Below are 57,671 nucleotides of genomic sequence, written 5' to 3' on the forward strand. Positions count from 1 at the left end.
TGTACGAAATGGTAAAAGAAGAATTAAGTGAGCTTTCTGATCGAAAAGAAGAATTAGAAGGACGCTTAAAGATTTTATTATTACCAAAAGACCCGAACGATGATAAAAACGTTATTGTTGAGATTCGTGGGGCTGCTGGCGGTGATGAGGCTCAATTATTTGCTGGGGACTTATATAAGATGTATAGTCGCTTTGCCGAAGTTCAAGGCTGGAAAACAGAAGTCATTGAGGCAAATTCAACTGAGCTTGGTGGTTATAAAGAGATTATCTTTATGGTGAATGGTAATGGAGCTTATTCAAAGCTGAAGTATGAAAATGGAGCTCACCGTGTACAACGTGTACCGACGACAGAATCAGGTGGACGCATTCATACATCAACTGCAACAGTCGCTGTTTTAGCTGAAGCAGAAGAGGTTGAAGTAGACATTCATGATAAAGACATCCGTGTGGACACATTTACGTCAAGTGGACCAGGGGGACAGAGTGTAAATACAACGATGTCAGCTGTTCGTTTAACTCACTTACCGACTGGAACGGTTGTATCTTGTCAGGATGAAAAATCACAGATTAAAAACAAAGAAAAAGCGATGAAGGTATTACGTGCACGTGTATACGATAAGTTCAGGCAAGAGGCTCAAGCTGAGTATGATGAGCATCGTAAATCAGCAGTGGGTACTGGGGACCGTTCTGAACGTATCCGTACGTATAACTTCCCGCAAAGCCGTGTAACAGATCATCGTATTGGTTTAACAATTCAAAAACTAGACCAAATTCTGCAAGGGAAGATAGATGAAATCATTGATGCTCTTATTATGCATGAGCAATCTGAAATGATGAAGAACGCAGAAGAATAAGGTGTGTGAAAATATGAAAGTATTTGAAGCTCTGAAATGGGCTTCTTCTTTTTTAGAAGAAAAAGGACAAGAAGCCCCAATTGGAGAAATTTTATTGAAATATCATATGCAGTGGAACCGTACGACATTGATGATGAATATGCATGAATTTTTACCGGAAGAGTCACAGCAACGATTTATAAAAGATGTTGAAAAGGCAGCTACTGGTATTCCTGTTCAGTATATTACGGGGGAAGAACAATTTTACGGTCGAACGTTCCGTGTAAATAAAGAAGTTCTCATTCCACGTCCAGAGACGGAAGAGTTAGTTGTAGGAATAATTGAACGTCTTCCAAAGAGGGAAAATTTACGTCTAGTAGATGTAGGTACAGGGAGTGGAGCAATTGCAATAACTCTCTCTCTAGAAGTTCCTGAGCTCACTGTAACTGCGATTGATATTGCAAAGGAATCCTTAGAAGTCGCGGAAAGTAATGCTAAGAATCTAAGGGCCAATGTACAATTCCAAGAAGGTGATTTACTAAAGTCTCTCATAAATGAAGGTGAGAAAGTCGATATTGTAGTTTCAAACCCCCCGTATATCCCATTAGAGGATGTAAAGCAGCTAGCAGTCAATGTACGAGACTACGAACCATGGCGTGCCCTTGTTGGTGGGGAAGACGGCTACCAATTTTACCGTCGCTTCATGGATGAAATCCCACAAATCATCAATCCTAATGGACTCATTGCCTTTGAAGTAGGAGTAGGCCAAGGAGAAACAGTAGCCAACATGCTAAAAAAAACATTCCCAACTGCCAAGGTTGAAGTAGTGAATGATATAAATGGGAAGGATAGAATGGTTTTTGCAGAGCTTAATAATTAATTATGAATTATGAGTTATGAGTTATGAATTGAAAAGACAAAAGATACCTTCAAATTTCAGTGGAGTAATATAAGTGTGGGATATGTATTTGATTTTGAACTTAATTCATAACCCATCACTCATAACTCATAATTTTTTTTTAAAAACTCTATGTTTATATTTCTCTATCACTGGCCACACTGTTGATGTGAAAGGTTGGTGGGGAAAATGAATCAAAAAGTTATTATTTATCTATTATTCTCTTTATTCGTTTTAATGTTAAACTGGGAAAGTCAAAAAAGCATGGCAGTTGCTACGTTTCATCAAGAAGTAAATCAAGATGAGGCAATTCGCCTTCGTATTTTAGCTAATAGCGATTCAATCAAGGATCAGTGGCTAAAGCGAGAAATTCGTAATGAAGTAAATGAAGCAATTACAGAGTGGGTAGAGACGATGTATTCTCTAGAAGATGCAAAAGATGTTATTGTCTCGAACATTCCTGAGATAGAAGCTATTGTAGCCGAACTACTTGAAAGTGTTGGCATGAATCAAGATTTCACAGTTGAATTTAATGAAGTACAATTTCCTACTAAGTTATATGGGAATCTAGTATATCCAGCTGGTGAGTATGATGCAGTATTAATTACATTAGGTGAAGGAAACGGGGAAAACTGGTGGTGTGTATTATTCCCTCCTCTATGTTTTGTAGACTTCGCGAATGGTGATGCTGTAGAGCATGAAGCTGATACTGATAATGACTCTGAACAAAAAGATGTAGAAGTACAATTCTTCGTTGTTGAAATGATTTCTGGTTTACTAGATTGGTTTAAAAAATAAATCTATCATATTCTCTTCTTCTCTATCATAAGAGTAAGTAATAGAGTTTGTCCCTTTGACAACTCATTAACTACGCTTTAATAGTATGTAATGATAGAGGAGGCGCAAAACATGGGAATCGTTATTCGTATTGCAGAAGAGAAGGATTTATTACCAATTCAAAGACTAGTTGCTAAAGCTGGTTTATCGGAGCAAGGAATTGAGAATAATATTGGAGATTTCTTAGTTGTAGAGGATACAAATAAGCAAATCGTCGGAACGGTTGGAATTGAACGTTTAGGACTCGATGGGTTATTACGTTCCCTAGTGATTAAGACTGAGAAGAGTAATGCTAAAATTGGTCTTGAATTTGTAGAATTAGCAATTGCTTATGCGAAACAGCAAAACATTCAAAACTTATTTCTACTCACAAATAAATCGGTACAGTTCTTTGAATATCTAGGCTTTGAAGTAGTTGATGATGAAGAAATTCCAAGCCATATTAAGGATTCAAGTCATTTTAAGCAATACGTTAAGGGTGTAACAAAAGTGTTGTCTTGTGAATTATAGTCTATCCACATTGTGAACAAAATTGATATAAAGGTAAAGTTACCCACAAGTTATCCACATCAGTGGATAACTTTTTTCATTTTTTAAATAAATACATAATAATTCAAGGTTTGACAAGGGCTCTACAACAAACGACAATAGTTTTGTATGAGGAGGATGAAAAGTGAGTTATAAACAAACAAATTATTGGAATGTGGATAAAGGACTAACAATAGAAGCTGAACGTGAGTTAATAAAGGAAGCAGCCCTGTGGATAAAAAAAGGAGAGGTTGTAGCCTTTCCAACAGAGACTGTTTACGGATTAGGTGGAAACGCTTTGGACGATGAAGCAATTGAAAAAATTTTTTTAGCTAAGGGGCGTCCGAGTGACAATCCATTAATAGTCCATGTGGCAAATAGTGAGCAGTTAGAAGAGTTTGTTGAATTTATTCCTGATAAAGCGAAGAATTTAATGAAGGAATTTTGGCCTGGGCCGTTAACGATTATCTTACCGAAGAAAGAAGGGATTTCAAATAGAGTGACTGCAGGACTTGATACGGTTGCAGTGCGTATTCCCGATCATCCAGTTGCTCTAGCCTTGCTAGAGGAGGCAAATGTTCCTGTGGCAGCACCGAGTGCTAATCTTTCTGGCAAACCCAGTCCAACTACAGGTGAGCATGTTTTCTATGATTTAAATGGTAGAATTGCTGGAATTGTGGATGGGGGAGCAACTGGAGTGGGCGTTGAATCAACGGTTGTTGACTGCACTGTAGACATTCCTATGATTTTACGACCTGGTGGTGTTACAAAAGAACAGTTAATGGAAGTCATTGGAGAGGTAACGGTCGATCCTGCATTGCATGAAGAAAGCGTTGCCCCAAAATCACCTGGAGTAAAATACACCCATTATGCACCGAAAGCAACATTAACAGTCGTGAATGACTTTCCCAATAAAATAGAAGAACTAGTTCAAGAACAAAAGCAAAAAGGATATAAGGTTGGTGTATTAACAACGGACGAAAATACTACTTTCTATCAGAAGGCAGACCTTGTTTTGCCATGTGGTTCAAGAAATGATCTCCTGTCAGTTGCGACAAATCTCTATGATGTACTCAGAAGCTTTGACAAAATTGAATTAGATTACATCTACGCAGAACCCTTTCCAAAGGAAGGTGTAGGCGTTGCGATTATGAATCGGTTGGAAAAAGCAGCGGGAGGGAGGGTTATTTAGAATTATGAATTATGGTTTATGAATTATGAATGAAAGTTCAAGAGAATTAAAGGTCTAAAAAAGCGTCTGAATTTATTCAGGCGCTCTTCTTAATATTTTAATTCATAACTCATAACTCAGCACTCATAATTCCCTTAACTCTTGTCTTATTTCCCCTTGGACTTGCATAGATTGGAATAGCATGTTCATGTTTAGGGGGGATTTGATGGTTGGTGAAGTGATTACTCTATTAATTATGGCTACGGCACTTGGGATGGATGCTTTTTCTATAGCTCTTGGTATGGGAATGATCGGGTTACGTTATAGACAAATCTTTCAAATAGGTATAACAATAGGTGCTTTTCATATTATCATGCCGCTACTGGGCATTGTTGCAGGGAAGCTTTTATCTAATTATTTTGGTGTGTTGGCGACAATTATTGGAGGGGGCCTTCTTTTACTCATAGGATTACAAATGATCTATTCTTCATTACGTGGTGATGAGGATGGCGAGACTAAATTGGCACCAATTGGGATTGGTTTATTTCTATTTGCCATAAGTGTAAGTCTTGATAGTTTTTCAGCAGGACTAAGTTTAGGAATGCTTGGGGCAAAAACTGTTATTACAGTAGTAGCGTTTGGTGTGATGAGTATGATTTTATCTTGGATTGGTTTAATAATGGGCAAGAAGTTTAAAGGTGTCATAGGCTCTTACGGGGAGCTGCTCGGTGGTTGTATATTAATAGCTTTTGGGGTGAAATTATTACTGCCATAATTAACATCTAGCATAGCGTCATTTGTATGGTTTTTTAGTTAGATATGATAAAATAGATCTTAAGATAGAGACTCTTTGAAGGAAAAAAGAGACAATATACCCAATAAGAAGGAAAGGGTGTTCATTGTTAATGGAACGAGTGTTATTTGTATGCACCGGAAATACGTGTCGAAGCCCAATGGCTGAAGCGTTATTGAAAATGAAAGCAAGTGATCGAATTGAAGTGAAATCTGCAGGTGTTCATGCATTACCTACAAGTGATGCATCACCGAATTCGAAGCAAGTGTTAGTTGAAAAGGGAATTCCTTTTAACCACAGTTCACAACAAATAACTGAAGAATTGATTAATTGGGCTGATATCGTATTAACAATGACGGAAGGCCATCAAATGTTAATCAGTCAACATTTCCCTAAAGCAACTAGAAAAATTGCAACATTAAAAGAGTTTGTACATAAAGGAGACTTGGTTAATAAAGATATATCCGATCCCTTTGGAGGCTCAATTGAAGTTTATCGTCAAACCGCTAAAGAGATAGAGAATTTATTAGACAAAATGTTAGAAGATAACTAATCGAGAGGTGTCTACTTTGGGAGAGAAGAAGAGCTATGGGTTTAGCATAAGAAAGAAACTGGTGCTAGGGATTAGTGGGCTAGCGATTATTACCTTTGGATTTAGTGCTGTATTTATCTTTTTTCTAGCTGACTATTTAGAAGGAGCACTGAATATTCGTGGAGATGCTTTTATAGCATTCACGTTAATTCAAGGTGTATTTTGGAGTGCTGTATTGGGCTTTATTGCTGCACCGTTAATTACAAAGCCTCTAAGTGAATTAGAGGAGGCTGCAAGACGTGCCGCGAATGGAGATATTAGGAAAAATGTTAAGGTTTCTAAATCTGATGATGAGATTCGTGCTTTAGGGTTAGCCTATAATGATATGCTAGATAGTCTACGTAATATGGTTCGTGATATTGAGGGGAACTTCCAAGAAACGAATAATAAGGTTGGAGAAATTACGAATGCATCGCGAGCAGCATCTGAAAAAGCAGATAGCATAAGTAGAACAGTCGAAGAAATTGCGACTGGTGCTGAAAATTCCGCAAATGCAATTCAAAATACAGCAGAGTCTATGGAAGAAGTAACTCAAATTGCTGAACGGGTTCAAATGCAAACAAGAGAGTCTATTCGTTCCTCGGATCAAATGGTTACAACGTTAGGAGATAGTCGTACAGTGATTGATTCACTTGTAGGCGGGATTAAGCAATTAGCGGAAGATAATCAAGTTTCCTTAAAGGCGGTTGCTCGCTTAGATGAACAAGCAAAACGAGTTGAAGAAATTATTTCTCTTGTAGGAGATATTGCAGGTCAAACAAATCTTCTTGCATTAAATGCCTCTATTGAAGCTGCACGTGCCGGAGAGCAAGGAAAAGGCTTTGCAGTTGTAGCAGACGAGGTTCGTAATTTAGCTGATGAAAGTTCAAAAGCAGTGCAAGGAATTTCTAAGCTAATTCATGATATTCAATTAGAAGTAAAAAATGTAGTAAATCAAATAAGTGAACAAGTAAAAGCAGCTAATGAACAGTCAGAAAGAGGAACAGATACAAATCAAGCGATTGGTGAAATGGAAAAGTCTATACATGAAGTAACTGGTGTCATTCATGAAATTTCAGAATTGATTAACAATCAAATGTCTGTCATTATGAATACAGCGAGAGAAACTCAAGAGGTAGCAGCAATTGCCGAGGAAACATCAGCTGGAGCGATCGAAGTTAACCTGACTACTGAACAGCAATCAGAGGTGATTGAAGAGGTAGCGGCAACAGCAAATGAATTATCAAATCAAGCGAAACAACTTAAAGCAACAATTGAGAAATTCTCAATATAGTTAAATGAAGAAAGAAGGCGTAAGGTATGAAAGTAGTAATTGGTTCAGATCATGGTGGTTTTTCAATTAAAGAAGAAATTAAAGCCTTAATGGATGAAATGGGTATTAAATACGAGGATGTAGGTTGTGACTGCACAACGTCTGTAGACTATCCAGACTATGCGGTTCCAGTAGCTGAAAAAGTAGCGAATGAAGAAGCAGATAGAGGAATTTTAATTTGTGGAACAGGGATTGGAATGTCAATTGCTGCGAATAAGGTTAAGGGCATTCGTTGTGCTTTAGTTCATGACCTTTTTAGTGCAAAAGCAACGAGAGAACATAATGATAGTAATGTGTTAGCAATGGGAGAGCGTGTTATCGGCCCAGGTCTTGCTAGAGAAATTGCAAAAGTATGGCTAGAAACTGAATATGAGGGCGGTAGACATGCAAACCGTGTAGGGAAAATTACGGAGTATGAAAATCGCTAAACAATAGAAAGTTGGTGCTGCGATGAATCGATTAATTGAGGGAATCAAAACTCAACTAAATCAAGTATTGCAAGACTTGAATCAAGCTATGCCACTATCTGATCAGCACCTTCTAGTACTTGGGACAAGCACTAGTGAGGTAGTAGGTGAACATATTGGCTCCAAGGGATCTGCTGAAATAGCTGAAGCCCTTTTTTCTATATTCAAATTATTCCAACAACAAACAGGTGTCCAATTAGCCTTTCAATGCTGTGAACACTTAAATAGAGCTCTTGTTATAGAGCGATCAACTGCACGTAAATTTGGTTATGAAGAAGTTACGGTTATTCCAGTAAAGGAAGCAGGGGGCTCGATGTCTACATATGCTTATCAACGGTTTGATAATCCAGTAGTAGTTGAATCTATTAAGGCAGATGCAGGCATTGATATAGGAGATACCTTTATCGGAATGCATCTGAAACATGTAGCTGTGCCAGTTCGAAGTAAAACGAAAATGATAGGTTCAGCTCATGTAACCCTTGCAAAAACAAGACCAAAGTTAATTGGTGGAAATCGTGCAGTGTACCCTGAATTAGCAGAACATGAAAAATGTGATTAATTTTTTAAGAAAAGTACGTGTTTTAATATAAAAACATGGTAGAATAGACAATGTTGGATTATAATTAAAGCAAAATACGAAAGAAGGCGTGTGTAATTAAGCATATCCTTCGAATGGTAAATCATAATTACTAGTTTGTTGAAAATGAAAGGGGAAAGAAAATGGAATCGTTAAAGAAACAAGACCCAAAAGTATTTGAAGCGGTGCAACTAGAATTAGGTAGACAACGAGATAAAATTGAATTAATTGCTTCTGAAAACTTTGTAAGTACAGCAGTAATGGAAACTCAAGGTTCCGTATTAACAAATAAATACGCAGAAGGTTATCCTGGTCGTCGTTACTATGGTGGTTGTGAGTATGTTGATATTGCGGAAGATTTAGCTCGTGACCGTGCGAAAGAAATTTTTGGTGCGGAGCACGTAAACGTACAGCCTCACTCGGGTGCACAAGCGAACATGGGTGTATACTTTACGATTCTAGAACATGGCGATACAGTTCTAGGGATGAACTTATCTCATGGTGGTCACTTAACACATGGTAGCCCTGTAAACTTCAGTGGTGTTCAATATAATTTTATCGAATATGGTGTGGACGAGAAAACACAAGTGCTTGATTATGATGTAATCATGGAGTTAGCAAAAGAGCATAAACCAAAGCTTATTGTTGCTGGTGCAAGTGCATACCCTCGTCAAATTGATTTTGCTAAGTTCCGTGAGATTGCGGATGCAGTTGGTGCATACCTAATGGTTGATATGGCTCACATTGCAGGTCTTGTAGCTGCAGGGCTTCACCCAAGTCCAGTTCCTTATGCGGAGTTTGTAACAACAACAACGCATAAGACATTACGTGGACCTCGTGGTGGTATGATTTTATGTAAAGAAGAATTTGCAAAGAAAATTGATAAATCAATGTTCCCTGGGCTTCAAGGTGGACCATTAATGCACGTTATTGCTGCGAAAGCAGTTGCATTTGGTGAAGCTTTACAAGATGATTTCAAAGTATATGCTGAACAAATTATCAAAAATGCAAAGCGCTTAGGTGAAAAATTGTCAAGCGAAGGGATTAACCTAGTATCAGGTGGAACAGATAATCACCTTTTACTACTAGATCTTCGTAGTCTTGGACTTACAGGAAAAGTAGCAGAGCATGCTCTTGATGAAGTAGGCGTAACAACAAACAAAAACACAATTCCATTCGATCCAGAAAGCCCATTTGTTACAAGTGGTATCCGTATCGGTACGGCAGCGGTAACGTCACGTGGACTTGATGAAGAAGCAATGGATGAAATCGGTGAAATTATTGCTCTAACACTTAAGAACATTGAAGACGAAGCTAAGCTACAAGAAGCAAAAGACCGTGTAGCAGCACTAACAAAGAAATTCCCAATGTACCCAGAGTTAGGTTAATTATGAATGCTGGGTTATGAGTTATGAATTTAGAGCAGGTAAGAATTCTATAGAATTCTTACCTGCTCTTTTCTATAAAAAGTCTTAAAAAGGTCTTAAATTCGTAATTCATACCTCATAATTCATAATTCCCCTCACCTTGCTCTTGATTGCTGTTGTCTTTTTATGTAGAATTTTCAAAGAGTCTGTAATAGGGATATTTCCCCTTATATAAAAAGGAGCTAACAAACATGAGCAAAGTTTACGTATTTGATCACCCATTAATTCAACATAAGTTATCGTATATTAGAGATAAAAACACAGGTACAAAGGAATTTCGCGAGCTTGTAGATGAAGTTGCTGCATTAATGGCATTTGAAATTACTCGTGACTTACCATTAAAAGATGTCATAATTGATACACCAGTTGGTCCAGCACCATCAAAACTAATTGCAGGAAAAAAACTTGGACTAGTTCCAATTTTACGTGCTGGGTTAGGGATGGTTGATGGGATTCTACGTATGATTCCTGCTGCAAAGGTAGGGCATGTAGGACTATACCGTGACCCGGAAACTTTACAACCTATTGAATACTATGTAAAGTTACCAACTGATGTTAATGAGCGTGAGTTTATTGTGATTGACCCGATGCTAGCAACTGGAGGGTCTGCAGTGGAAGCAATTAATAGCTTAAAGAAGCGCGGTGCAGAAAACATTAAGCTAATGTGTCTAATTGCTGCTCCTGAAGGGGTAGAGATTGTTAAGGAAGCTCATCCTGACGTGGATATATATTTAGCGGCAATGGACGAAAAACTAGATGAAAAAGGTTATATTGTTCCGGGTCTTGGAGACGCAGGAGACCGTCTGTTTGGAACGAAATAAAATAAGTCCCAAAAGGTAATTTACCGTTTTGGTGTTTACTTGAAGCACGATCCTGATATGTTAGTAAGAATGTCTCTTCAAAGTGAAAGGGGATTACTATGGAAGACAAGGTAAAGGTACTAACCGTTTTTGGGACAAGGCCGGAAGCGATTAAGATGGCACCGCTTGTTCTTGAGCTTGAAAAGAACGATGAAAAAATAGAATCAATTGTTGCGGTAACGGGACAACATCGAGAAATGCTAGATCAAGTATTAGAGATTTTTAATGTAACTCCAGATTATGACTTGAATATTATGAAGGCTCGACAAACGTTAGTCGATGTTACAACAAATGCGCTTCAAGGATTAGATGATGTAATTAAAAAAGTTCAGCCAGACATTGTATTAGTTCATGGAGATACAACGACCACATTTGTCGCTGGACTTGCAGCTTATTACAATCAAGTGGCTGTTGGACATGTGGAAGCTGGACTAAGAACGTGGAATAAGTTATCTCCTTTCCCTGAAGAGATGAATCGACAATTAACAGGGGTCATAGCGGATCTGCATTTTTCTCCAACTGATAAAGCTGCTAATAATCTTTTGGAAGAAAATAAGCAACAAGAAGCGATTTTTATTACAGGAAATACAGCAATTGATGCGTTGAAGACAACAGTAAATGATGAATATCACCATCCTGTCCTTGAAAAGATAGGTTCTGATCGTTTAATTCTTTTAACTGCACACCGTCGGGAAAACTTAGGAGAACCAATGAAAAATATGTTCCGGGCAATAAAGCGACTAGTGCAAGAAAATGATGATGTTCAAGTTGTTTATCCTGTTCATTTAAATCCTGTTGTAAGAGAAACGGCTGATGAAGTACTGGGAGATGACCCTCGAATTCACTTAATTGAACCGTTAGGCGTTTTAGACTTCCACAACTTTGCGTCTAGAGCGGAGATTATACTAACGGATTCAGGTGGAGTTCAAGAGGAAGCGCCGTCATTAGGTACGCCAGTCCTAGTTCTAAGGGATACGACTGAAAGACCAGAAGGTATAGAAGCGGGAACCTTGAAGCTAGCTGGAACTGAAGAAGAAACAATTTATCAGCTTGCAACAGAACTCCTAACAGATAAAGAGGCTTATGAAAAAATGTCAAAGGCTTCAAATCCATATGGAGATGGACAAGCGTCAAGACGTATTGTAGAAGCAATCCTATATCACTTTAACAAAAGGGATGAGAAACCTCTTCCATTCTCACCTCAATCATAAATAATAAAAAGCATCCTTCGGGGTGCTTTTTATTATTTTGAGAAAGTTTCCATACTTTTAGCACGTATATATTTAGGTTCGAAGATTTATTTTTTGTAAATAAATTTTCTTATGGCGACAAATACTAATTGAACCAGAAGATTGTTTTACCTAGTTGGATACGTGTTTATCATATTATTTTAAGGAGGGATGTCAGCGTTGAAAAAATTATTATTACTTACGTTAGTTGTTGTGTTTGTCATGCTGACGCCTTATAGCCAGGTTGTTCAAGCAAACCAATTTCCAAGCCGTCCTCCAGTGCAGAATGATGAAGAAGAGAAAGAAGCCGTTGTGATTGTGAAGGTTGAAGAAGAGCGGATTGAAGATGTACTCCAAGATATAAAAGATAAGTTTCCAAGCACAAAAGTTAGGAAAAGATTCAATTTATTGTTCTCTGGTTTTTCGATTCAAGTTCTAGAGAAGGATATTAAGGCAATAGAAGCTATAACAGGGATAGAACGAGTAGATAGAGTAGTTACTTATCAAGCGATGATTAATGATAGTGTTCCTTTTATCGGAGGAGATGAAATTCGAAGACAATATGATCGTAATGGTGACCACTTAACTGGTAAAGGAATTAAAGTGGCTGTCATAGATACGGGTATTGATTATAAGCATCCTGATTTAAAGGAAAATTATAAGGGTGGCTTTGATGTAGTCGATTGTGATGAAGATCCAATGGAAACGTTAGAGTCGCAAGGTGCTCCAACTCTACATGGTACACATGTAGCAGGGATTATTGCTGCAAATGGACAAATTAAAGGTGTAGCTCCTGAAGCAGAACTATATGCATACAGAGCATTAGGACCAGGAGGCCAGGGAACAACGGAGCAAGTAATTGAGGCGATAGAAAAAGCAGTAGAGGATGGTGTAGATGTCATTAACCTTTCTCTTGGGAATACTGTAAATGGTCCTGATTGGCCAACTAGTATTGCGCTAGATAAGGCAGTGGATTTAGGTGTAGTAGCAGTAACCTCTAATGGAAATAGTGGTCCAAAAATGTGGACAGTTGGTTCTCCTGGTACATCAACGAATGCGATATCTGTTGGAGCTTCACTTCCTCCTTTGAAGATACCGTATCTGACTGTTTTTGGAGAAAATAAGGAGATTGAGCAAAATGGAATAGGTGGTGGTCTGCCGTGGACGATTAAACGGGATTACCCAATAATATCAGCAGGATTAGGGATGAAGTCTGACTTTGACGATAAGAATGCAGAAGGGAAAATTGTTATAGTAAAAAGAGGAATTATTCCTTTTATTGAAAAAGCACAGAATGCAAAAGAGGCAGGTGCGAAGGGATTAATCATATACAATAACACAAGTGGTAGCTTTGCGGGAGCTTTAGAAGGTGGTGTAGAACTGCCGATTGTCTCTATCTCAAAAGAAGATGGAGAATGGATTGTTGATAAAATAGCAGATGATCGTAAGGATGAAGAGACGTTAAGGACTCTTTATAAAGACGAAGAGGATTTCCTAGCGCCGTTCAGTTCAAGAGGACCAGTAACCCATACATGGGAGGTAAAGCCAGATGTGGTTGCTCCTGGAGTCTCGATTGATAGCACAATTCCTAAAGGATATCTCGGGTTGAATGGTACTAGTATGGCTGCTCCCCACGTAGCTGGTGCTGCGGCATTGATTAAGCAGGCGCATCCCGATTGGAGTCCGCTGCAAATAAAAGCAGCATTAATGAATTCTGCTAAAGGGTTAGCAGATAGAGATGGAAATGCCTATTATCCATATGAGCAAGGGGCAGGAAGAATTCAAGTCGATAAAGCAGTCGAGATGGATACACTTGTTTATCCTGGCGCAGTTACTTTTGGAAAATGGTCAAAGGATGATAGACGTGAAGTGAAAGAAGTAACATTAACTATTGATAATCAATCCCCTAAAGAAAATACTTATTACGTTGTACCGCCGATAGATGCACCAGATGGCATCCAATGGAAGGTTCCATTTTCTTTTACACTAGAACCGAATGAAACCAAAGATGTAACGGTAGTAATGGATATTATGCCATCAGTATTAAAAGAAGGTGTTCATAGTGGTGACATATTCGTCAAAGGTGGAAATGAGGACATACGTGTACCTTATCAGTTTTTTATCGAGGAACCTGATTATCCAAGACTTATGGCATTTATGTTTGAGCACGCAGATTATCCAGGGGCATACCGTTATGAAATGTATTTACCAGGTGGTGCAGAGGAAGTAGGAATTGCAATTTATGATCCGGACACATTTGAATTCCTAAGATATTTGGATGTGAAGAAGAATGTTGAAAGAGGAATTGTAGAAGGAGAAATTGCAGCTGATTCATTAAGGGACGGTGTGTATAAAGCATTGGTATTTGCTAATAAAGATGGACAAGAAGACACAATTGAAACAACAATTATAATTGGCGACAATGAATATCACAAACCAAATAATATTCAATAAGTAAGTGAATTTTATTGATGGATGTCTTATGAGTAAAGTGAGACTCTTATGGAAGGTTGCTGAAAAAGTGTGATTTTCACTTTTCCAGCAACCTTTTTTAAGTAATGAGGTAAGCCGTTGCATCTTATGAAGCTTGCTATGAGTGGTTTTTTCAAAGCAAGCGCGCAACGTGCGGAGACATTACTGCTTCCTGAATCCACTATATTGGACCTTTTCAGCAGTCTTCTCTTAAGGCGTCCTGTTTTTGTTTTCGAAGCGAATAAAACTGAGGAATATTCAGAGAATAAGTAGTGCTTGTTTAAAATTTGTCAAAAGTGTGAACAAAGAAAAGATAGAAATATTCACCTGGCGTTTTATTACCAAAACACGTTGACATCATGTTTACCCTATTGTACGATTACAAAGGATGTAATGATAAGGTTTACATGTAGTACATAGCCTTGTCCACTAATACCGGTATAAGCACATATGAATAATGAGTTTTTAGGATAAGAAGCAATGGTTTATCAAGTTAAATTTCTCATGGAGGCCTCTAAATGAGAGAAAAAAAACCTCAAGCCCAGCTAGTGCGCGCAATGGCACTTATGTCGACAGTTCTATCCTACTTAGTAGGACCAATTTTAGTTGGAGTGTTTGGTGGTCAATGGCTTGACTCGTACTTTGAGACAAAACCAATTTTCTTGCTTATAGGACTATTACTTGGTATTGCTACAGGTGTTTATGGATTGTTTAGGCTACTCGGTGAGTTTTTAGGAGAAGATGATTCATGAATCAGTTTTCGGCTAGCATGAGACGCTATACATCATATAACTTATACTTGCTAGCGTTATATGTACTAGGTTGGGGTTTCACTCCATACGATTCATTCTTTCAAGGTTTAATAATAGGTGCTGTACTAGGCTCCTACAATTTATGGAGTATGTACAGCAAGACGAAGCGTTTAGGACAAGCTGCGGTAGAAGGAAAGAAGATGTATACCATTGGTACACTTTCTAGATTTGCAGTAGGTGCAATAATTGCGATTATAGCGATTCGCTATCCAGAAACGTTTCACATTATTGGTTTGATAATAGGTTTAATGTCAGCCTATATTATCATCTTAATAGATTCTTTATTTCAAATAAAAAGCTTGTCGCAAAGAAAGAGGTGAAAACTTTTGGATTATGGAGCTCCTATAGTAGAGAATTTGTTTGGTATACCTTGGCTTTCTGTTAACTTAGCCAACATTCTTATGATTACTGTTTGTTCAGGTATAACACTTTTAATTGGAATTCTCAGCGCAAGGGCAATTCAGATGAAGCCTACAGGTATGCAAAACGTATTTGAATGGTTAATTGACTTTGTCAAAGGCATTATTAATAGCACGATGGATTGGAAAACAGGTGAACGTTTCCTAGGATTAGGTTTGACGATTTTCCTTTACATCCTTATTTCTAACTTAGGAAAATTACCTTTCGCAATTATTACAGAGCCAGGTCATGTTGTTTGGTGGAAAACAGTAACGGCGGATCCGCTGATTACCTTAACACTAGCTGCAATGATTATTGTTATGACTCATTTTTATGGTATTAAGATGAAAGGTTTTGGTGGGTATGGTAAGGATTACTTCAAACCAGTACCATTTCTGTTTCCACTAAAAGTGGTAGAGGAATTTGCCAACATTTTAACGCTTGGAATGCGTTTATTCGGTAATATGTATGCTAAATCAATTTTAATGGGACTATTAGTTTCATTAGGTGTTAGTGGTTGGTTTGGATTTGTTGCAGGTATTATACCGACAGTTGCATGGCAAGCTTTTAGTTTATTTATCGGTGTTATCCAAGCATTCATTTTCTTAATGTTAACTATGGTTTACATGGCGCATAAAGTTAGTGACGAACATTAATAACTTCATTAATTTTGCTCAATCTTCATCTGAGCTTAAATATTAAAAAAAACATTTTATATAATTCAAGGGAGGATTTTTATTATGGGTAGTTTAGCAGCTGCAATCGCAGTAGGTTTAGCGGCACTTGGTGCGGCATTAGGGAATGCATTAATCGTTAAGAGTACGTTAGAAGGTATCGCACGTCAACCAGAACTTAAATCAACTTTACAAACAGTTATGTTCATTGGTATCGCTCTTGTAGAGGCATTACCAATCATCGCAGTAGTTATTGCGTTCTTAGTAATGGGTAACTAATTAACCGTTGAAAAGTATAAATGGCGGAGTCCGTTCTATCGTAATAGAAGCTTCGCCATTCCTTTTGTATGACCACTGAAAGGAGTGAATTCTATGTTTGGTAGTATTAACTGGGGAGATGCATTATACCAGTTGTTAACATTCTTCATCCTATTGGCCCTTCTTAAAAAGTTTGCATGGGGACCAATTGTTGGGGTGATGAAACAACGTGAAGAATATATCGCTAATGAAATAGATACAGCTGAAAAGAACCGTAAAGATGCAGAGAAATATCTTGAAGAGCAACGTCAAGAGATTCAACGTGCTCGTGAAGAAGCACAAAGTATCGTTGATAACGCTAAGAAATTAAGCGACAGTCAAGCTAATGAAATAGTTACTTCAGCGAAAAATGAAGCAGAACGTATTAAAGAGTCTGCAGTAGCTGAAATTCAACGTGAAAAAGACCAAGCAGTTACTGCTTTAAGAGAACAAGTGGCTTCTTTATCAGTACTTATTGCTACAAAAGTTATTGAAAAAGAACTAGATCAGAAAGAACAAGAGAAACTTATTCAAGAGTACCTTAAAGAAGTGGGCGAAGAGCTATGAGCAGTAAGGCAGTAGCGAATCGTTATGCTGTTGCTCTTTTCCAAGTTGCTAAAGAACAAGGAACATTAGAGCAAGTAGGTAATGAGCTTCAGCTTGTCAAGAATGTATTCTCTAACACCGATGGATTTATTGAGTTAATTAACCATCCAAAGGTAGAAAACACGAAAAAGTTAGACCTTATTCGTGAGAGTTTTTCAAATGCAGTTAGTAAAACAGTCTTAAATACTTTGTTACTACTAGTAGAACGCAATAGAATGGGAGCTCTTTATCCGTTAATTAAAGAGTTTGAAAAGCTTTCATTTGAAGAGCGTAACATTGCATTCGCAACAGTTTATTCTACTGTGAAATTAACAGAGGAACAGCAACAATTACTTTCTAGTAGCTTTGCTAAGAAAGTTGGAAAAGAAACTTTATACATCGAGAACATTGTTGATCCAACTCTATTAGGTGGATTAAGAATTAGAATCGGTGATCGTATATTTGACGGCAGTGTAAAAACACAATTAGATCGCTTAGAGCGTCAATTGGTAGCCGGAAAACGCTAGTAGAAGATAGGGGTGAACGATATGAGCATCAAACCAGAGGAAATTAGTTCTCTTATAAAGCAGCAGATTGAGAATTTCCAATCTGATATTGAAGTGAATGATGTAGGTACTGTTATAAAAATTGGTGACGGTATCGCCCTTGCTCATGGCCTTGAAAACGTTATGGCTGGTGAGCTTCTTGAGTTTTCTAATGGTGTAATGGGTATGGCCCAAAACCTAGAGGAAAACAGTGTAGGTATCGTTATTTTAGGTCCTTACACACAGATTCGTGAAGGTGATGAAGTAAAACGTACAGGTCGTATTATGGAAGTACCTGTAGGTGAAGCTTTATTAGGACGTGTTGTTAATCCACTTGGACAGCCATTAGATGGTAAAGGTCCAATTGAAACTACAAGCACTCGTCCAATCGAAAGCCCTGCACCAGGGGTTATGGATCGTAAATCAGTTCATGAACCTTTACAAACGGGTATCAAAGCAATCGATGCTTTAATTCCAATTGGTCGTGGGCAACGTGAGCTTGTTATCGGTGACCGTCAAACTGGTAAAACATCAGTAGCGATTGATACAATCTTAAACCAAAAAAACGAAGATATGATTTGTATCTACGTTGCAATTGGTCAAAAAGAGTCAACGGTAGCTGGAGTAGTTGAAACGCTACGTCAAAAGGGTGCATTAGACTACACAATCGTAGTAACTTCAAGTGCATCTGAACCTGCTCCATTACAATTCTTAGCACCATATGCTGGGGTTACAATGGGTGAAGAATTCATGTATAACGGAAGACACGTTCTTCTTGTATATGATGATTTAACAAAACAAGCGGCTGCATACCGTGAGTTATCATTACTATTAAAACGTCCTCCAGGTCGTGAAGCATATCCAGGGGATGTATTCTACTTACACTCTCGCTTACTAGAGCGTGCAGCTAAGTTAAGTGATGCTAAAGGTGCTGGTTCACTAACAGCTCTTCCATTTATCGAAACACAAGCTGGTGACGTATCAGCATACATTCCAACAAACGTTATCTCAATTACTGATGGACAAATTTTCTTACAATCAGATTTATTCCACTCAGGTGTACGTCCTGCCGTGAACGCTGGTTTATCAGTATCACGTGTTGGGGGTTCTGCTCAAATCAAAGCGATGAAAAAAGTATCAGGTACATTACGTCTTGACTTAGCTTCTTACCGTGAGTTAGAAGCATTCGCACAGTTTGGTTCAGACCTTGATAAAGCAACACAAGCGAAGTTAAACCGTGGTGCACGTACAGTTGAAGTGTTAAAGCAAGGATTAAATGAGCCTCTACCAGTAGAGAAACAAGTAGCGATTCTTTATGCTCTTACAAAAGGATTCTTAGATGATATCCCAGTTGAAGATATCAGACGCTTCGAATCTGAGTTAATGACATTCTTAGATCATAATAAGAAAGAATTATTAGATCACATTCGCACGACTGGTAATCTTCCTGAAGAAAGCGATTTAAAAGCTGCGATCGAAGAGTTCAAAAAAGGCTTCAACGTATCTAGCAAATAAAGTGTCTGTTCAAAAAGCACGTAAACGATAAGTGAGCGTACTTTTTGAACACTCTTTACGGAATACCAGTTTAGCGAAAAGGTGGTGAAAACGAATGGCCTCACTACGTGATATAAAAACGAGAATTACGTCTACAAAAAAGACCAAACAAATTACAAAGGCGATGGAGATGGTTTCAGCAGCAAAGCTGAATCGTGCGCAAAATAATGCACAATCTTTCTTGCCATATACGGAGAAAATTCGTGAAGTGGTTGCTAGTATTGCGTCAAGTAACTCAGATGCATCCCACCCAATGCTCGAAGAACGTCCAGTGAAAAAAACAGGCTATATTGTGATCACCTCTGACCGTGGTCTAGCAGGTGCTTACAACTCAAGCATTATTCGTTCGTTAATTACGACAATTTCTGAACGTCATAAATCACCGGATGAGTATGGGATTATTGCTATTGGACGTATTGGACGCGATTTATTTAAAAAACGCAATATGCCAATCATCCAAGAGATTGTTGCCTTACCAGACCAACCAGAATTTAATGACATTAAAAGTATTGCCCGTACAACAGTAGATATGTTTGCAGATGGTATTTTTGATGAGTTATATATCTGCTACAACCACTTTGTGAGTCCGATTACTCAAGAAGTAACGGAAAAGAAAGTCTTACCTTTAACGGACTTATCAGAAGAGAGCGCAAATTCCTCTTATGAGTATGAGCCTTCAGAGGAAGCAATTTTAGAACAATTATTACCTCAATATGCAGAAAGCTTAATTTACGGAGCGTTACTTGATGCAAAAGCAAGTGAGTTCGGTTCCCGTATGACTGCTATGAGTTCTGCAACAGATAATGCGAATGCACTTATTGATAGCTTAACGCTATCTTATAACCGTGCTAGACAGGCAGCAATCACACAAGAAATCAGTGAAATTGTTGCTGGAGCAGCTGCTCAAGAATAAAATTCAAATTCGTTACAATAAATGCTAAAGAATAGTGTTCAGTATTGAGTATTATTACTAGCGTTCGAATAGCAAGTATAGGAGGGAAACTGATGAATAATGGTCGCATCACTCAGGTTATGGGTCCAGTAGTTGACGTAAAGTTTCCAAGTGGTCAACTTCCTGAGATTTATAACGCACTAAAAGTTGAACAAGTTGGTTCAACAAAAAATGCGGTTGATGTAACAGTAACATTAGAAGTTGCAGTTCATCTTGGTGACGATACAGTACGTGCAGTTGCCATGGGTTCAACTGACGGACTTGTTCGTGGCGTAGAAGTTGTAGATACTGGTGCTCCAATTTCTGTACCAGTAGGAGACATAACTTTAGGACGTGTATTTAACGTATTAGGTGAAAAGATTGACCTTGACCCAGAACTTGAAGGGGAATTTAAGAGAGATCCAATTCACCGTCAAGCACCTAAGTTTGAAGAACTTTCTACACAAACAGAGATTCTTGAAACTGGAATTAAAGTAGTAGACTTATTAGCACCTTATATTAAAGGTGGTAAAATCGGTCTATTCGGTGGTGCAGGAGTAGGTAAAACGGTATTAATTCAGGAGTTAATCAATAACATTGCTCAAGAGCATGGTGGTATCTCGGTATTCGCTGGTGTTGGTGAGCGTACTCGTGAAGGAAACGATTTATACTATGAAATGAAGGATTCAGGCGTTATTAACAAAACGGCAATGGTATTCGGTCAGATGAACGAGCCACCTGGTGCACGTATGCGTGTAGCACTTACAGGTTTAACAATGGCTGAGCATTTCCGTGATGAAAAAGGTGCAGACGTACTTCTTTTCGTTGATAACATCTTCCGCTTTACACAAGCAGGTTCTGAAGTATCAGCCCTTCTTGGACGTATGCCATCAGCGGTAGGTTACCAACCAACATTAGCAACAGAGATGGGTCAGCTTCAAGAGCGTATCACATCTACTAAAGTTGGATCGGTTACTTCAATCCAAGCAATCTATGTACCAGCCGATGACTATACTGACCCGGCTCCAGCAACAACATTTGCTCACTTAGATGCAACAACGAACTTAGAGCGTAAGCTTTCTGAGATGGGTATTTACCCTGCGGTAGATCCATTAGCATCTACTTCACGTGCCCTTTCACCAGAAATCGTTGGAGAAGAACACTATTCTGTAGCACGTCAAGTACAGCAAACATTACAGAAATATAAAGAATTACAAGATATCATTGCAATCTTAGGTATGGATGAGCTTTCAGAAGAGGACAAGCTGGTTGTACACCGTGCTCGTCGTATTCAATTCTTCTTATCTCAAAACTTCCACGTTGCAGAACAGTTCACTGGTCAAGAAGGTTCATACGTACCAGTTAAAGAAACTATTCAAGGATTCAAAGAAATCCTTGAAGGTAAGTATGATGACATCCCTGAAGATGCATTCCGTCTAGTTGGACGTATTGAAGAAGTAGTAGCAAAAGCAAAGGAAATGGCTTAATTATTAGTTAGAAGGCTATCTTTCCTTTCGATAATAGAATTTTGGGTTGAGGGGGTTGAAAGTGAAATTGGTTGTCACCAATTTCCTCAACTCCAACCTCTTACCTCCCACTTCAGAAATACATGAAGTTGTATTTCATAGCTATTAAGGAGGGTATTTCACATGCAGACAATGAATGTCAATGTTGTAACCCCTGATGGCAAAGTTTATGACGGAGATATTGAAATGGTTAGTGTTAGAGCACAGAGCGGTGAGCTCGGTATTCTACCTCGTCATATACCTTTAGTAGCTCCTTTAACAATAGGAGCAGTTCGTCTTAAAAAAGGTTCGACTGTTGATCTTGTTGCAGTTAGCGGTGGCTTCATTGAAGTTCGTCCTGATAAAGTAACGATTTTAGCAGAAAGTGCTGAACTGCCATCAGATATTGATGTTGCTCGTGCTCGCGCTGCCAAAGAACGTGCAGAACGACGTATAGAGCAAGCAAAACAAGATGAAATTGACTTCAAACGTGCTCAGCTAGCCCTCAAACGTGCAGTGAATCGTTTAGAAGTCTCTGGTAAATAAAATGAGAAGCGTAAAGGAAAAAGAATTTTCCTTGCGCTTTTTATTTTGCTTTAAGTATAGTTTGCTATATTTAAGATTTTAAAAAAAGGTTTCGTTATATTGAGTAGTGGTAAAGAAAACAGACTCATTTATATTGATTTAACCTTTTAAAAATTGACCTGGGTCAAAGGTTTTCGACAAATGTTACTTTATAAAGTAAACTGAATTTTTTGTCGAACGAAATTTTTTAAAAGAATATAAGTAGTTAAGAGTATGTCTACATAAGGAAAAGAATAATAATTGATGAAAAATATTAACATTTAACGATTTTGTGACAGTCGACACCTAAAATAGGATTTGCTATAATGGGGACGGTTACATAAATACTAGCTATATTTGGAAATAGCTTGGAGGGTGAGGCGAGATATGGATCCTTTATACAATCTTTATCAAAACAATTACTTGGTTGTTGTAGTATTTGTGATCCTAGGAATCTTATTACCATTAATTGCCTTAACGGCTGGTCGTATACTTAGACCAAATAAGCCAACAAAGGAGAAAAAGACGACATACGAAAGCGGAATTGAGCCTACTGGTAGTAGTTGGGTTCAATTTAATGTACGTTATTACATGTTTGCTTTATTGTTTGTATTGTTTGATGTGGAAACCGTCTTTTTATATCCATGGGCAGTAGCGTACGATGATTTAGGAATTTTTGCATTAATTGAAATGATTATCTTTATGTTTATGCTTATTGTAGGCTTACTCTATGCTTGGAAGAAGAAGGTGTTAACATGGACTTAAACCTAGATTCAATTACAAAGGAAGAACGTGAAGAACTGGAGCGTAATATATTTTTTACAACATTAGAGCAAGTAAAAGCTTGGGCTCGTAGTAATTCTGTGTGGCCTTTGACATTTGGTTTAGCCTGTTGTGCCATTGAGATGATGGGAACAGGTGCATCTCACTATGACCAAGACCGTTTCGGGGTTATCTTCCGTACATCTCCACGACATTCAGATTGTATGATCGTATCAGGGACAGTTACAAAGAAGATGGCACCAATTCTAAAAAGACTTTACGATCAAATGCCTGAACCAAAATGGGTAATTGCTATGGGTTCCTGTGCCACTGCGGGTGGTCCGTATGTGAAGTCTTACGCAGTTGTAAAAGGTGTTGATCAAATTGTACCGGTTGATGTGTATATCCCTGGTTGCCCACCTAACCCAGCTGCTTTACTTTATGGCGTTAATAAATTAAAAGAAAAAATTCGTTACGAAGCTAAGACAGGGAAGCGGGTGACGAGCTCATGAGTGATGAAAAAGCAAAAGCAGCCGCGGCCGCGAAGGCAAAAGCAGCCGCACTAATGAAATTAAAAGAAAAGGAATCTGTAAATAAGGAAGCGTTTACAGAATCTAATTCAGCTGATAGCCAACAGGGTACTCCAACATCTGATGAAAAGTCGGAAGCAGCCGCAAAAGCAAAGGCAGCGGCAGCAGCGAAGGCAAAAGCAGCAGCTGCGGCGAAAGCGAAAGCTGATGGAGCAGGAGAGTCACCAGAAAGTGATGAAAAAGCAAAAGCAGCCGCAAAAGCAAAGGCAGCGGCTGCAGCCAAAGCAAAAGCGGCAGCCGCGGCGAAAGCGAAAGCTGATGGAGCAGGAGAGCCACCAGAAGGTGATGAAAAAGCGAAGGCGGCAGCGAAAGCAAAGGCGGCAGCAGCCGCAAAGGCAAAAGCAGCAGCCGCGGCAAAAGCAAAAGCTGGAGCAGGGACTGGCACTGATGATGAGAAGGCCAAAGCGAAAGCAGCAGCAGTAGCCAAAGCAAAAGCAGCGGCAGCAGCGAAAGCAAAGGCTCAAGGTGGAGTAGGAGATGACGAGAAGGCCAAAGCGATTGCAGTAGCGAAAGCGAAGGCAGCAGCGGCAGCAAAGGCAAAGGCTGCTGGTGGCGAATCAAGTGCAGAAGAAGATGTAGTTGAAGAACAGCCATCACCAAATCAACCTTTATTAGATAAATATGTAAAAGTGATCCAAGAGAATTTAGGAAATGATGTTCTAGAAGACATGTATATTAATAAGCTAGCAAAGGATGTCCCAACACTAGTAGTTACACCGGAGTCCTACTACCGTGTCTCACAATTTTTAAAGCATAATGAGCAATTATCTTTTGATTACTTAAGTGAACATCATGGAAGTGACTTTGAAACACACATGGAAATTTATTATCATTTATACTCATTTAAAACACATGAGAACATTGCAGTAAAAGTGAAAATTGACCGAGATAATCCAGAAATTGAGTCGCTTACATCAGTTTGGGAAGGTGCTAATTGGCCGGAACGTGAAACGTATGACTTATTAGGGATTATCTTCAAGGATCACCCAAATCTTACGAGAATTATGCTGTCAGATGACTGGGTTGGTTATCCACTACGAAAAGACTATGAGCCTTATGATGAGGAGGTGTAACAAATGATTCGTACGGAAGAAATGTTATTAAATGTAGGTCCACAGCATCCGAGTACACATGGTGTATTCCGTTTAGTTGTAAAAATAGATGGGGAAATCATTAAAGAGGCTATTCCAGTAGTTGGCTATCTTCATCGTGGTACAGAAAAGTTAGCTGAAAACTTACAGTATACACAAATCATTCCTTATACTGACCGAATGGACTATTTATCGGCCATGACAAATAATTATGTCCTCTGTCACGCTGTAGAGACGATGATGGAGCTTGAAATCCCAGAACGAGCAGAGTATTTACGAGTCATCGTAATGGAGCTTGGAAGGGTTGCTAGCCATCTTGTATGGTTTGGGACGTACTTATTAGACTTAGGCGCGATGAGTCCATTTTTGTATGCCTTCCGTGAGCGTGAAATGATTATTAACCTATTAAATGAAATCTCAGGTGCAAGGTTAACATTTAACTACATGCGTGTTGGTGGTGTTAAGTGGGATGCACCAGACGGATGGATTGAAAAGGTACGTGACTTAGTTCCTTACTTACGTGAAGAGCTACAAGGATATCATAACCTTGTTTCAGGAAACGAAATCTTTTTAGCACGTATGAGAGGCGTAGGGAAGTATACGAAGGAAGATGCAATTAATTATTCAATGAGTGGAGCAAACATTCGCTGTACAGGTGTGAAGTGGGATTTACGTAAGGATGAACCTTATTCAATTTATGACCGCTTTGATTTTGATGTACCAACACATGAAGATGGAGATTGTTTATCAAAATACTTCATTCGAATGCAAGAAATAGAAGAATCGTTGAAAATTATTGAGCAAGCAGTCGAACAGTTTCCTAAAGATGGTGCCATTCAAGCCAAAACACCGAGAATCATTAAACCACCAGCTGGAGAAACGTATGTCCGCATTGAATCGCCACGTGGTGAAATCGGTTGTTATATTGCAAGTAAAGGAAAAAAAGAGCCATATCGCCTGAAATTTAAAAGACCATCATTTTACAACTTACAGATTCTACCGAAGCTGTTAGAAGGAGAGTCTATCGCCAACCTAATTGCCATTCTTGGTGGAATTGATATTGTACTTGGGGAGGTTGATGGCTAATGAACGAGCTTCTTACATCAGCACCTAGTTGGCTTAATGGAGCTATCTTCATGGGCTTGGCAGCCGCTATGCTAGGGATCGTACTAGGCTTTGTTACATATGCTATTTTGGCTGAAAGAAAGGTATTAGGATATATGCAGCTACGTGTTGGACCCAATAGACTCGGTCCTTTAGGATTATTCCAAACCGTAGCGGATGTTTTGAAGCTTTTACTGAAGGAAGATGTTATTCCGAAAAAAGCAGATAAGCCATTATTCATCCTAGCACCCATCATTGCGTTTGTACCTGCGTTCGTTGTGTTAGCAGTTATACCTTTTTCTGAAAATCTCTATTTCACTGACATTGGGATTGGCTTATTGTTCTATGTAGCTGTCTCAGGGATTACGACAATTGGGATGGTTTCTGCTGGTTGGGCATCTAATAATAAGTATGCCTTAATTGGTGGAATGAGGGCTGCTGCCCAAATGATTTCGTATGAAGTTCCACTAGTACTATCAGTAGTGGGGATTGTATTACTAACAGGAAGTTTAAACCTTATTGAAATTGTTAATGCACAAGCAAATGTTTGGTTTATTGTTCCTCAAATCCTTGGTTTCTTAGTTTTCCTAGTAGCTGCAATTGCAGAATTAAATCGTACCCCTTTTGATTTACCAGAAGGTGAATCTGAAATCGTCGCAGGGTATCATGTTGAATACTCAGGCTTCCGTTGGGCGTTCTTCATGTTAGCTGAGTATGTATACCTGTTTGCGATGGCATCGTTAACGACAGTTTTATTCTTAGGTGGCTGGCAGCCGATTATCTTCTTAGAATTCATCCCAGGAGTAGTGTGGTTTGCGTTAAAGTTCTCAGCTGTTGTATTCTTTATGATTTGGTTACGTGGTACCATGCCTCGTGTCCGTGGAGACCAACTAATGGGATTGGCATGGAAGGTTCTATTACCAATTGCCATTGTTAACATTATCATCACAGCGCTAGTAAAAGAATTCTTTTTATAAAATATAAAGGATTTGTAATGCGCAGTGGTGCAGTTATGTAGCCTGGTTCTTTAGGGGCGCGGGCTAGTATTGTGCTGAGAGATTGTAATGAATGGATAAGATGATTTGGTAGGAATCAGTTTCTCGATTGTGAGAGCTGTCTCCTGGTATTTTATATAAAGAAAACAGTCACTCAGCTTTACATCAAACGAAGGAGTGAATGACATGTTTGGTAAAGGTCTTGTCAAAGGTCTGAAATACACATTAAGTAACCTTACAAAAAACAATGTGACCACTAGTTATCCAGATGAAGCTATACCTATGCCGGACCGATTTCGTGGGATACAAAAGTTTTATCCTGAAAAGTGCATTGTTTGTAATCAATGTGCAGCTATTTGTCCCACCGATTGCATCCAGCTAACAGGGAAGCCCCATCCGGACCCAAATAAAAAGGGGAAAATCATTGACACATATGATATTAATTTCGAAATCTGTATCCTTTGTGACTTATGTACAGAGGTCTGCCCGACAGAGGCGATTGTAATGACGAATAACTTTGAATTGGCAGAGTATAGCAGAGATGATTTATTTAAGAACCTAGAATGGCTTGATGAAAACGATACGAACGTGAGGGAGGAGAACAAAGCATGAATGGAGAATTACTCGCCTTCTTTGCTCTAGCCCTTATTGCCATTAGTGGTGGCGTTCTGATGATTAACTTAACGAAAGTCGTTCATATTATCGTTGCTCTCGCATTTACATTTATCAGTATTGCAGGGTTTTATGTTCTGCTTTCAGCTGAGTTCATTGCCTTTGTTCAAGTACTCATATATGCTGGGGCGATTTCAATTGTCATGCTATTTGGTATCATGCTGACAAAGCATGACGACAAACAAGTGCTAACGGTTAGCATTTGGCGTTCTCTAGCAGTATTAGTTGGGGTTGTAGCATTCTTTATTATTATGTTTGTTGGGATTAATGATTTATCTTTCGAAGAACAAGCGGTTGGTTTACATGAAGATAATGTTCGCCAAATTGGTATTGAAATCTTCTCCAAATTTGTTATCCCATTTGAAACAGTCGGTGTCATTTTACTAGTTGCTCTTGTTGGAGCAGTTGCACTAGCTAAAAATGACGAGGAAGAGGAGGCGGAAACACGTGAGTAGTATTCCTTTATCTGTTTATCTAGTTGTCGCCTTATTACTCTTCTGTATCGGTATGTTCGGTGTGTTAACAAAAAGAAACGCAGTTGTTATCCTTATTTCAATTGAATTGATGCTTAATGCAGTGAATATTAACTTAGTTGCCTTTTCATTACATGGAATGAATCCAGGAATTACAGGACAAATATTTTCGTTGTTTACAATAACTGTTGCAGCTGCTGAGGCAGCCGTAGGTCTAGCCATACTGATAGCTCTCTACCGAAACCGGAAGACTGTCAATGTGGACCAAATGGACCTTATGAAGCGATAGGAAGGGATTGTGATAGTTATGATGGAGATTGCATGGTTAATACCGCTATTACCGCTCCTATCCTTTATTATCCTCGTCCTCTTTGGTCGCAGGTTGAAGGAAAGTGGCGCCTTTGTCGGAATGGCCCTAATGCTAGTAGCCCTCATTATGTCCGTCCTCGTTTTATTTGAACGTATGACTGGAATGGATGTAAAGTATCAATTTGAGTGGTTAACAATTGGGGATATATCAATTACGATGGGGTTTGTCGTAAATCAATTAAATGCAATTATGCTTGTGGTAGTTACCCTAGTTAGTTTTTTAGTACATATGTATTCAAAAGGCTATATGACAGCTACTGATAGTGAGAGAGTACCTGTATTTTACTCGTATCTAGCATTGTTTACATTCTCAATGCTTGGACTCGTAATTTCACCAAATCTTTTACAATTGTATATCTTCTGGGAATTAGTAGGGGTATGTTCATTCATACTCGTTGGTTTCTACTTTTTCAAAAAAGAAGCAAGAGCAGCTGCGAGAAAAGCCTTTATCGTAACTCGTATCGGGGACGTAGGGTTATTCATTGGGATGATGCTTTTATTCTGGCAAGTAGGAAGCTTTGAATTTGATGTCATTTTCCAAGCAGTTCAAGACAACGGTTTAACAGAAGGTATGATTACCTTAACAGCAATTTTAATCTTTGTTGGGGCAATGGGGAAATCAGGTCAATTCCCGCTACATACGTGGTTACCTGATGCGATGGAAGGTCCAACACCAGTTTCTGCCCTTATTCATGCCGCGACTATGGTTGCAGCAGGTGTATACCTAGTAGCAACAATGTTCCCGTTATTTGCAGCTTCTCAAACTGCATTAACAACTGTTGCAGTTATCGGTGGGATAACAGCAATTTTTGCTGCGACAATTGGTTTAACACAAAAGGATATTAAACGTGTACTTGCTTATTCAACAGTAAGTCAGCTTGGTTATATGATGCTCGCACTTGGTTCTGCAGGCTATATTGCAGCGGTGTTCCACTTAATGACTCATGCCTTTTTCAAAGCATTGCTATTCTTAGCTGCAGGTAGTGTCATTCATGCGGTCCATACGCAAAACATCGAAGAGATGGGTGGCCTTTGGAACAAGATGAAAACAACTGGGGTCCTATTCTTAATTGGTTGCTTGGCAATTGCCGGTTTCCCATTATTCTCAGGGTTCTTCAGTAAAGAGGAAATTCTTTTAACATTATTTGCTGATGGTCGTTATGGGCTGTTTGCATTAGCAGTAATTACTGCATTTTTAACAGCTGTTTATATGTTCCGTCTATTCTTTATGGTCTTTGTAGGTAAGCCTCGAGGAGATATTAGCAAGGTTCATGAATCTCCGGCAATTATGACGGTACCAATGATGGTACTTGGAGTTCTTGCTGTCGTATCTGGTTTTGTCCATACTCACTGGTTCGGAACATTCTTAGGGGATTGGCTCGCACAGTCGCCTTGGACAATTGGATATGAGTATGTCAGTGATCCAGGCTGGATTATGCCGTTAGCAGTATTTGTATCACTACTTGGTATTTATGTTGCATGGTTAATCTATGGTAAGAAAAGTATTTCCCGAGAAAAGATCGCTCAAGCAAATTCGGGACCATACAAACTTCTGTACAACAAATACTACATTGATGAAGCATATGACCGTACCTTTGTAAAAGGAACAACAGTGTTTAGCTATCTTTTATACTATATTGAAAAGTATATAGTTGAGTTTGCGGTTCAAAGTATTGTGAACTTCACTGAAACGCTCGGTCGAGCAAATGCAAGATTACAAAATGGTCAAGTACAAACGTACGGTGCAGTAGCCTTTCTAGGTCTTGTTGTTATCCTTGTTGTCTTGACGATTACAGGGGGGTATTTTGGATGACAGAATCATATTTTCTAAGCCTACTCATCTTCTCCCCAATCCTAGGGATTATCTTGTTAGCCTTTATTCCAAGGCAAAATGAAGGGTTAATTAAAGGAGTCGGCTTTGCAGCTACGTTGTTACCACTTGCGTTAGCAATTATGGCTTATGCTTCTTTTGACCGCACAGTCATTGGAAACCAATTTGCTGAATCAAGAGAATGGATTAACTTCAGTAATGTTGGACTACAAATGTTCGGTGTGGACCTAGCAATTGATTATGAACTAGGTTTAAGCGGTTTTGGAATGGTGTTAATTTTATTAACTGCTATAGTAGCCAGTCTAGCTGCGATTGCTTCCATTCATATTAAAAAAGAATGGAAAGGCTATTTCATGCTATTCCTTTTACTAGAGATAGGGATGCTTGGTGTATTTGCATCTCAAAACCTATTCCTATTCTTCCTGTTCTTTGAGCTTACATTAATTCCAATGTACTTCCTTATTGGTAAATGGGGCTATATGGATAGAGAGAAAGCGGCTAATAGCTTTCTTATTTATAATGGATTAGGTTCAGCAGTATTGTTAATTGCTTTTGTTGCGTTATTTGTTCATACAAGAACATTAAACATTGATGAATTAGCGATGACATTACAAATGTTTGGACCTGAAGCTGATAACTTCAAATGGGGAGTACTAATTGCCCTATTAATTGCTTTTGGTGTGAAGCTACCAATATTCCCGTTACATACGTGGATGCTTCGAGTTCACGTTCAAGCACCGCCTGCGATCGTAATGATTCACTCTGGTGTTCTATTAAAAATCGGGGCATACGGATTGATTCAATTTGGAGTTGGCTTCTTCCCAGAGCAAGTACAACAGCTTGCAGTGTTACTTGCAATTTTAGGGGTAATTAACCTTTTATATGGAGCGTACTTGGCTTTTATTCAAACAGATTTAAAAATGGTTCTAGCGTATTCAAGTATTTCTCATATGGGTATCGTCCTGATTGGTCTTGCAGCGTTAAATGAAGTAGGGGTTCAAGGGGCTGTATTCCAGGTCGTATCTCATGGTTTAATTTCAGCTTTACTGTTTTTCTTAGTTGGAGTTTATTATGAAAGAACGAATACATCGAATATTAATAAACTTGGTGGTCTAGCACGTTCGATGCCACTAGCATCTGGATTCCTATTAGTAGGAGCAATGGCTTCGTTAGGGTTGCCAGGTATGTCTGGTTTCATAAGTGAGTTTCTAGCATTTTTAGGCTTATTTAGAGAAATGCCTATTATTGCAGCCGTTGGTACACTGGGGATCATTATGACAGCTGTTTACTTATTACGAGCTGTTCTAAATGTGACATTTGGTCCAACAAAAGATGAGTGGATCGAGCTTCAAGATATTCGTCCAATTGAAATGGTGCCTGTGATTGTACTAATTGGATTTATCGTCCTAATCGGGATATTCCCAAGCGTTTTAGCAGAACCACTTCAAGTTTCATTGCAAATCATTCTTTCAGGGATAGGGGGGTAAACAAAAATGGATCTCGAAACGTTACTTAGTTACCCATGGGGGATAATGGCACCAGAATTTACGATTCTCATTGTTGCCACTCTCTTATCGCTAATTGATTTGTTCATGAAAGACAAAACAAACAGAAATATACTAGGTTGGTTTGCTGTTGCAGGTGTGGCAGTTGCCCTTATCTTTCTTCTAGGGCAGTTAAATGAGCCAGTGCAAATGATTTTACATGACACGTACCGTTTAGATTCCTTTTCGATTGCCTTTAAATTAATAATGTTGGTTGGTACACTACTTGTACTATTGATGGCAATTGATTATGGAAAAAATGAAATTACGTACAGAGGAGAATTTTTCTACTTACTTTTAACTGCCTTACTTGGTGGTATGATTATGGCATCAAGTGCCGACATGATTACATTATTTGTTGGTCTTGAGTTATTATCTTTATCTTCTTATATAATGGCTGGTCTTAGAAAGAACAACCTACAATCAAATGAAGCAGCCTTCAAGTATTTAGTTAATGGAGGAATTGCAACTGCAATTACACTATTCGGTATGAGTTATGTGTACGGTTTAACTGGTCACACGAACTTATTCGAAATTAGTGCAGCAATGCAAAATCCTGTAGTGATGGAGAATAGCTTTCTACTAATGTTCTCTTTCTTCCTAGTGCTAGTAGGTCTTGTATTTAAAGTAGCAGCAGCACCGTTCCATATGTGGTCTCCTGATGTCTATCAAGGGTCACCAACACCTGTTACAGCCTTTTTAAGTGTAGTATCAAAAACAGCAGGATTTGCAATTATTCTTCGCTTCTTGCTAGTTATTTTCGCAGGAGCACCAGGTACTGATTTAACACAGCCACTTTTACTAGATGCACAAATTTACATTGCTGCAATGGCAGTAGTAACAATGGTGGTTGGTAATGTGATGGCATTAAGACAAACGAATGTGAAACGTCTTTTTGCATACTCGAGTGTCGCGCAAGCAGGTTACTTACTTGTACCATTTGTCACACTGTCAATCATGATGTTTGAAAACGTTTGGTTCTACCTAGTTGCGTACTTATTTATGAACCTAGGAGCATTTGCTATCTTACAAATGGTGACAGAGCAAACAAAATCAGAAAACATTTCAAGCTTTGCCGGTCTATACCGACGCGCACCTCTGCTTGCAATTAGTATGGCAATCTTCCTTGTATCCTTAGCTGGTATTCCTATTACAGCAGGGTTCATGGGTAAATTCTATATCTTTATCGGTGCGATTAGTACAGAGCACTACGTATTAGCAGCAATTATGATCGCTACATCGGTTATTTCATACTTCTACTATTTTGGAATTATGACACAGATGTTCTTCAGACCAGCTGAATCAACTGAGCCAATAAAAGCTCCGATTGGGGTTTATGTTGTGATTATTATTGCAGTAGTTGGAACAATCGGACTTGGGTTCTTCCCGAATATTGCGTTTGATTTCTTTAATGAGTTCTTGGATTTTTCGGAGATATTCCAACGCTCGTAATAGAATAAGCTTAAAAAGATTTTTAACAATTACGTGCAGAGAAGGCTAGCCCTTCTCTGTTTTTTTATGTTTTCTTCTTTCTGCTAATAAATAAACCGCCTTTTTAATATGAACTTCTATAAAATAATAATAAATATAGGTATAAAGAACTACATATTAGTGACTTAAAGTAACTATAATAGCATAATGAAACTTTTATACTAATACAAAATGTTTGCAGTAGCTATTTACCTGAATTTTCAAGCTTTATTACTAAAAAACAATAAATTTAAGTTGAGGTTAAGGGAGAGGTTTATATGTGTATAAAAGTAAAGAGAAAATTGACAAGAGCACTTAATATTTTTTCGATTTTTATTATGTTGTTTCTAACAGTGCTACCTGCAATGCCTGCGAGTATTGTGGATGCAAATTCTCAAGAAATTCTAACAAAAGGAGATACGCCAAAACCTTGGCCAACAGTTTTTACTCCATATACAACTGGTGATGGAAAATCAATACTTGATCCTGGTGCAGATGTCAATCCGATTGATGTCGATATCACAAGTGGAGTTGATAGAGGAGTAGGCAATTTACCATCTATGTATGTGGCATCGGATGGCTCGAACTTTTTTGTAAGATTAAGGTTAAAAGGGGACCCGTATGATCGAAAAGGTGGATTTCTATCATCTGTGTGGTTAGTAAAACTAGCAGTAGGTGGTGAACATAAAGCGACTATTGGTGTAAATGGTAAGTCACCACATTATGATTATGTTTATGTTGCTGATTCTAGTGGAGGAAACGTGCAGCCTATTTATGTTACACCAACTCAAGGTGGAAACTCCGTACCAGGTACAGAAATTACGCCTGATGGAAATGGACATTACTTTTTAGATTTTCAAGTGCCGATAGAACGGATAAATGAGATTGCACCAGAAATTACTAAAACGACTCCGGTTCAAGTATTTTTTGGAACTTCAAAAGCTGCTAATTTATCAGTGATTAATAAGGAATGGATGGATACAGGAAGTAGTGGTGGAAGTACGACTAGTTTTAGTGGATTACAGGCGATTGAACTTGGAGATCCAGATAAAGATTTAGTTCCACAGTTAACTAGTTCGCCGCCAACGATCTCAATAAATGGACCAGCAAAGGAAAAATTTGAATCAAATAATATTACTGTTAGTGGAAAAGTATCAGTAAATAAAAATGTAACAATAGAAATTAACGACCAGACAAGAACGATCACACCAACCGGAACAAATGGTGATTATAGCTGGACAACTAATTTATCATCCGGTACTGCTATGGTTCCAGATAGAAATGGTATATATACCTTAGTAGCATATGTAGAGGATGAAGTTGGTGATAAGTCTGTAAAAGTAAAGGCTTCTAAGGAGATTGAAATAGAAAAAACCAATAATGCAAACACGATAACAATTGAAGATGGAAATATTAGAGAAGTAACCGATAATGATTTTGATGGTAATGGGAAATTAAGGATTAATGGTACATTTACTGTAAGTAATAATGGTAACTATATACAAACTACTGTTCATAATGAGCAAGCAGCAGATGCAAACAAAGATACTAACACTACTTGGAGTTATTTAATAGATAAAAGTAAATTACAAGCAGGGAACAATAGTATTACTGTAAAAATTCATCAGCAAGGACAAGGAACTGTATTAGCAACAGTGACTCAACAATTAATTTATTTGAAAGATGGCGTGGAAATAATTACTCCATTATCCGTTTCTATTGATTCGATACATGCAACAGGTTCAGCTAGACCAGAAATAACAGGTAAATCTAGTGGTGCTGAATCTGTTGAAATACAAATTTCGAGAGACGGAGGACCTTACAGAACAATAGAAATTCGTGATACACGAAATAATAATAATTGGTCTGTGGAACCGTTAGAAACACCGTTAAGAGTAGGAACTTACACAGTAAGAGCAATTGCTAAGAATGCTGCAGGCACTGAATTTGCGTACGCATATAAAAGCCACACAGTTTCAGAGAAGTCCATTACGATTGATAATGGAAGTGGAGTACCTGATCGGGTAGTTATTAATGATAGAACACCCATCATAAGGGGTACAACAAATTTAGATGATGGTCTAGATAAGGTACGAGTAAAAATTGGAGGAATAGAGGAAACAGTAGATGTAGTAAATAATAGATGGTTCCTAGAAGTTAATAACGAATTAACAGGGTCTGATTATACAATAAATGCGGAATTGGTAGAAGATAATAACATTAAGGCAACTCAGGAACTCAGAATTATTGCAAGTACATTTGTAAATATTACTGCTCCTGTACCAGATGAATACGGATTTATTGCAGAAACAGAACCGACGATAGGAGGTACTGTTCAGGCTGGATCATTAGTAAACTTAAAAATGTTGCGAGGAGATGAGTTTGTTTTTATAGAAGAAGTTGTGCCGACCGGTACAACTTGGGAATATGATGTTAGTTCACCATTATTAGAAGGAGATTATCAAGTAATAGCAATTGCTTATGATGATTATGGCAATGAAGCAGAGGCTACTAGTATTTTTTCTATTGCTGGAGGATCAGTGAGTATTGAAGACGTAGCTGACGTAACGAAAACTGTAGCATATGGAACGAGTATAGAAGATGCAAAAGCCGCATTGGGAACAGAAGTGACAGTCGTGCTAGAAGATGGTGAAGAGGTTACAGTACCAATAACATGGAGTGATAATTCAACACCAGAATACCAAGGGAATAATGTAGGAGAGTATGAGTTTTCAGGAACATTCGGTACGTTACCAAATGGAGTAAATAATGATAAAGATATAGGGGCACCGAAAGGAATCATTGCAGTGCAAGCTGGGTTAAGTAATGAAAAAGAAATCACAGCGTACAGCTTTGAAGAACAAACTAAAGTAGCGACGATCGATAGTGAGGTAGGAACAATCACTGTCGAAGTAGCCCATGAAACAGAAGTCGAGGATTTGATCGCAACGTTTACGTTGTCTGACAAAGCGAGTGCCAAAGTAGGCGAGGCAGTACAAACAAGTGAAGTTACGCCCAACGACTTTACAAATGAAGTCACGTATGTCGTGAAAGCAGAAGATGGAACAACGAAAAATTGGACGGTACAAGTAACAGTACAAGAACAAACAGCTAAACCTGTCATACCAGAGCCAGTTCGAGCAGGCATGGAGACAATAAGAGGAACATCGACAGAACCAGGTGCAGTAATTACGATTACACGAGGAACAGAAGTAATCGGAACAGGCACTGTCAATGTAGATGGGACATGGACGGTACAGGTAACTGAAGGAATGACGTTATCGGCAACTGACGCATTAAGTGTGAGAGCGAAAGCAGAAGGAAAAGCGGAAAGTGAAGTAGCCCCAGTGGTAGTCCAGAACGCATTAAGTGATAAAAAAGAAATCACATTGTACAGCTTTAAAGAACAGACAGGAGCTGCGACGATCCATAGTGGAACAGGGACGATCGCAATCGAAGTAGCACACGGAACAGAAGTAGACCAATTAGTCGCAACGTTTACGTTGTCAGACAAAGCGAGTGCGAAAGTAGGCGAGGAAGTACAAACAAGTGAAGTTACGCCAAACGATTTTACAAATGAAGTAATTTATATCCTGACAGCAGAAGACGGAACAAGGAAAGAATGGACGGTACAAGTAACAGTACAAGAACAAACAGCTACACCAGTTGTAACAGAGCCCGTACGAGCAGGGATGAAGACCATAAGTGGAACATCGACAGAAACAGGTGCAGTAATCACGATTACACGAGGAGCAGATGTAATCGGAACAGGTACCGTTAATGGAGATGGGACATGGACGGTACAGGTAAGTGAAGGAAAGGTGTTATCGGCAACCGACGCACTAAGTGTAACAGCGAAAGCAACAGGAAAAGCGGAAAGTGAAATAGCGCCAGTAGTAGTCCAGAATGCGTTAAGTAATGAAAAAGAAATCACATCGTACAGCTTTGAAGAACAGACAGGAGCTGCGACGATCCATAGTGGAACAGGAATGATCGCCATCGAAGTAGCACACGGAACAGAAGTAGACCAATTAATCGCAACGTTTACGTTGTCTGACAAAGCGAGTGCCAAAGTAGGCGAGGCAGTACAAACAAGTGAAGTTACGCCAAACGACTTTACAAATCAAGTAACGTATGTCGTGACAGCCGAAGACGGAACAACGAAAAATTGGACGGTACAAGTGACAGTACAAGAACAAACAGCTACACCTGTCATACCAGAGCCAGTTCGAGCAGGAATGGAGACAGTAAGTGGGACATCGCAAGAAGTAGGTGCAGTGATCGCGATTACACGAGGACCAGATGTAATCGGAACAGGAATCGTCAAAGAAGATGGAACATGGACTGTCGAGGTAACCGAAGGAAAGACGTTATCCGCAACCGACGCATTAAGTGTGACAGCGAAAGCAGAAGGAAAAGCGGAAAGTGAAGTAACCCCAGTGGTAGTCCAGAATGAATTAAGTGGTGAAAAAGAAATCACAACGTACAGCTTTGAAAAAGAGACAGGAGCTGCGACGATTAATAGTGGAACAGGGACGATCGCCATCGAAGTAGCACACGGAACAGAAGTAGGCCAATTAGTCGCAACGTTTACGTTGTCTGACAAAGCGAGTGCCAAAGTAGGCGAGGCAGTGCAAACAAGTGAAGCCACGCCAAACGACTTTACAAATGAAGTAACGTATGTCGTGACAGCGGAAGACGGAACAACGAAAAACTGGACGGTACAAGTGACAGTTCAAGAACAAACAGCTACACCCGTCATACCAGATCCAGTTCGAGCAGGCATGGAGACAATAAGAGGAACATCGACAGAACCAGGTGCAGTGATCACGATTACACGAGGAGAAGATGTAATCGGAACAGGCACTGTCAATGAAGATGGTATATGGACGGTACAGGTACCTGAAGGAAAGACGTTATCGGCAACTGACGCACTAATTGTAAGAGCGAAAGCAACAGGAAAAGCGGAAAGTGAAGTAACCCCAGTGGTAGTCCAGAATGAATTAAGTAATGAAAAAGAAATCACATCGTACAGCTTTGAAGAACAGACAGGAGCTGCGACGATCCATAGTGAAACAGGAACCATCGCAATCGAAGTAGCACACGGAACAGAAGTAGACCAATTAGTCGCAACGTTTACGTTATCTGACAAAGCGAGTGCCAAAGTAGGCGAGTCAGTACAAACAAGTGAAGCCACGCCAAACGACTTTACAAATGAAGTCACGTATGTCGTGACAGCCGAAGACGGAACAACGAAAAATTGGACGGTAAAAGTAACAGTACAAGAACAAACAGTGAAACCAGTCGTGACAGAGCCAGTTCGAGCAGGAATGGAGACAGTAAGCGGGACATCGCCAGAAGTAGGTGCAGTGATCACGATTACACGAGGAGAAGATGTAATTGGAACAGGCACAGTCAAAGAAGATGGAACATGGACTGTCGAGGTAACCGAAGGAAAGACGTTATCCGCAACTGACGCATTAAGTGTAAGAGCGAAAGCAACAGGAAAAGCGGAAAGTGAAGAAAATCTAGTAATGATATTACCAGTCTTGCAACAAGAAGTAGACTTAAGCCTAACTTCTAATCCAACATCGATAGTAGGTGATGGATACTCTCAAGCTACTTTAAAGGCTGTATTAAAAGATTCAGAGGGTAACCCCATACCTAACATCGAAGTTGAATTCGCAGCAACTGCAGGTAGTTTGTCTTCTCCAATTGCAACAACAAATAGTGATGGAGAAGCAACAGTAACATTAACTTCAAGTAAAATTGAAGGAACAGAACCAGTTATTGAAGTAGTGAAAGCTACTGTAGATAGTCCTCAAAATGGAATATTTGCTGAAGAAGAAATTAATATTCATTTTGCACCGCCAATAATTCAAGGGCAAGTCCTTGATGCAGACGGAGAACCGATTAGTAATGCAACGGTTTGGGTTGAAATTGATGGTATAAAATATGAAGCTACTACTGATGAAGATGGAAACTACAGTATTATTGTACCCCGTGGTGGTAATTATACCCTTAACATTGAAGTTACGATGATGTTTGGAGGTAGAGAAGTTACTACGACTTTTACTCAGCAGGTAAGTGTTCAAGCAACAGGGCAAGAAGAGAAGTTTAAGCCAGAAAGAAAAGTCAGTGGACAGTTATTTGTTGGTACAAATAATAAAATAGTTAAAACAATGAATGAAGTACTACCAGAAAACTCAAATCTAGTTGTGCAAGTGTTGAATGACCCGGATAATCGAGTAACCGCAACAATTGATAATGATGGGAAATACGAATTACTAGGATTTGAAGCCGGTAAAACATATGAAGTTGTTTTTAATGTAGAAATTGATGGAAATCGTATGGCGGGAGAATATACAGAAATTAAAGTTGGTGAAGATGGTCAAATTGTCGTTCAATTTGAGCTCATTGACCCATACGGACTCATAACTGACTCTGTTACAGGGGAACTGATTTCTGGAGTTAATATGAAGTTGTATTGGGCAGATACTGACCTAAATAAAGAAAAAGGACGTATCCCTGGAGAGCTTGTACCTTTGCCGGTATTACCTGATTTCCCACCGAATCAAAATGAGAATCCTCAAATTTCGACGGATTGGCTAGAGAATGAAGATACTGCCGAAATTGGTAACTATGCATGGATGGTATTTGCTCAGGGAGATTATTATCTAGTCGGTGAAAAAGATGGATATGTGAAATATGATAGTCGTACTGATCTAACAACGGATGTTCAAATTGGAGATAGCTGGATTCGCGATGGTGTAATTCACATTGGTGAAACGATTATGAGATATGACTTTTCGATGGTTAAGAAAGTAGCGACAACGATCGAAGTAAGTGGCGCCAGTGAAATAGAGGTTCCAGCAACGGGAAGCACTAGCGAAAGCTATACAGCCGTTGTGAAAAATCAATACGGAGCTCAAATGCAAGAAGATGTAACGTGGAGCCTAAAGTCAGTAGTAACAGGAGTAAGTATAGATGAAATGACAGGGGAGCTTACAGTAGAAGCGATAACAGACGCTGATAAGGCAATAGTTGTAGCATCATCTGGAGGTTTAAATCAAGAGTATGATATTGTCCTTAAGAAAATCCCACCACCTGTAAAGGCTGCTGGAAGCGTAAGTGGTGAAGGGAAACTAACTGTTAGCGAAGGAACTCCAGAAGCAATCGTAACACTATATGACAAAGATGGTATTGAGATAATAACCGGAACAATTATAGCAGATGGAACATATGAGTTTACAGATGTTCCACCAGGTAAGGCCTATACTGTTGTTCAAACGGTAAATGGAGTTTCTAGTAGTCACTCTAATGCCGTCGATGTAGCACCAAATAAGCCAGTGACGCTTGAAGGAAAAGTAAATGATGCTGATGGTACGGTTGAAATAAGTAATCTAGTACCAGGCGCAACCGTTATCTTGAAAGACAAAGATGGTAATGTAGTGGCGAGTGGTACAGCAAATGAAGATGGAACATTTACTTTTAGTGATATGGAAAAAGGAGTGGATTACACTGTTACTCAAGAAGTAAATGGTGTAGAAAGCGAACCACTACCATTTCGCTTATTAACAGATGAAGAAGAAGTAGATGATACGTTAAGAAATCTAAATGTAGGTTACAAAAAGGAAAGTGATACGTGGGAAAGTGTCACGGACGATGTTTATTTAATTCGGTTGGATAGTCATGAAACGGAAGTAAAGTGGTCAGCAAGTCGTAATAATGAAGTGGTTATTATTACAGATTCTGACTGCGTTGCACGGAGTGAGAATGAAGGATGCGAGCTAGTAGCAGATGTTGCGAGAAAAGAAACAGATAGAAGTGTCATTGTAACAGCAACAGTAACTAAAGGCGAAGTAAGTAAGCAAAGAACATTCCTACTAATTGTTAAAGCAAGTACAATAGATAAGCAAGTAGATAACGACAATGGTCGTACAATCACAACTCCTGGGACGGGAAGTAATTCAATTTCTATACCAGTTACTAGAATTAATGTGACAGACCGTAGTGTAAATTCTACTGCAAAGATTGATAAGGTTATTTTATCTGATGATGTAGCCACATCTATTTCACAAGCAGCTGCAGCTAATGGGAAAACAGCGGTGGTACCAGTACCTCAAGATCCGGACAACAAGGCAGATGAATTTGCAATAGAAATACCAAGAACAGCAGTGTCTGCAATTTCTCAAGGAGTTGACGCTCTTAAAGTTAAAACAGACTTTGCTCATTTGACATTAGAAAAAGCTCAACTTGCCACTATGAAAGAAAACAACTTAGATCTTTTCTTCCGCCTATTACCATTAAAAGAAGAGAATCACAAACAACAAGTAAGAAATACAATTCAAAATGATACTAATCTCAAAGCTAATGTCGGAAACAAACAAGTAGAAACATTAGGATCACCGTTGAAAATTGAAACGAATTATGCTAATTATGACACTAATTTAATAATGACTTTTAGCAGTAATGGCATTACATTACCAATGGTTAATCAAGATGAATTCCTGCAATCACTTGCTATCTATATTGAGCATAGTGACGGAGATAAAGTATTAAAAAGAGTATCAGATAATGGGGCAACGATTGTTTATGAAGATAACCAACCAATAGGTCTTTCAATTAACATCAGTAAATTTAGTACATTTACTGTAGTTGAATTAAAAGACCCACCTCCGAGTGGTGGTGCTCCTGCTCCAACAACAGAAACTATAACAATTGATGTTGAAACAGGAGGAGAAACTGGAGCTACTATCGTATCAACAGCAACAATCATTAGAACAACAGCACCGAACGGAACGAAAAAAGATGAAGTTATTTTTACACCGGAAAAAGCAATTGAGACAGTGGAAAAAGTAAAGGGTGCTGAGCAAACTACTGCACGTATTATAATTCCTGACTTAAAAGATGAAGTTAGTGAAATAATGGTGCGAATTCCTTTAAAGTCTGCTCAAGAGCTTTCTAGCTCGGGAATAAATTTAGAAATTGTCACTGAAAACGGAAAAGTAATCATACCAGCAACTTCTTTAGCGGGACTAACAGGAGACTTATATTTTAGGTTAATCCCAATTAAAGATGACGTATTACAACAAGAAGTTCGTAATCGAGCTATTAATGAAGATGTTGTTAAGAAAGTATCGGATGTTTTAAAGCCGTATGTTGTTGCTCGTCCGATGACAATTGAAACAAATATGCCAAGTAGACCAGTAACACTAGTATTACCACTAAAAGATGTGGAAATACCAGAGAAAGAAGAAGAAAGATACAAATTCTTGAACAGTCTAGCGGTATTTATTGAACATAGTGATGGCGACCGAGTTCTAACACGAGGTAAAGTAGTTACGTATGATAAACAACAGCTAGGTCAACAAATTGATATTGAGAAATTTAGTACGTTTACTATCTTAAACTGGGAAGGTGAGGACTTATCAAAGTTCTTAGGTGAATTACTAATTGAGCTAGATAGAGAAGACGCTCACGGCTTTCATGAAAAGTATATTAACGGCTTTCCAGACGGGACATTCAAACCAGAAGAGAGTGTAACGCGAGCACAAATGGCAGCAATGCTAGCAAGAAACTTAGGATATGATGAGTCAATGCCAAAAGCAACAACATCTTACCCTGATGTACGGGAAACTCATTGGGCTAAAGGTGTAATCGAGTTTATGAAGGAAGTAGGACTAATGGAAGGGGATCCTACAGGGAACTTTAGACCAGATGCTTCTATTTCACGTGCTGAAATGACGGCAATAGCTTCAAGGTATAGAAAATTAGAAATCATAGTACCAACAGAGTTTGCATTTAGTGATGCCCAAAATCATTGGGCAACCAACTATATTGAAGCGACTCAAAGTTCAGGTATCATTTCAGGTTACGTAGATGGAACGTTTCGTCCTAATAAAAATCTAACACGAGCAGAAGCAGCAAAAGTTGTTAATCGAATGTTTGAAAGAGGTCCACTATACGGAGTTACAACACCTAGTTGGCCAGACGTATTGAAAGAGCATTGGGCATTTGAAGAAATAGAAGAAGCATCACAAGACCATTATTATACCAAGCGTAAAGATGGTGACGGTGAAAATTTATTTAAGTAATTTGATTAGTGGATATCTCATTTAATGAGGTATCCACTTTTCTATATGTAAAACTACAATTAGTGAATTTTTTTAGTTTTTCTATGTCTATTTAAGGGTATTCAGAGTATAAATAAAAGGTGGTGGTGAAGGGAAAAAATGTATTTTGATAGTGTTCCTTTAAGATTACTTAAAACACAAAAAGTGTGAACGTTTCAAGGCAGAAAGCTTATTTAATAAGAACTATAGATTTTTCTACAAATATTATGTATGATTGTTTTTGGATTTGTTAATATGTTATGAATGGGTAAAATGTCTCTTTTCTTGGAAAAGTAGTTTAAAGTATATTAAACAAGTCGCTTATTTTGCTTTTAGACAGCAAAGGAGTTTTTTGAATTATGATGGTTGAAAGCTTTGGACAACAAGCATTAATACATATTTTCGTCAATTTGCTATTCCTCGCCATAACATGGTGGGCATTGCAATCATTTAAATTTGACTTATTTGTAAAAGAGCCCAATGGACCAAAGGCAAAAGCACTGCAAATTATTGTAACCATCGCAATTGCCCAATTAGTTAGCAGTTTCTTTTTAGATTATTTGAATTGGTCTACAATGCTGAGGTATTTGTTCTAAAGTTTAATAACTATGTTTAATTCTGCTTATTATTGGAATTTGTCGAACATTTACTACAAATTCCATGTATGTAGCTCCCCTCAATGGTAAAAATGTTAGTAATAACGTAGCGCCGTTATCGTACGGAGAGGGGAAATAAAGAGATGAAAAATATAGTTATTTTAGTAAGCTTTATTGCAATGGCATTTACGCAACTGCCGCTAGACGGGGAATTAGAACTACAAGCTGGGCATGTAGAAGAAATCGTTCAATTAATGGAAGTTAATGAGGTTGATGTGACGGAATGGAGATTGTACACAAGAGGTGAGCACCAGATCGTACAAGATAAAGAGGAGTACGAAAAAAATCTTACCAATTTTAAAATGAGATTTGATGGGTTTGAATGGCAACAGATTGATGATGAACATTGGAAAGTTCAAGGTCAGAAAGCTCATTCAGAACTTCCCTTTGTTGAACAGCTTACAGTTCTAGCCTATCCTAGTGGACAGTCTTATTCAATGTACCTCATCTATGAACTCCATGGTTCAAGCTGGAATGAAGATACATGGCAGCACATTGCCTATGAATTCCACGAACGATATGAGCAATTATTTCCGGATGAAAACTCAATTTTTACAACAGTAACTGGTAAGACTCACTCAATTGAAGTAGGAAGCTTATACGAAACAGCACAGTTGTATCTTAACCAGCTTTCAAGCGAAAAAATTGAAGAGTTAAATGAAGAAACGTTCGTCTCCCTATCTGCATATAATAGGAAGTGGATGGATTCAATTCAAACAAATGAAAATCAAATGAATGTTCAAGTTGCCTTGAGACAAAGTCCACGAATGGGCGGTGAGACGACTGTCACAATTGGCACGCCAATAATTACGACTGAATATTAATGTAATAGAACTGAGTGTTCAAGTAAGGATACGAGTGCCATTTAAAGTGGGAACTTTTAGGTACGGATCACGGTGACAGAATCGAGAATGTAGCGGAAATTATCGCTGGCAATCGTTTCCGAACTTTTGAACCTCCTTAGTAGATGCTCAAATAAAGACGCGGAGGGGAATATGTTGGAAAAGATTATTGTCCATGGAGGCAGGCAGCTCAAGGGCACCGTGAAAGTAGAGGGTGCTAAGAATGCAGTATTGCCTGTAATTGCAGCATCGATATTGGCAAGTAAAGGCACAAGCAAAATTTATGATGCGCCAACACTGGCTGATGTATACACGATGAAAGAAGTTTTACGAAATTTAAATATTGATGTGGATTATGAGAATGGTGCATTTCAAGTTGATGCACAAAAGCAGTTAGGGACTGAGGCGCCATTTGAATATGTTCGTAAAATGAGAGCATCATTTCTTGTTATGGGACCATTGCTTGCTAGAGTAGGGCATTCAAGAGTAGCTCTACCTGGTGGTTGCGCAATTGGTTCACGACCTATTGACCAACATTTAAAGGGATTTGAAGCAATGGGAGCAATTGTTGAAATCGGCAATGGCTTTATTGAAGCAAAAGTCGATGGAAAACTGAAAGGTGCAAAAATTTATCTTGACTTCCCTAGTGTTGGTGCAACAGAAAACATTATGATGGCTGCTGTTATGGCGGAAGGTACTACAGTTATCGAAAACGTAGCAGAAGAACCAGAAATCGTATGTCTAGCAAATTATCTTAATGCAATGGGTGCAAAAGTAAGAGGAGCAGGCACTGGAACGATTCGAATTGAAGGTGTTGAAGAACTGCATGGTGCAGAGCATACAGTCATCCCTGACCGAATCGAAGCAGGTACCTTTATGATTGCATCTGCGATTACAAAAGGAAACGTTCTTGTAGAAGGAGCACTTTCTGAGCATCTACGACCACTAATTGCAAAGATGGAGGAAATGGGTGTAGAGATAATAGAAGAGGAAAACGGACTTCGTGTTATCGGACCAGAAAATTTAAAGCCGATTGATATTAAAACAATGCCTCACCCAGGATTCCCAACAGATATGCAATCGCAAATGATGGCACTATTATTAAGTGCTAAGGGCACAAGCGTCATTACAGAAACAGTATTCGAAAACCGCTTCATGCACGTAGAAGAGTTCCGACGCATGAATGGTAATATAAAAATTGAAGGCCGCTCAGCTATTATTTCAGGCCCAAGTAAACTACAAGGTGCTGAGGTAGCTGCAACAGACCTTCGCGCAGGTGCAGCGCTAGTATTAGCTGGTCTAGTAGCAGAAGGCGTAACACGCGTTGTCGAACTAAAACACGTAGACAGAGGCTATGTAGACTTCGCAGGAAAGCTACAAAGCATCGGAGCAGACGTAGAACGAATTCACGAAGTAGCCGAAAGTGAACTTAAAAACCTAGACGCCCCAGCACCACTTAAAATGAATACGAACTTTGTTTGAAAAAAGCCCGGAAGGGCTTTTTTTAATGCTGAATTATGGGTTATGAGTTATGAATTAAAAGAATTAATGTCGGAAATTAAAAGGGCTCAATGTTATTAATGAAGAATATATAAGTATCCTCAATCTCCCCCGATTTTTAATGAACAATTTATAACTCATAACTCATAACTCATAACTCAAAATTCCCCAAAGGTTGGTGTTCATTGTTTAATGAAAAAAGAAAATGTTATTTACGAGAAGTCATTTAAATTTTCAGTAAGAATGATTAAGCTATATCAATATTTGACCAAAGAAAAAAATGAGTACATCCTCTCCAAACAAATTCTCCGTTCCGGCACAAGTATCGGTGCCAATATAAGTGAAGCACAAGTTGCTCAATCCACACGTGATTTTATTTCTAAATTAGGTATTTCTAAAAAGGAAGCTGCTGAAACTCGTTATTGGTTACTCCTATTAATCGAAACGGATTATATCGAACAACAATTAGCGACTAGCCTAATTCAAGACGTAACTGAAATCCAAAAACTCCTATCCTCAATCATACTAACCACCCAATCAAAATTAAAAAAGTAAAATCTCTTCAATTCATAACTCATAACCCATAACTCATAATTCAAAAAAACTTGTTCTAAAACTGTACATGCTTCATATACATAATAGAGAGTAGAAATTTCTATGTTGGGGGCATCGTCATGAAACCATTCATTGTGATAGGTATTATTTTATGCAGCATTATTCTTATCCTTCCTACTATTATGGTTGTTTCTTTTTCAGAGGGGCGCCAAACAACAGCAACGACTAACGAGGCTGAAGTAGCTGATGTTACGACTATTAACGAGAGCGTACCAACAAATGAAATTGATGTGTTAGTTTACAGGAGTCAAAAAGAAGAAATTGAACGTGTTCCACTTGAAGAATACGTAGTGGGTGTTGTTGCTTCGGAAATGCCGGCAAATTTTGAGATGGAGGCATTGAAGGCTCAGAGCTTAACAGCAAGAACATATGTCATCAAGCAAATGTTACAGCCAGGAGAAATAAATTTACCAGATGGAGCGATAGTGACGGATACAGTCATGCATCAGGTCTATCATAATAATAATGAATTGAAAGAAAGATGGAATACAGATTATGATTGGAAAATGACAAGGATAAAGGATGCTGTGTATTCAACGGCAGGGAAGGTATTGACATTTGAGGGACAGCCGATAGATGCTGCCTTTTTTTCGACGAGCAATGGATATACGGAAAACTCAGAGGACTATTGGCAAAATCCAATACCTTATTTACGAAGTGTAGAAAGTCCTTGGGATCAAGAATCTCCGCGTTATCAAGGGGAAATGATTATCCCAATCAGGGAATTTGAGCAAAAGTTATCAGTCCAAGTACCGTCAGACGGTACAGTTGGAGAAATAGTGGAGCGAACTGATGGAGGACGTGTAGCAGAAGTAAAAGTCAATGGAACTGTTCTTAAAGGACGTGAAGTACGAGAAAAATTAGACTTGGATTCCTCTGACTTTAGATGGAAACGACAAGGTAATAACATTGTTATCGAAACAAAGGGATGGGGCCACGGCGTTGGTATGAGCCAATACGGAGCAGATGGAATGGCAAAGGAAGGCAAGACCTATGCCGACATTGTCAGCCATTACTACCAAGGAGTAGCAATCACTGAATTAGAACCATACGTAGCTAGTTTAACCGCGAATAACACACAATAGCTCTCAGGACGTTATGTAGGTAAAATTCCTACAAGCGTCTTTTCTTTATTTGGACAAGATAGAAAATCGAATGGCGAATTTAGAATTGCAAATTTAATAGTTAGGATTTTGAAATTGTTTAATTAGAAATTGGCAATTTGCAATTTGCAATTTTATTTTTTTAAAATAGTGCATAAAAAAACAGGCTTTGTCGAAAAATAATTAGTAAAAAACTTTTGTGAAAATGTATATATTTACTTGATTTTGATCAGAATGATTGCTGAGGTGATGATCAAATGAGAGATGAAGAAAAAAACAAATCTTCAAAAACAGAAGAAAGCAAGTCTTTTAATGTACAACGATTTTTACGCAAGCGTTGGGCTTTACCAGCAGTTTATCTAGGGGCTGCAGCTATTGTGTTAAGTGCATTCTTTGTAATGCAAGGTCAACAGGATGAAGGTGCATTACCGCCAGATGAAATGGGAGTAGAGCAAGAGACAAACGAACTTGTAGGCTATGACCAAGAAGCAATTCCTGTAACGAATCAAAATGAAGTTGTAAAAATGCCAGTAGTCGATGAAAATGAAGTTGAAGTTGTTGGATATTTCTATGATTATGAAGCGTCTCCAGAAGAACAGCAAGCTGCTCTTGTATATTACAATAATACTTATTACCAAAATAAAGGAATCGACCTAGCTAAAGAGAGCGGTGAAAGTTTTGATGTTACTGCAGCATTAAGTGGTACAGTTGTTAAAGCAGAAAAAGATTCACTATTAGGTTACATCGTTCAAATTAATCATGATAATGGCGTTGTTACTCACTATCAAAGTTTAGAGTCTATTGAGGTAGAAGAGGGAGCAACAGTTAAGCAAGGTGACCTATTAGGGCAAGCTGGACGTAATCTGTATAACAGTGATGCAGGGGTACATTTACACTTTGCTATTCGTCATAACGGTGATGCTATTAATCCATTAGACTTCGTGAATCAATCAATTGAAACAATTGTAGAAGCTGGCCATAGTGTTGAAGAAAATGCTGTCAATGCGGAAGAAGATGAAGAAGTAGCCGAAGACGAAGATAAAGAAAAAGAAGATGAAGTAGACGAAGTAGAAGAGCAAGATAACGACGATAATTAATGCAAAAATGAGGTTGACTCAAGGTAACTAGTTTCTAAAAGAAATTAGGATAAGCCTGGGTCAACTTTTTTTTATTTTGCGAAATACATATAAATAGGATAAAAAAATTTAGTAGGGACTAAAAGGGAAAAACGCTTATATCCCAAGGGAAATGAGCTAGTTTTCACGAGTTGTTAAAAAAATAATTTATAAAATTTCAAAAAAAGTGTTGACTAACTATCTGAAAATTTGGAATAATGTGTGTTATAACATAGCATTATAGCCGAAACAGGCAGTAACAGATTAAGAAAAATAAATTAGAATTTTATGGAATACTATCGAGTGACGCTTAGTATAAATAAATAGGGCATGTATCACAGGGGCAGGTAATAGAACTAGAAGAATATCTACCCTATTTAATTTAGTCAAAATGATAGCGTTTTCAAAAGGCTGAGTCTGTAGTCAGTCTTTAGTCGGTTACTATGTTTAAGGGGGAAAGTTAAATGATTTATGTCTTTTTACTCATAACGGTGCTCAGCTTAGTAATTACTTTTTGGAAAAAGAAACCGATTGCTCTAACCGCTCCGTTTGTCCTAATGGGTGTTTATATGATAGTTCAAATCGCAATGGTGCCTTTACCATTTTTTGAAACAGTAAAATTTATTTTTAGTTTAAGGTGATAAAGATGGCAAATGGAAAAGTAATTTCACAAGTCTATGAAACTGAACAGGTATGTAGCAAGTGTGATAGTGAAGATATTATCGTGATGAAAAAGTGGAGGTACTTCTTCTTACTTTCAACATTGCCGATGATAGTAGCAATTGTCGCTAGTATCTGGGTTCATCCAATCTTTTTAACAATGCTAGTTATTATCTACTTTATTAATAATCGAGCTGCAAACAAGAAGACACCAATGACAGTATGCCGAACGTGCAAACAAGTTTCCTTTGGTAAGAAAGAGTGATGTGAAACGATTTGATAGGTAAGCAATCTGTACTAAAACCTATCAAAATGAAAGCGATTACATTTTTATTAAATAGAGGGGGGATAAATTCGTAAGTTTGTAAGGTTTTTAAATAATTAGGAGGTGAAAGACATGAAGAAAATCGATAAGTCAGTTGCAGACGCGTATTTCAAAGCGCGTACAACACTCGTCATTATTTGTCTAATTATTGGAGCTTCAACTTCTTTTGGGGTAGTAGCATTTGCTGAAGCATTCTCAACATTTACTATTATGGGTATGCCAGCTCATTACTATATGGGTGCTCAAGGAGCGGTATTATCATTTGTTATTCTACTATTTGCTAATGCAGTTATTAGTGACAAGATTGATAAGAAATATGGTATCGATGAGTCTATTAATGAAAGCACAAGTGCAGGTAAAGCACTAGACCACTAAAATCAAAGTAAGGACTTACATTATGAAGAATTTAACAGGGAAAAAGGGCTCACATTGATGGTTCAAACGTGAGCCTAAGAAAAACATTGCGAATTTATTTTACTATATTCAATTGAGAAAAGACAGAATGTATACATTTAAGGGGGGAATATTGTGGATCAACAATCTTTGGTTTCCATTATAATGATTTTGGCAACATTTGGACTTTATATCGGTATTTCTGTATATAACCGAGCAAAAGCAACGTCTGATTTCTACGTAGCAAGCCGTGGGGTACCGCCATTTTGGAACGGTATGGCCATCGGTGGTGACTGGATGAGTGCCGCTTCCTTTATCGGTATGGCCGGTACGGTAATGATTCTTGGTTATGATGGTCTTGCTTATATCATGGGTTGGACTGGTGGTTACTTACTATTAACATTCTTATTAGCTCCACAGTTACGTAAGTATGGACGTTACACAGTGCCAGAATTCATTGGAGATAAATTCGACAGTAATGCTGCTCGTTTAATTGCTGCGATTGCAACAATTATTATCTCGTTCGTATACATTATTGGTCAGCTTTCAGGTTCTGGGGTTGTTATCGGACGTATCTTAAGTATTGATTCAATGTACGGTACAATGATTGGGGTAGTTATCATTGCCATCTATGCAACTCTTGGTGGTATGAAGGGGATTACTTGGACTCAGGTAGCTCAGTACATCATCCTTATCATTGCATACATTATTCCAATTGTTGTTATGTCACTACAAGTTACAGGAAACCCATTACCTTGGTTAACGTATGGTAATGTAATTACACAATTAGGTGAACTTGATAAAGAGTTAGGTATTACGGAAATTCTACAACCATTTGCTGCAAGTGATAAATCTCAATTTATTGCATTAATGTTCACGCTTATGGTTGGTACGGCAGCACTTCCACACGTAATCGTACGTTTCTTTACAGTATCAACAATGAAAGCAGCTCGTTGGAGTGGTGCTTGGGCGCTAGTATTTATCGCTTTACTATACTTATCAGCACCTGCATATGCAGCGTTCTCTCGTTTCATTCTTATGACTCAAGTTGCTGGTAACCCGATTGATAGTCTTCCTGCATGGACGCAAAGCTGGGTTGACACAGGTCGCTTACAAGTAGCTGACCAAAATGGAGATGGAATCCTTCAGTGGACAGAAATCGTTATCAGTAATGATATCGTTGTAATGGCAACACCGGAAATTGCAAACCTTGGGATGTTCGTTATCGGTTTAGTTGCAGCTGGTGCAATGGCAGCGGCACTTTCTACAGCCGGTGGTTTATTAATCACAATTTCATCTTCATTCGCACATGATATTTACTATCGTTTAGTAAATCCACAAGCGAGCGACAAGAAGCGTTTAGCAGCTGGTCGTTGGGCAATCGTTCTTGCTACAGTAGTAGCTGGTATTACAGCTCTTGACCCACCTGGGGTTATTACGCAAATCGTTGCTTGGGCATTCGCATTAGCGGGTGGTACGTTCTTCCCAGTATTACTTTTAGGAGTATGGTGGAAGCGTATGAACAAGCAAGGGGCAATCGCAGGGATGTTAGTAGGTTTAAGTTCTGCATTACTTTACATCTTACTTGCACGTCAAGGCATTACGATTGCAGGAATTCAAGATACTGGAGCTGGTATAATCGCTGTACCACTTAACTTCATTGCTTGTATCGTAGTAGCAAGTTTGACAGCAGCTCCAACGCAAAAACAAATGGAAGAAACAGAAGACTTGAAATATCCAGAGCAAATGACGTACAAAGATGGCGAAGTTTGGATGGATGAAGGTAAATAAAAACATTATAAATGATGTACAAAGGACTTCTGCTTACCCTTTTGGGTGGCAGAAGCCTTTGTTATATCGTGAGAAGGTTTATAAACTATGTACTTAAAAAATACATAATTATTATCTAGTGGAAAATTATACCTTATGATAAATTAGAAGAGCGAATGGCAAATTCCAAATTTCAAATTGCGAATTAAGAGATGAATTAAACAATCTTTAAAGGTTTTAATTTGCAATTCTAAATTCGCAATTCTAAATTAGAATTAATAGATGGCGAGGTATGTATGGATGAGATACCAAGAAAATCAGGAATTATACGAGGAAATTAAACAACACCCTTTATTCAAAGGAGTTACTGAACAACAATTTGAACAACTGATGGAAAAATGCACCCTTAAGGCCTACGGGAAAGGCGATAAAGTACTCTATTCGAAAACTCCGAGAGAAGGATTACTACTAATTTTAACTGGGATGGCTGAGGTTTTTGTAGATAGTGAAGAGGCACATCTTTCAAAGGAAGTACTAGAAGTATTAGAGACAGGAGATATGATCGGATTTTCTTCTTTAGCTCATTTTCTAGGGGAGCCGGATGATCATGTCAGAAAGTATACAGTAGAAGTTCGCGCAGTAGAAGATTCAGTTTGTTTACAAATTCCTTACTCTGTACTAGAAGCCAGGTGGGATGAAGAAGAAGTACGTGATTATGTGTTACGTCAAGTATCTATACGATTACGAGATATATACGCTTCACTTGCTGAACAAGTACAACTAGCAAGTGAATTCGGTGAAAGTGAACCATTTATTCGTAGAATTCAAGATTTGATGAATGAACCGATTCTATCTAGTAAAAAGACAGAACAAATCCAAGAAGTCGCTCAAAAAATGGTCAACCACTCTACTAGCTCAATAATAGTCATAGATGAGAATGAAAAAATTGTAGGGATTATTACTGAAAATGATTTAGTAGAAAGAGTAATTTTAAATCCTAACAGTGCAAGGTTAACTGCAGAGGATGTCATGACGCCAGATCCATACACAATCACTAGGGATGCTTACTACTATGAGGCCATGTCTAGCTTTTTAATGAATGGTGTTAAGCATTTACCAGTTGTTGAAAATGGAATTGCAATTGGTATGGTTACCCACTCTGATTTATTACGTAAGAAGAACCGTGGCACAATGGAAATTTTACAAAAAATAGAGGAATCGACACTCGATAATTTACCTTCTGTGAAAAAAGCGATATATGATGTGTTATCAAACTTAATAAATGATGGAATACCGACAATTCATACATTAGAAATTATTACGAAGCTATATGACCGTTTAGTGAGGCATTGTGTCGAGCTCGCTGTCGCGACATTAAAAGAGCAAGGAAAAGGAGAGCCACCTGTGAAATATGGTTGGTTCCAAATGGGTAGTGGAGGAAGAGGAGAGCAGTTTCTATTAACAGATCAGGATCATTTTCTAGTTTATGAGAATCCACAAGAGGAGCAAGCAGAAGAAGTGAAGGCGTACTTTGATGCCCTGGGGAAAGAGATAGTTCATCATCTCCACACAGCAGGGTATAAGCTTTGTGACGGAAAAATGATGGCAAGTGAAGAACAATGGCAGGGCTCTCTGGACCGCTGGCGTGACCGTTTACGTGGCTGGGGATTAAGGGCAACAAATGATAACGTCTTACTAGGCCATAACTTCCTGTCTTATCGTTTCTTATACGGTGACGATACCCTTCATGACCATTTTGTAAAAATGATAAAAGAGCAGCTTGGGAAATCACGTATATTCCTATACCGGATGGCAGAACAAGAGAAGACGAGTCAGGTTCCTAATTTAGATCATCCGATTCGCGCGCTCTTTAGATTAAAAAGAGATTCAATTGATATTAAGAAGCATGCTCTATTCCCACTTCATCATTGTTTGCAAATTTTAACTGCTCACCATGGTGTGGTAGAAGGAACTCCTTTGCAACGTATAGATGCATTACTGAAAATAAATGTCTTTGCAGAGGATTTTGCTGATGAGCTTCGTTTTGCTTATGAAGTCGTTCTAAAGCTACGGGTTGACCAGTCGTGGAATCGTTATAAGCGAGGAGAAAAGAATTCAAGTGAAATTAAATTCACTCATCTTCGTTCACGAGACAAAGAAGAATTAATGATCGTCTTAAAAACAATCCGCTCACTACAAAACCAAACATTAGGGGCATTTGGGATGATGTAGGTAGTATATGAGGTAAATGTTCCAAAAGGTTGTTTTTAAACCTTTTGGGGCGCTACTTTTGAGATAGCTTCTTCTAAAATAAATTTTTCAAGTTTACTAAACTGCTAGTTGGTAAATAGTAGTTTAACCAATTTTTAGAAAATTCTAACTAAAGTACTGACAAATGACCTTAACTAGTATAGAATGGGAATTATTAGGTCTGTTTTATAACAATAGTAGTGAAGGTTATTTGATTTAGACAAAAATGTAAACGTTCTCATTTAAAACTTATTGAACGCTCGATTGTGAGAATAGTTACGAACAAGGGGAGAGTTTTATGATGATGTTCTGGAAAAAGAAGCAATTGCATTATCAGCTTGATCATCAACCGCCGTTAGACACTCGACTCCGTGATTTATCTTTTACCGTATTTGATACAGAAACAACTGGATTTGCTGTTGGAGCAAAAGACCGAATGATTGAGATAGGAGCCGTACATGTGGAAGGGCTACGTGTAACGGACCATACGTTTCAAACCTATGTAAATCCACACAGGGAGATCCCTGATAATATAACGAAGCTAACAGGTATTCACCAGCATCAAGTAGATGATGCACCATCTTCACTAGAAGCGATCGAAAACTTTTTTCAGTTTATTGAGGACTCACAAAGTGCTGGGTGGGTAGGTCATTATTTAAGTTTTGATGTAATGGTGCTAAAGAAGGAATTACAGCGAGAAAAATATACGTTTGAACAACCACTCTATATCGATACGCTAGATTTAATAGGCTATTTAAACCCGTCTTGGGATATGAGAGATTTAGAGAATTACGCCCGCACATTTGGAACAGGAATCTTCCAACGCCACAGCGCCTTAGGTGATGCACTAACAACGGCGCATCTCTATGTAGAGTTACTAAGATTAATAGAAGATAGAGGAAAGAAAACTCTAGCAGATCTAATCCAAGTAACCGACATCAACAACAAAAACCGCGTCCTGCAATTTTAATATACTAACAAATCGCATTGTCAAAGACAGTGCGATTTTTTGCTGTACCTCAAAAAATAGATTTTTTAATGGCTAATTGTGAATGAGTAATGGTTAATTAAAGAAATAGTAATAAGTACATCACAAAATCAACAACCTAAATCCCTAACACCCTGGCACAGCCAGATAGAAAAAACATTACCCATTAACCACTAACAATTAATAATTATTTCCCTTCTCTCTCTCTCGAACTTCAATTAATAATTCATAACCAATAACTCATAATTTTCAGAAAAATCCCCCTTGTCCCTTTATCTAAAAGGCTTTCTGTTGAAAAACCTGGTATATATACCCTTCCTCCTTAATAAAATGTTACAAATCACCAAGTTAGATTAGGAGGCGAGTGGTGTGCACGATTACATCAAAGAACGTACAATCAAGATTGGCAGGTACATCGTGGAGACAAAAAAGACGGTGCGAACAATTGCAAAGGAGTTTGGGGTATCAAAGAGTACCGTCCATAAGGATCTAACCGAACGACTGCCGGAAATCAACCAGGAACTTGCCAATGAAGTAAAAGGAATTCTCGAATATCATAAGTCGATTAGGCATTTGCGTGGTGGAGAAGCGACGAAGGTGAAATACAAGAGGAGCACGGACCAAGAAGGTGACATGGTAATCAAAAACTAATTCATAATCTTGAGGAAAATCAATCCCTGTATTTAACAAAATATGATAAAATGAATCATTAGGATATAGTATACTAACGAGCTGATTATAGATCGAGAAGAAGACAGGGAGGATAAGCAAAATGTTTGGTAGGGATATAGGGATTGATTTAGGGACAGCAAACGTCCTCATTTATGTGAAGGGAAGTGGAATCGTCCTAGATGAGCCTTCAGTTGTAGCGATAGATACAGGTAATCAGAGAGTGTTGGCTGTTGGAGAGGAAGCTTTTCGCATGGTTGGGCGAACACCGGGAAATATCGTTGCTCTTAGACCGATGAAGGATGGAGTTATTGCAAACTTCGAGATGACAGAATCGATGCTAAAACATTTCCTAGGAAAGATTAATGTGAAAAGCTTTTTAGCGAAGCCGCGTATCCTCATATGCTGCCCAACAAACATTACGTCTGTTGAACAAAAGGCAATAAGAGAAGCGGCAGAGAAAAGTGGCGGAAAGAATGTTTATCTTGAAGAGGAACCGAAAGTAGCTGCTATTGGTGCAGGAATGGATATATTTCAGCCGAGCGGTAACATGGTAGTAGACATAGGCGGTGGAACAACAGATGTTGCTGTTCTTTCAATGGGTGATATCGTCACCGCCTCTTCAATTAAAGTAGCTGGTGATAAATTTGACCAAGAGATTCTTAACTACATAAAAAAGGAATACAAGTTACTTATTGGAGAGCGCACAGCTGAAAACATTAAGATCCAAGTAGCAACGGTGTTTCCAGGTGCTCGAGAAGAAGAAATTGACATCCGTGGACGTGATATGGTAAGTGGACTTCCACGTACAATTACCGTATACTCAAAAGAGATTCAAAAAGCGTTAGAAGAGCCTGTTTCTTACATTGTACAAGCCTCTAAATCAGTTTTAGAACGTACGCCACCAGAGCTTTCTGCCGACATTATTGACAGAGGAGTTATCTTAACAGGTGGAGGCGCACTCCTACACGGAATCGACCTCCTACTAGCCGAAGAACTCAAAGTCCCTGTCTTCATAGCAGAAGAACCAATGCACTGCGTAGCCAAAGGAACAGGAATCATCCTAGAAAACTTAGATAGAATGTCGAGTAAGAAAATACGTATTTAATTATAAATTCTGAGTTATGAGTTATGAATTAAAAGCACTTGAACCTACAATTCATAATCAAGCACTTATAATTCATAATTGTCTTTAAAAGTAAAAGGAAAATAAGGATTTAAATAATTATAAATTCTGAGTTATGAATTAAAAGCACTTGAACCTATAATTCATAATTAAGCACTCATAATTCATAATTGCACTAAAAAGGGGGTTTACCGATGCTTCGTGGTTTATACGGCTCTGCTGCTGGGATGATTGCTCAGCAACAGCGACAAGAAATGTTGTCTAATAACATAGCCAATGCTAATACTCCTGGATATAAAGCGGATCAAGCGTCATTACGGACGTTTCCAAATATGCTAATTCAATCGATGGGTACATCAAACTTCCCACCAAACCGTTCTCAAGTCATTGGGGACATAAGTACGGGTGTATACTTACAAGAACGAATGCCGAACTTCCGTCAAGGAGATATAAATGAAACAGGTAACAATACGGATATTGCACTTTTGCAAGGAGCAATGCCATTAAATGAAGATGGTCGCCCAGGTGCACTATTTTTTGCTGTTGAAAATCAAGACGGAGATATTCGTTATACGAGAAACGGCAACTTTGCTGTAGATGGACAAGGCTTCTTAGTAACCGGTGATGGCTTCTATGTCCAAAATGCAGCTGGTGAGCGAATTGAAGTAGGGAATGAGAACTTCCGTGTAACACAGGAAGGAACGATTCTAGCCGAAAATGGAGCCAACCTAGGTCAACTAGAAGTTGCATTTGCTGCTGATCCAATGCAACTTGTAAAAGA

At 38.5% G+C, this 57,671-nt stretch carries 51 protein-coding genes (2 of these 51 cut by a window edge); all 51 read left to right on the forward strand.

Translation table 11 applies throughout. From position 1 onward, the window contains the following. Nucleotides 1–854, forward strand: the 3' portion of a protein-coding gene (gene prfA, locus CD003_RS20050; RefSeq protein ID WP_142302904.1) for a peptide chain release factor 1. It extends 217 nt beyond the left edge of the window; 854 of the gene's 1,071 nt are visible here — the last part of the coding sequence; its start codon lies beyond the left edge, outside the window; it ends in the stop codon at nucleotides 852–854. Between the two features lie 13 nt (nucleotides 855–867). Further along, complete coding sequence (prmC, locus tag CD003_RS20055; protein WP_096203035.1) at nucleotides 868–1,713, forward strand: peptide chain release factor N(5)-glutamine methyltransferase; 846 nt, start codon at nucleotides 868–870, stop codon at nucleotides 1,711–1,713. 207 nt (nucleotides 1,714–1,920) lie between these two features. Next, the gene (gene spoIIR / locus CD003_RS20060; protein WP_096203036.1) at nucleotides 1,921–2,529 is read left to right on the forward strand and encodes a stage II sporulation protein R; all 609 of its coding nucleotides are present in this window, start codon (nucleotides 1,921–1,923) and stop codon (nucleotides 2,527–2,529) included. A gap of 111 nt (nucleotides 2,530–2,640) precedes the next feature. Then, entirely contained in the window at nucleotides 2,641–3,078 is a 438-nt protein-coding gene (locus CD003_RS20065; protein ID WP_096203037.1) for a GNAT family N-acetyltransferase, read from the forward strand. Nucleotides 3,079–3,241: 163 nt separating this feature from the next. Further along, on the forward strand, nucleotides 3,242–4,288 hold the full coding sequence (locus CD003_RS20070) for an L-threonylcarbamoyladenylate synthase (RefSeq protein WP_096203038.1): 1,047 nt from the start codon (nucleotides 3,242–3,244) through the stop codon (nucleotides 4,286–4,288). A 205-nt stretch (nucleotides 4,289–4,493) separates the two neighbouring features. Further along, on the forward strand, nucleotides 4,494–5,042 hold the full coding sequence (locus CD003_RS20075; RefSeq protein WP_096203039.1) for a manganese efflux pump MntP: 549 nt from the start codon (nucleotides 4,494–4,496) through the stop codon (nucleotides 5,040–5,042). A gap of 130 nt (nucleotides 5,043–5,172) precedes the next feature. Next, complete coding sequence (locus CD003_RS20080; protein ID WP_096203040.1) at nucleotides 5,173–5,613, forward strand: low molecular weight protein arginine phosphatase; 441 nt, start codon at nucleotides 5,173–5,175, stop codon at nucleotides 5,611–5,613. A gap of 16 nt (nucleotides 5,614–5,629) precedes the next feature. Next, nucleotides 5,630–6,925 carry a methyl-accepting chemotaxis protein gene (locus CD003_RS20085; protein WP_096203041.1) on the forward strand — a complete coding sequence of 432 codons (1,296 nt, stop codon included), beginning with the start codon at nucleotides 5,630–5,632 and terminating at the stop codon, nucleotides 6,923–6,925. Between the two features lie 26 nt (nucleotides 6,926–6,951). Next, nucleotides 6,952–7,392, forward strand: a complete 441-nt coding sequence (rpiB, locus tag CD003_RS20090; RefSeq protein WP_096203042.1) for a ribose 5-phosphate isomerase B — start codon at nucleotides 6,952–6,954, stop codon at nucleotides 7,390–7,392. A 22-nt stretch (nucleotides 7,393–7,414) separates the two neighbouring features. Next, entirely contained in the window at nucleotides 7,415–7,990 is a 576-nt protein-coding gene (locus CD003_RS20095; protein ID WP_096203043.1) for a TIGR01440 family protein, read from the forward strand. Nucleotides 7,991–8,151: 161 nt separating this feature from the next. Next, nucleotides 8,152–9,396: a serine hydroxymethyltransferase gene (gene glyA / locus CD003_RS20100; RefSeq protein WP_096203044.1), complete on the forward strand. Its 1,245-nt coding sequence runs from the start codon at nucleotides 8,152–8,154 to the stop codon at nucleotides 9,394–9,396. Between the two features lie 230 nt (nucleotides 9,397–9,626). Next, nucleotides 9,627–10,256 (forward strand): uracil phosphoribosyltransferase, encoded by a 630-nt coding sequence (upp, locus tag CD003_RS20105; protein ID WP_096203045.1) that lies wholly within the window; start codon nucleotides 9,627–9,629, stop codon nucleotides 10,254–10,256. Nucleotides 10,257–10,354: 98 nt separating this feature from the next. Beyond that, a complete protein-coding gene (gene wecB / locus CD003_RS20110; protein WP_096203046.1) occupies nucleotides 10,355–11,506 on the forward strand; it encodes a non-hydrolyzing UDP-N-acetylglucosamine 2-epimerase in 1,152 nt (383 codons plus the stop codon). A 189-nt stretch (nucleotides 11,507–11,695) separates the two neighbouring features. Then, the gene (locus CD003_RS20115) at nucleotides 11,696–13,978 is read left to right on the forward strand and encodes a S8 family serine peptidase (protein ID WP_096203047.1); all 2,283 of its coding nucleotides are present in this window, start codon (nucleotides 11,696–11,698) and stop codon (nucleotides 13,976–13,978) included. A 536-nt stretch (nucleotides 13,979–14,514) separates the two neighbouring features. Next, the gene (locus CD003_RS20120; RefSeq protein WP_096203048.1) at nucleotides 14,515–14,748 is read left to right on the forward strand and encodes an AtpZ/AtpI family protein; all 234 of its coding nucleotides are present in this window, start codon (nucleotides 14,515–14,517) and stop codon (nucleotides 14,746–14,748) included. After that, a complete protein-coding gene (locus CD003_RS20125; protein WP_096203049.1) occupies nucleotides 14,745–15,128 on the forward strand; it encodes an ATP synthase subunit I in 384 nt (127 codons plus the stop codon). Before CD003_RS20120 ends, CD003_RS20125 begins: the two co-directional genes overlap by 4 nt. A gap of 6 nt (nucleotides 15,129–15,134) precedes the next feature. Then, nucleotides 15,135–15,863 (forward strand): F0F1 ATP synthase subunit A, encoded by a 729-nt coding sequence (gene atpB / locus CD003_RS20130; protein WP_096203050.1) that lies wholly within the window; start codon nucleotides 15,135–15,137, stop codon nucleotides 15,861–15,863. 84 nt (nucleotides 15,864–15,947) lie between these two features. Then, nucleotides 15,948–16,160 (forward strand): F0F1 ATP synthase subunit C, encoded by a 213-nt coding sequence (gene atpE, locus CD003_RS20135; protein WP_096203051.1) that lies wholly within the window; start codon nucleotides 15,948–15,950, stop codon nucleotides 16,158–16,160. Nucleotides 16,161–16,253: 93 nt separating this feature from the next. After that, entirely contained in the window at nucleotides 16,254–16,745 is a 492-nt protein-coding gene (gene atpF, locus CD003_RS20140) for a F0F1 ATP synthase subunit B (RefSeq protein ID WP_096203052.1), read from the forward strand. Further along, nucleotides 16,742–17,290 carry a F0F1 ATP synthase subunit delta gene (locus CD003_RS20145; protein ID WP_096203053.1) on the forward strand — a complete coding sequence of 183 codons (549 nt, stop codon included), beginning with the start codon at nucleotides 16,742–16,744 and terminating at the stop codon, nucleotides 17,288–17,290. The genes atpF and CD003_RS20145 overlap by 4 nt, the downstream gene beginning before the upstream one ends. A 21-nt stretch (nucleotides 17,291–17,311) precedes the next feature. After that, nucleotides 17,312–18,823: a F0F1 ATP synthase subunit alpha gene (gene atpA, locus CD003_RS20150; RefSeq protein WP_096203054.1), complete on the forward strand. Its 1,512-nt coding sequence runs from the start codon at nucleotides 17,312–17,314 to the stop codon at nucleotides 18,821–18,823. Between the two features lie 94 nt (nucleotides 18,824–18,917). Next, on the forward strand, nucleotides 18,918–19,775 hold the full coding sequence (locus tag CD003_RS20155) for a F0F1 ATP synthase subunit gamma (protein ID WP_096203055.1): 858 nt from the start codon (nucleotides 18,918–18,920) through the stop codon (nucleotides 19,773–19,775). Between the two features lie 92 nt (nucleotides 19,776–19,867). Beyond that, nucleotides 19,868–21,280: a F0F1 ATP synthase subunit beta gene (atpD, locus tag CD003_RS20160; RefSeq protein ID WP_096203056.1), complete on the forward strand. Its 1,413-nt coding sequence runs from the start codon at nucleotides 19,868–19,870 to the stop codon at nucleotides 21,278–21,280. Between the two features lie 162 nt (nucleotides 21,281–21,442). Further along, nucleotides 21,443–21,844, forward strand: a complete 402-nt coding sequence (locus CD003_RS20165) for a F0F1 ATP synthase subunit epsilon (RefSeq protein WP_096203057.1) — start codon at nucleotides 21,443–21,445, stop codon at nucleotides 21,842–21,844. A 405-nt stretch (nucleotides 21,845–22,249) separates the two neighbouring features. After that, nucleotides 22,250–22,627, forward strand: coding sequence for an NADH-quinone oxidoreductase subunit A (locus CD003_RS20170; RefSeq protein ID WP_096203058.1), 378 nt, complete (start codon nucleotides 22,250–22,252; stop codon nucleotides 22,625–22,627). Then, nucleotides 22,618–23,136 (forward strand): NuoB/complex I 20 kDa subunit family protein, encoded by a 519-nt coding sequence (locus tag CD003_RS20175; protein WP_096203059.1) that lies wholly within the window; start codon nucleotides 22,618–22,620, stop codon nucleotides 23,134–23,136. The genes CD003_RS20170 and CD003_RS20175 overlap by 10 nt, the downstream gene beginning before the upstream one ends. Continuing rightward, nucleotides 23,133–24,287 (forward strand): NADH-quinone oxidoreductase subunit C, encoded by a 1,155-nt coding sequence (locus CD003_RS20180; protein ID WP_096203060.1) that lies wholly within the window; start codon nucleotides 23,133–23,135, stop codon nucleotides 24,285–24,287. Before CD003_RS20175 ends, CD003_RS20180 begins: the two co-directional genes overlap by 4 nt. Nucleotides 24,288–24,290: 3 nt before the next feature. Further along, nucleotides 24,291–25,391, forward strand: a complete 1,101-nt coding sequence (locus tag CD003_RS20185; RefSeq protein ID WP_096203061.1) for an NADH-quinone oxidoreductase subunit D — start codon at nucleotides 24,291–24,293, stop codon at nucleotides 25,389–25,391. Beyond that, a complete protein-coding gene (gene nuoH / locus CD003_RS20190) occupies nucleotides 25,391–26,386 on the forward strand; it encodes an NADH-quinone oxidoreductase subunit NuoH (RefSeq protein ID WP_096203062.1) in 996 nt (331 codons plus the stop codon). Before CD003_RS20185 ends, nuoH begins: the two co-directional genes overlap by 1 nt. Before the next feature lie 204 nt (nucleotides 26,387–26,590). Beyond that, entirely contained in the window at nucleotides 26,591–27,016 is a 426-nt protein-coding gene (gene nuoI, locus CD003_RS20195; protein WP_096203063.1) for an NADH-quinone oxidoreductase subunit NuoI, read from the forward strand. Beyond that, complete coding sequence (locus CD003_RS20200) at nucleotides 27,013–27,531, forward strand: NADH-quinone oxidoreductase subunit J (protein WP_096203064.1); 519 nt, start codon at nucleotides 27,013–27,015, stop codon at nucleotides 27,529–27,531. Before nuoI ends, CD003_RS20200 begins: the two co-directional genes overlap by 4 nt. Continuing rightward, the gene (gene nuoK, locus CD003_RS20205; protein ID WP_096203065.1) at nucleotides 27,524–27,838 is read left to right on the forward strand and encodes an NADH-quinone oxidoreductase subunit NuoK; all 315 of its coding nucleotides are present in this window, start codon (nucleotides 27,524–27,526) and stop codon (nucleotides 27,836–27,838) included. Before CD003_RS20200 ends, nuoK begins: the two co-directional genes overlap by 8 nt. 18 nt (nucleotides 27,839–27,856) lie before the next feature. Further along, nucleotides 27,857–29,731 carry an NADH-quinone oxidoreductase subunit L gene (gene nuoL / locus CD003_RS20210; protein WP_096203127.1) on the forward strand — a complete coding sequence of 625 codons (1,875 nt, stop codon included), beginning with the start codon at nucleotides 27,857–27,859 and terminating at the stop codon, nucleotides 29,729–29,731. Next, entirely contained in the window at nucleotides 29,728–31,236 is a 1,509-nt protein-coding gene (locus CD003_RS20215; RefSeq protein WP_096203066.1) for a complex I subunit 4 family protein, read from the forward strand. Before nuoL ends, CD003_RS20215 begins: the two co-directional genes overlap by 4 nt. Nucleotides 31,237–31,242: 6 nt before the next feature. Next, nucleotides 31,243–32,745: an NADH-quinone oxidoreductase subunit NuoN gene (gene nuoN / locus CD003_RS20220; protein WP_096203067.1), complete on the forward strand. Its 1,503-nt coding sequence runs from the start codon at nucleotides 31,243–31,245 to the stop codon at nucleotides 32,743–32,745. Nucleotides 32,746–33,041: 296 nt separating this feature from the next. Further along, a complete protein-coding gene (locus CD003_RS20225; RefSeq protein WP_096203068.1) occupies nucleotides 33,042–42,860 on the forward strand; it encodes an S-layer homology domain-containing protein in 9,819 nt (3,272 codons plus the stop codon). Between the two features lie 377 nt (nucleotides 42,861–43,237). Next, the gene (locus tag CD003_RS20230) at nucleotides 43,238–43,474 is read left to right on the forward strand and encodes a DUF1146 family protein (RefSeq protein ID WP_306453970.1); all 237 of its coding nucleotides are present in this window, start codon (nucleotides 43,238–43,240) and stop codon (nucleotides 43,472–43,474) included. 143 nt (nucleotides 43,475–43,617) lie between these two features. Further along, entirely contained in the window at nucleotides 43,618–44,358 is a 741-nt protein-coding gene (locus CD003_RS20235) for a YwmB family TATA-box binding protein (protein WP_096203069.1), read from the forward strand. Between the two features lie 174 nt (nucleotides 44,359–44,532). Continuing rightward, a complete protein-coding gene (murA, locus tag CD003_RS20240; RefSeq protein ID WP_096203129.1) occupies nucleotides 44,533–45,858 on the forward strand; it encodes a UDP-N-acetylglucosamine 1-carboxyvinyltransferase in 1,326 nt (441 codons plus the stop codon). 210 nt (nucleotides 45,859–46,068) lie between these two features. Beyond that, on the forward strand, nucleotides 46,069–46,431 hold the full coding sequence (locus CD003_RS20245; RefSeq protein ID WP_096203070.1) for a four helix bundle protein: 363 nt from the start codon (nucleotides 46,069–46,071) through the stop codon (nucleotides 46,429–46,431). 119 nt (nucleotides 46,432–46,550) lie between these two features. Then, nucleotides 46,551–47,576, forward strand: a complete 1,026-nt coding sequence (spoIID, locus tag CD003_RS20250; RefSeq protein ID WP_096203071.1) for a stage II sporulation protein D — start codon at nucleotides 46,551–46,553, stop codon at nucleotides 47,574–47,576. A gap of 275 nt (nucleotides 47,577–47,851) precedes the next feature. Further along, a complete protein-coding gene (locus CD003_RS20255; RefSeq protein WP_096203072.1) occupies nucleotides 47,852–48,691 on the forward strand; it encodes a M23 family metallopeptidase in 840 nt (279 codons plus the stop codon). A gap of 482 nt (nucleotides 48,692–49,173) precedes the next feature. Beyond that, complete coding sequence (locus tag CD003_RS22045; protein WP_179295645.1) at nucleotides 49,174–49,350, forward strand: hypothetical protein; 177 nt, start codon at nucleotides 49,174–49,176, stop codon at nucleotides 49,348–49,350. 5 nt (nucleotides 49,351–49,355) lie between these two features. Continuing rightward, nucleotides 49,356–49,634 carry a hypothetical protein gene (locus CD003_RS20260; protein ID WP_096203073.1) on the forward strand — a complete coding sequence of 93 codons (279 nt, stop codon included), beginning with the start codon at nucleotides 49,356–49,358 and terminating at the stop codon, nucleotides 49,632–49,634. Nucleotides 49,635–49,766: 132 nt separating this feature from the next. Next, entirely contained in the window at nucleotides 49,767–50,069 is a 303-nt protein-coding gene (locus CD003_RS20265; protein ID WP_096203074.1) for a DUF4212 domain-containing protein, read from the forward strand. Nucleotides 50,070–50,222: 153 nt separating this feature from the next. After that, complete coding sequence (locus CD003_RS20270; protein ID WP_096203075.1) at nucleotides 50,223–51,878, forward strand: sodium:solute symporter family protein; 1,656 nt, start codon at nucleotides 50,223–50,225, stop codon at nucleotides 51,876–51,878. 279 nt (nucleotides 51,879–52,157) lie between these two features. After that, nucleotides 52,158–54,089 carry a DUF294 nucleotidyltransferase-like domain-containing protein gene (locus CD003_RS20275; RefSeq protein ID WP_096203076.1) on the forward strand — a complete coding sequence of 644 codons (1,932 nt, stop codon included), beginning with the start codon at nucleotides 52,158–52,160 and terminating at the stop codon, nucleotides 54,087–54,089. A gap of 322 nt (nucleotides 54,090–54,411) precedes the next feature. Then, nucleotides 54,412–55,077: a 3'-5' exonuclease gene (locus CD003_RS20280; RefSeq protein ID WP_373558591.1), complete on the forward strand. Its 666-nt coding sequence runs from the start codon at nucleotides 54,412–54,414 to the stop codon at nucleotides 55,075–55,077. 387 nt (nucleotides 55,078–55,464) lie between these two features. Then, on the forward strand, nucleotides 55,465–55,746 hold the full coding sequence (spoIIID, locus tag CD003_RS20285; RefSeq protein ID WP_096203078.1) for a sporulation transcriptional regulator SpoIIID: 282 nt from the start codon (nucleotides 55,465–55,467) through the stop codon (nucleotides 55,744–55,746). 121 nt (nucleotides 55,747–55,867) lie between these two features. Then, nucleotides 55,868–56,872 (forward strand): rod shape-determining protein, encoded by a 1,005-nt coding sequence (locus tag CD003_RS20290; protein WP_096203079.1) that lies wholly within the window; start codon nucleotides 55,868–55,870, stop codon nucleotides 56,870–56,872. Between the two features lie 212 nt (nucleotides 56,873–57,084). After that, nucleotides 57,085–57,671, forward strand: the 5' portion of a protein-coding gene (locus CD003_RS20295) for a flagellar hook-basal body protein (RefSeq protein ID WP_096203080.1). 241 nt of this gene lie beyond the right edge of the window; 587 of the gene's 828 nt are visible here — the first part of the coding sequence; it begins with the start codon at nucleotides 57,085–57,087; its stop codon lies beyond the right edge, outside the window.

The organism is Bacillus sp. FJAT-45350 (assembly GCF_002335805.1).
Classification (GTDB): domain Bacteria; phylum Bacillota; class Bacilli; order Bacillales; family NISU01; genus FJAT-45350.

Excerpts from the sequence above, each read along its gene's own strand:
- CD003_RS20185 (WP_096203061.1), top strand. The coding sequence starts at position 24,291 with ATGATTCGTACGGAAGAAATGTTATTAAATGTAGGTCCACAGCATCCG.
- upp (WP_096203045.1), top strand. The coding sequence starts at position 9,627 with ATGAGCAAAGTTTACGTATTTGATCACCCATTAATTCAACATAAGTTA.
- CD003_RS20265 (WP_096203074.1), top strand. The coding sequence starts at position 49,767 with ATGAAGAAAATCGATAAGTCAGTTGCAGACGCGTATTTCAAAGCGCGT.
- CD003_RS20075 (WP_096203039.1), top strand. The coding sequence starts at position 4,494 with ATGGTTGGTGAAGTGATTACTCTATTAATTATGGCTACGGCACTTGGG.
- CD003_RS20235 (WP_096203069.1), top strand. The coding sequence starts at position 43,618 with ATGAAAAATATAGTTATTTTAGTAAGCTTTATTGCAATGGCATTTACG.
- CD003_RS20095 (WP_096203043.1), top strand. The coding sequence starts at position 7,415 with ATGAATCGATTAATTGAGGGAATCAAAACTCAACTAAATCAAGTATTG.
- CD003_RS20255 (WP_096203072.1), top strand. The coding sequence starts at position 47,852 with ATGAGAGATGAAGAAAAAAACAAATCTTCAAAAACAGAAGAAAGCAAG.
- CD003_RS20230 (WP_306453970.1), top strand. The coding sequence starts at position 43,238 with ATGATGGTTGAAAGCTTTGGACAACAAGCATTAATACATATTTTCGTC.
- CD003_RS20165 (WP_096203057.1), top strand. The coding sequence starts at position 21,443 with ATGCAGACAATGAATGTCAATGTTGTAACCCCTGATGGCAAAGTTTAT.
- atpF (WP_096203052.1), top strand. The coding sequence starts at position 16,254 with ATGTTTGGTAGTATTAACTGGGGAGATGCATTATACCAGTTGTTAACA.
- CD003_RS20200 (WP_096203064.1), top strand. The coding sequence starts at position 27,013 with ATGAATGGAGAATTACTCGCCTTCTTTGCTCTAGCCCTTATTGCCATT.
- spoIIR (WP_096203036.1), top strand. The coding sequence starts at position 1,921 with ATGAATCAAAAAGTTATTATTTATCTATTATTCTCTTTATTCGTTTTA.
- CD003_RS20275 (WP_096203076.1), top strand. The coding sequence starts at position 52,158 with ATGAGATACCAAGAAAATCAGGAATTATACGAGGAAATTAAACAACAC.
- CD003_RS20155 (WP_096203055.1), top strand. The coding sequence starts at position 18,918 with ATGGCCTCACTACGTGATATAAAAACGAGAATTACGTCTACAAAAAAG.
- CD003_RS20290 (WP_096203079.1), top strand. The coding sequence starts at position 55,868 with ATGTTTGGTAGGGATATAGGGATTGATTTAGGGACAGCAAACGTCCTC.
- CD003_RS20180 (WP_096203060.1), top strand. The coding sequence starts at position 23,133 with ATGAGTGATGAAAAAGCAAAAGCAGCCGCGGCCGCGAAGGCAAAAGCA.
- atpE (WP_096203051.1), top strand. The coding sequence starts at position 15,948 with ATGGGTAGTTTAGCAGCTGCAATCGCAGTAGGTTTAGCGGCACTTGGT.
- CD003_RS20225 (WP_096203068.1), top strand. The coding sequence starts at position 33,042 with ATGTGTATAAAAGTAAAGAGAAAATTGACAAGAGCACTTAATATTTTT.
- CD003_RS20120 (WP_096203048.1), top strand. The coding sequence starts at position 14,515 with ATGAGAGAAAAAAAACCTCAAGCCCAGCTAGTGCGCGCAATGGCACTT.
- CD003_RS22045 (WP_179295645.1), top strand. The coding sequence starts at position 49,174 with ATGATTTATGTCTTTTTACTCATAACGGTGCTCAGCTTAGTAATTACT.
- CD003_RS20280 (WP_373558591.1), top strand. The coding sequence starts at position 54,412 with ATGTTCTGGAAAAAGAAGCAATTGCATTATCAGCTTGATCATCAACCG.
- wecB (WP_096203046.1), top strand. The coding sequence starts at position 10,355 with ATGGAAGACAAGGTAAAGGTACTAACCGTTTTTGGGACAAGGCCGGAA.
- nuoH (WP_096203062.1), top strand. The coding sequence starts at position 25,391 with ATGAACGAGCTTCTTACATCAGCACCTAGTTGGCTTAATGGAGCTATC.
- atpA (WP_096203054.1), top strand. The coding sequence starts at position 17,312 with ATGAGCATCAAACCAGAGGAAATTAGTTCTCTTATAAAGCAGCAGATT.
- CD003_RS20260 (WP_096203073.1), top strand. The coding sequence starts at position 49,356 with ATGGCAAATGGAAAAGTAATTTCACAAGTCTATGAAACTGAACAGGTA.
- CD003_RS20215 (WP_096203066.1), top strand. The coding sequence starts at position 29,728 with ATGACAGAATCATATTTTCTAAGCCTACTCATCTTCTCCCCAATCCTA.
- CD003_RS20115 (WP_096203047.1), top strand. The coding sequence starts at position 11,696 with ATGTCAGCGTTGAAAAAATTATTATTACTTACGTTAGTTGTTGTGTTT.
- CD003_RS20065 (WP_096203037.1), top strand. The coding sequence starts at position 2,641 with ATGGGAATCGTTATTCGTATTGCAGAAGAGAAGGATTTATTACCAATT.
- nuoL (WP_096203127.1), top strand. The coding sequence starts at position 27,857 with ATGATGGAGATTGCATGGTTAATACCGCTATTACCGCTCCTATCCTTT.
- CD003_RS20245 (WP_096203070.1), top strand. The coding sequence starts at position 46,069 with ATGAAAAAAGAAAATGTTATTTACGAGAAGTCATTTAAATTTTCAGTA.
- CD003_RS20145 (WP_096203053.1), top strand. The coding sequence starts at position 16,742 with ATGAGCAGTAAGGCAGTAGCGAATCGTTATGCTGTTGCTCTTTTCCAA.
- CD003_RS20125 (WP_096203049.1), top strand. The coding sequence starts at position 14,745 with ATGAATCAGTTTTCGGCTAGCATGAGACGCTATACATCATATAACTTA.
- atpD (WP_096203056.1), top strand. The coding sequence starts at position 19,868 with ATGAATAATGGTCGCATCACTCAGGTTATGGGTCCAGTAGTTGACGTA.
- CD003_RS20170 (WP_096203058.1), top strand. The coding sequence starts at position 22,250 with ATGGATCCTTTATACAATCTTTATCAAAACAATTACTTGGTTGTTGTA.
- nuoN (WP_096203067.1), top strand. The coding sequence starts at position 31,243 with ATGGATCTCGAAACGTTACTTAGTTACCCATGGGGGATAATGGCACCA.
- CD003_RS20080 (WP_096203040.1), top strand. The coding sequence starts at position 5,173 with ATGGAACGAGTGTTATTTGTATGCACCGGAAATACGTGTCGAAGCCCA.
- rpiB (WP_096203042.1), top strand. The coding sequence starts at position 6,952 with ATGAAAGTAGTAATTGGTTCAGATCATGGTGGTTTTTCAATTAAAGAA.
- nuoI (WP_096203063.1), top strand. The coding sequence starts at position 26,591 with ATGTTTGGTAAAGGTCTTGTCAAAGGTCTGAAATACACATTAAGTAAC.
- prmC (WP_096203035.1), top strand. The coding sequence starts at position 868 with ATGAAAGTATTTGAAGCTCTGAAATGGGCTTCTTCTTTTTTAGAAGAA.
- CD003_RS20175 (WP_096203059.1), top strand. The coding sequence starts at position 22,618 with ATGGACTTAAACCTAGATTCAATTACAAAGGAAGAACGTGAAGAACTG.
- glyA (WP_096203044.1), top strand. The coding sequence starts at position 8,152 with ATGGAATCGTTAAAGAAACAAGACCCAAAAGTATTTGAAGCGGTGCAA.
- spoIID (WP_096203071.1), top strand. The coding sequence starts at position 46,551 with ATGAAACCATTCATTGTGATAGGTATTATTTTATGCAGCATTATTCTT.